Below are 57,458 nucleotides of genomic sequence, written 5' to 3'. Positions count from 1 at the left end.
GACCAGCAGCGACCTCGACTCCACCACGACCCCCGGCTCCGGGACCGCGTCGTCCCACGGCAAGACGATCCTGATCGGTGAGCACGCCGTGGTCTACGGCGCACCCGCACTCGTCCTGCCGGTGCTCGACGCCCGGGTCGTCGCGACCGTGAGCCCCGTCACCGCCGGCGTCGACGAGGCCACCGGCACGGTCGTCGGGCACACCCTCGAGTCCACGGTGCACACGGGGCCGCTCGACCTCGCACCTGCAGCCGTGATGCCGACCGTCACCGCCGTCACCGCGACCCTGCGACACTTCGGCGTCACCGACCGGCACTTCCACGTCCGGGTCGACAGCGAGGTCCCGACCGCCCGGGGCATGGGGTCGAGCGCAGCGGTCGCCGCCGCCGTGACGGCAGCCGTCGCGGACGCCCTCGGCGAGACCCTCGACGCCGAGACCCACCACGACCTCATCCAGGAGTGCGAGCGGGTCGCCCACGGCCGCCCGTCAGGACTCGACGCCCGCGGTGTCGTCGCCGCGGTGCCGGTCTGGTTCGAGGGCGGCCGCATCGAGCCCGTCGCCCTCGGGGCCCGCTTCACCTTCGTCGTCGCCGACACCGGTGTCCCCGGCCACACCCGGCAGGCGGTCGCGGCCGTGCGGGAACGGCACGACCAGGACCCGGTCGCCGTCGACGCGGTCATCGACCGGATCGGCGCGCTCGCACGGCGGGCACGGGGGACACTCGAGGCTGGCGACGCACAGGGGCTCGGTGCCACGATGGACGCCGCGCACGACCTGCTCAGCGCACTCGACGTGTCGAGTGCCGACCTGGACCGGCTCGTCGACGCCGCACGTGCTGCGGACGCCCTCGGCGCGAAGCTGACCGGCGGCGGGCGGGGCGGGTGCGTGCTCGCACTCGCCGCGGACGACGACCACGCGGACCGCATCGCGGCCGCACTCCGCGGCGCAGGGGCCGCAGCCACCTGGACCACCACGATCGGAGCCCGCGCTTGATGACCGCCACCGCCGTCGCGCACCCCAACATCGCCCTCGTCAAGTACTGGGGCAAGGCGGACGCGCAGCTCGCGCTGCCCGCCACGGGCAGCGTCTCCATGGGCCTCGACGTGTTCCCCACGACGACCACCGTCACGGTGGACGGCGGCTCCGGTGACGGCCAGGAGGCGCGTGACCGGTTCACGCTGAACGGTCACGTCGTCGAGGACGGCGCCCTGGTGCGCGTCCAGCAGTTCCTCGACCTCGTGCGGGAGCTCGCCGGCAGCGACGCCCGCGCGTCCGTCGTGTCCGAGAACACCGTGCCGACCGGTGCCGGACTCGCCTCGAGCGCGTCGGGGTTCGCGGCGCTCGCCACCGCGGCCTCGGCGGCGTACGGCATCGACCTGTCCCCGCGCGACCTCTCCCGCCTGGCCCGACGCGGTTCGGGGTCCGCGACGCGGTCGATCCCCGGCGGCGTCGCCGTGTGGCACGCCGGCGACGACCAGGGGTCCTTCGCCGAGCCGATCCCGGCACCGCCGATGGCCATGGTGGTCGTGACGATCGACGCCGGACCGAAGCCCATCGGTTCGCGCGAGGCGATGCGGCGCACCATCGCCACGTCGCCGTTCTACCCGGCGTGGGTCACGTCGACCACCGAGACCGTCGGCGACATGCTCGACGCCTGCGCAGCCGGCGACTTCACGCGCATCGGCGAGATCACCGAGAGCAACGCGCTGCGCATGCACGCCACGATCGAGGGTGCCTTCCCGCCCATCCGCTACCTCAACGCGCGCAGCGTCGCCGTGTTCGACGCCGTGGGCGAACTCCGCGCCGCCGGGCTCGAGGCCTACGCCACCGCCGACGCCGGCCCGAACGTGGTCGTGCTCTGCCGGCCCGAGGACCGCTCCGCCGTGGCCACCGCGCTGGCGTCCTTCGGCGACGTCATCGAGTCCGGCACCGGACCTGCCGCTCGGGTGCTCCGCTCCGAAGAGATCGGGGTCGCCGCAGCGAGCGACAGCCCCGACCAGAAGGAGTCCGTGCAGTGATCGAGTTCCGCGCCCACGGCAAGCTGTTCGTCGCCGGCGAGTACGCCGTCGTCGAGCCCGGCCAGCCGTCCGTCCTCATCGCCCTCGACCGCGCCATCACGGCACGCGTGTCCGAGGCGCACGGTGCGGGCAGCGTGCACTCGGAGGAGTACGGCCACCTGCCGCTGACGTGGACGCGCGACGAGGACGGCCTCGCCCTGGACCGCGAGCACCACCCCTACGACTACGTGATGGCGACGATCGACCTCGTCGAGAAGCTCCGCGCCGAGCGGGGGATCGCCCCGCGCTTCCACGACCTGCGGATCGAGAGCCAGCTCGACGACGCCAGCGGCCGGAAGTTCGGGCTCGGATCCTCGGCGGCGGTGACCGTCGCGACCGTCGGTGCCCTCGACCGCTTCTACGGGATCGGCCTGACGCAGCGGCAGCGCTTCCAGGTCGCCCTGCTCGCCACCATCCGGGTGAACCCGCGGGCATCCGGCGGGGACCTCGCCGCGAGCACCTTCGGCGGGTGGCTGCGCTACAGCGCCCCGGACCGCGACCACCTCGCCTCGTTCGTCGACGAACGCCGCGTGTCCGACATCCTCACCGACGCCGACGCGTGGGCGGGCTTCGACGTCCAGCGGCTGCCGGCCCCCGAGAACCTGCAGCTCCTGGTCGGCTGGACCGGCTCGCCGGCCTCGACCACGAAGCTCGTCGGGGTGGTGCGTCGGCACCGCAACGGCGGGTACCAGGCGTTCCTCGACGAGAGCCGCAGCTGTGTCGACGACCTGACCACGGGCCTCCAGACCGGCGACGCGGAGCAGACGCTCGACGCGCTCCGACGTGCCCGGGTGCTGATGCAGCGCCTCGGCGACTCGGTCGGGTCGAAGATCGAGACCGAACGCCTCGCGACCCTGTGCGACGTCGTCGAGGCGGCCGGCGGAGCGGCGAAGCCGTCCGGCGCCGGCGGCGGCGACTGCGGCATCGCACTCGTCCCCGCGGACATCGACCCCGCCGGCATCCACCGCGCCTGGGAGGCGCACGACATCAGACACCTCAGCGTCGCGGTGCGAGCACCAGAAGGAGCCCTCGATGAGTGACCTGCTCACGCCGATCCCGACCAAGTGGGTCGGACCGATCCGCATCAGCGGCAACGCGGCCCAGGGCGAGCACGAGGTCCCGCTCGCCACGTACGAGTCGCCGCTCTGGCCGTCCGTCGGCCGCGGCGCACGGATCTCGCGCATGGTCGACGACGGCATCGTCGCGACCGTCGTCGACGAGCGGATGACCCGCTCGGTCGTCGTCCGAGCAGCCAGTGCCGCGGCGGCGCACGTCGCCGCGGGGCAGATCCTCGCGCGACAGGACGAGCTCGAGGCGCTGGTCGCCGGGCAGAGCCGGTTCGCGAAGCTCATCGAGGTGCACCCCGAGATCGTCGGTGACCTACTGTTCCTGCGGTTCGCGTTCACGACCGGTGACGCCTCTGGCCACAACATGGTCACGCAGGCGGCGGACAAGCTCCTGCCCGCGATCCTGGCGTGGCAGCCGGGCCTGCGCTACGTGTCCGTGTCGGGCAACTTCTGCACCGACAAGAAGGCCAGCGCGGTGAACGGCATCCGTGGTCGTGGCCGCAACACCATCGCCGAGATCGTGATCCCCGGCGAGATCGTCGAGAAGCGCCTGCGGTCGAGCACCGAGCGCATCGTCGAACTGAACATCGCGAAGAACCTCATCGGCTCGACCATCGCCGGGGCGCTCCGCTCCGCGAACGCGCACTACGCGAACATGCTGCTCGGCTTCTACCTGGCCACCGGGCAGGACGCCGCGAACATCGTCGAGGGCTCGCAGGGCATCACGAGTGCCGAGAACCGCGACGGCGACCTGTACTTCGCCACCTCACTGCCGCACCTGATCGTCGGCACGGTCGGCAACGGCAAGGGCGGGGACCTGCCCGTCGTCGAGGACGCCCTCGTGCGCCTCGGCTGCCGCGAGGACCGCGAGCCCGGTGCGAACGCCCGTCGTCTCGCTGCCCTGTGCGCCGCCACGGTGCTGTGCGGGGAGCTCTCGCTCCTCGCCGCCCAGACGAACCCGGGTGAGCTGATGGCCGCCCACGTCGCCATGGAGCGACGCGGCACGAAGCAGGCCGGAGGCGCAGCATGACGCGCATCGGCATCCACGACATCGCCATCGCGACCGGGCACCACGTGCTCGAGCTCGACGACCTGGCCGAGCGCCTCGGCGTCGACCCGGCGAAGTACCACGTCGGCATCGGCCAGGACGCCTTCAGCGTGCCCGCCCCGGACGAGGACATCGTCACGATGGGGGCCGCCGCGGCCAAGGAGGTCATCGACCGCCACGGTGTCGAGGGCATCCGCACCGTGCTGTTCGCCACCGAGTCCGGCGTCGACCAGTCCAAGGCCGCCGGCGTCTTCGTGCACGGACTGCTCGGCCTGCCGAAGAACGTCCGCGTCGTCGAGCTGAAGCAGGCCTGCTACGGCGGGATGGCCGCCGTGCAGCTCGCGCTCGGCATCATCGCCCGGGCACCGCACGAGCGCGTACTCGTCATCGCCGCCGACGTCGCCCGCTACGACGTCGACACCGCCGCCGAGCCCACGCAGGGTGCCGGTGCGGCCGCGATCCTGATGTCCGCCGACCCCGACCTGATCGAGATCGAACCGGCCGCGGGCGTGTTCACCGCCGACGTCGACGACTTCTGGCGTCCGAACGACCGCTCCACCGCACTGGTCGACGGCCGTCTGTCCGTCAGCGCCTACGTCGATGCGTTCGTCGGCGCCTGGGACGACCTGGCGGACCAGGGCGGACCGGCGTACGAGGACATCGTGCGCTTCGTCCACCACCAGCCGTTCACGAAGATGGCGCTCAAGGCCCACCGGAAGCTGACGCAGCACGTGGGCGTGCCGTTCGACGAGTCGGAGCTGTTCGTCGGCTTCACGTACAACAAGCAGACCGGCAACACGTACACGGCGTCGCTCTGGATCGGGCTCGCCGCGCTCCTCGACCTCGACGAGGACCTGGCGGGTGAGCGCATCGCCCTGTTCAGCTACGGCTCGGGCAGCGTCGGCGAGCTCCTCACCGGCATCGTGCAGCCGTCCTACCGTGAGCACCGTCGGGTCGGCCGGGTCCGGCAGCTGCTCTCGGCCCGCGTGCCGCTGACCGTGGACGCGTACCGCGAGCTGCACGCGACCGGCGCCGCGACGAGCGACGACGTCGAGCGACCGCGCGTCACGGCTGGGCCGTACCGCTTCGCCGGGGTGCGCGGCGGCGCGCGCCACTACGAGGCGACCGCGCAGGCCTGACCCCTCCGCGCAGGCCTGCCCCCCCCCCCCCCCCCCGCGCACGCCTGACCCCTCCGCGCAGGCCTGACCCCTCCGCGAAAGCGTCAGATCTGTGCGGAACGTTCGCAGGGATCTGTCGCTTCCGCGCGACGGACGGGAGGCCCGTGGCGGGTCCGCCACGGGCCTCCCGTCCGTCCGCTGGTCACGTGGCGGACAGGACCTCGCGTTCCAGACGCTGGTAGCTGGTCTCCATGCCGTCGGTCATGCCGGTGGCCAGGATCATGTCGCGCTGCGTCTGGTCGGGGTAGGTGATGCGCAGCGTCAGCAGGGTGACGCCGTCGGCCTCGTCGAACTGCAGGTCGTTCGTGTTCGGCGGGAACGGCGCACCGGTCATCCGCTCGGTCGACACCATCCGCCGCTCCGGTTCCACGACGAGGTTCTCGCCCTCGAACCCGAACGGCTCGCCCTCGGTGTCTCCCGTCGGCGCCCACGCCTGCCGGAACGTGCCACCCGGGGTCAGGTCGTTCTCGTACACCGTCATCTCCCACCCGTCCGGTCCGAGCAACCACTGCCGGACGAGCTCGGGCTCGGTGTGCGCCCGCCACAGCAGGTGGCGTGGTGCTGCGAAGGCCCGCGTGATGCGGACGTGGGTGTCGTCGACGAGCTCGGTGACGGTGCCGTTGCCCAGGGCGTACTCGCGCAGGTCGGCGAGGACGGCGTCGAGCTGTCCGAAGGCCTGCTCGTAGCCCTCGACCATGCCCATGTCCACCATCGTCTCGAGGTCGGCGGTGGACCCGAACGACGACCGGACGGTCACCCGCGACCCGGTTCCGACGGTCTCGAACGACAGGACGGTCTCGCTGGCCGGCAACGCGTCGTCGACCTCGCCGTCGGCGTCGGTGAAGAGGTCGCGGAACACGATGCGGCGTGGCTCGTCGACTTCGGTGACCTGCCAGACGGCGTGGAACCGCTCGCCCTGAGGTGACGTCATCCGGTAGTCGGCGCGGCCGCCGGGCCGCAGGTCGAACGACGTGAAGGTGGCGGGGAAGCCGGGCGGACCCCAGAAGCGTTCCAGCTGACGGGGATCGGCGAAGGCGCCCCAGAGGCGCTCGACCGGGACGGGGAACTCGGCGACGAGCGTCAGCGCGAGGGCCTCGGGATCGGTGTGGACGGACGTGGTGGGCATCATTGCTCCTTGTCGGTGTCGAGCAGGGTGTCGAGGCGGTCGAGCCGACCCCGCCAGAGGTCGCCGTAGGCGTCGAGCAGGTCGCGGACCCGGGCGAGCTGCGCCGGCTCGGCGCGCACGATGCGGGTGCGGCCGCGTGCTTCCTTGCTCACGAGTCCGGCTCCTTCGAGGACGGCGACGTGCTTCTGGACGGCGGCGAACGACATCGAGTACGCGTCCGCCAGGTCACTGACGGACGCGGACCCGACGAGCGTGCGTCGGACGATGTCACGACGGGTCGCGTCGGCCAGTGCGTGGAACACCCGGTCGACCTCGGCGTCGGACAGTGCAGTTCGTGCAACCATTTGGTTGTACGTTACGACTGTCCACCCTCGTGCGCAAGGGGGACGTGCAGGTAGTCTGTCCGCGGAGATCGAAAGGGGCGATGCAGTGGGCTCGAGCGCGTCGGACACCGTCAGTGCCCTCGTCGCGACCCTTCCTCCGTCGCCGAGGCTCCCGGACGTGGTTGCCGGGGTCGGGCGGTTCGTCGGCAAGCCGACCCGCGTGGTCGACGTCGACGGTCCGAGCTGGGGACCGCTCACCGCGTTGGTGTCGCAGTTCGAGCACGAGAACCTCGTCCTGGTGCCGGCCGGCGCTCCCGAGCTGTACCGGATGCACTGCGTCCTGCACGAGCTCGGACACCTCGTGCACGGCGACGCCGGAGCCCCGACCACCACCTCGATCGCCGAGTTCGCCTCGGGCGGGCACGTGTGCCGCCGCGCCCTCGACGGCGACACCGGACTGGTGAGCATCTCGGACGACGACGAGCACTTCGCCGAGCGGTTCGCGTACGAGCTGGCGACCGTGCTGCTCGCCGGCAGCGCGAGCGCGGACGAGCGGGCCTACGGCTGATGGCCGTCCTGCACGCCGCCGCCTTCTGGTGCGCGGCGCTGATCTTCCTCGCCCGCACGCCCTACGTGCTGCGGAACCCACGTGGCCGCGCCGCCTGGGGCGCGACCGGCGTCGGTGCGCTCGGGCTGCTGACGCTCGGCAGCGTCGTGCCGCAGACCGTGCTCGACGGCGCCCTCGGGGGCACGAACCTCATCAACCTGGTGCAGAACGTGTGCGCCACGGCGGCCTTCTGGCTGATGCTCCGGGCGAGCACGTCCGATCTGCCGAAGCGGCCGGGGTTGGCGAGCCCGCTCGCGCTCCTCGTGGTGGTCGTGGCCTTCGCCGTCCCGTTCTTCGCCGTGCGCGACCGGGGCGGCACCGACTTCCACTTCATCGTGCGGGAGATCCACCAGCCGGCGATGTGGCTCTACGGGTCGGTCTACATGGTCGGTGTCGGCGTGATCGCCGCCGCGACGCTCCGGTACGGCGTGCTGCGCAACCCGGTCGCGCTCGTGGTCTTCCGGGTGGGGCTCTCGCTCGTGGTCATCGCGAGCATCGACGAGCTGCTCTCCCTCACCGCCGACCACTTCGGGTGGTTCCCCGCTGCGCTGCGGGACGGACTCCGTCTGGGCTTCGACCCGCCGTTCTACCTGGGCATCGTCCTCATCGTCGTCGCGATGGCATCCCTGACGTTCCGCCGGTGGTGGCGGGACGTGACGTGTCGTCGGCACCACCGACTGCTCCGCCGCATCGCCCGGCGCCACGAACTGCGCGCCGTCGAACGGGACGGCGACGTGCAGGCACGGACCTACGACCTCGTCATCGCGATCCGCGACGCCGAGGTGCAGGGCCGCACCCTCGACGACGCCGAACTCGCCCAGGTGCGCTCGGCGGAACTGACCCTGACCCGCAGTCTCGGAGGCTGATGCGATGACGATCGTCTGGTGGGTGCTCGGTGTGCTCGTCGTGCTGGCGGCGGCGTTCCTGCTCGTGGTGCGGAAGGTCGTCGGCAAGATCGTGCTGCCCGGCGGCGACCGCTGGACCCCGGTGCTCGAGACGACCGACGACTCGATCCGGCTCCCGATCACCGACGACACCGTCCGCCCGGGGGAGTACGGCCTGTGGCACGACGGCACCGGGCACACCACGGTCGGACCGGTGCTCGACGTCGACGAGGCCGCTGGCACCGTGCGGCGTGCGGTGGTCCGGACGACGGGCGACGTGTCGACACGGGTGCGTTGGAGCGGGCACGTGCACCCGGACCCCGCGGCGATGGACGTCGACTGGGCGGAGGTCGACCTGCCGACGCCCGTGGGTCCTGCGCCAGCGTGGGTCATCCGGCCCGGTGGCCCCGAAGCCGAGCTCGCGCAGGCCACCGCAGACGCGCCCGGCGCCGACGCGCCCGGCGCCGACGCGCCCGGCGCCGACGCGCCCGGCGCCGACGCGCCCGCCGACACCTGGGCCGTCCACGTGCACGGCATCCGCACCACCCGCGTGACGGCGCTCCGGACCGTGCCGGCGGCACTCGAGGCCGGCTGGACCTCGATCGTCCCGTCGTTCCGCGGCGACGGCGAAGCGCCCTGGCAGGGCCGTGCCTCGCACCTCGGCGCCCGGGAGTGGCCCGACGTCGAGGCCGCACTCGACCACGCCGTCGCGAACGGGGCCGAACGGCTCGTCATCGTGGGCTGGTCGATGGGCGCGACGATCACCCACGAGCTGCTGGCACGGTCGGCGCACCGCGACCGGTTCGTCGGACTGGTCCTCGTGTCGCCGGCGCTCGACTGGGCGACCACGGTGCGCTCCCAGGCCGGTCGTGCCGGGCTCCCCGGGTTCGTCGTCGGTGCCGCGCTCCGGGCGATGGCGCTGCCGCTCGTGTGCCGCCTCGTCGGGCTCCGATCACCCGTGGACGTCCGCGCACTCTCCTGGTTGCACGCGCCGCGGAGCCTGCCGCCGACCCTGCTCATCCACTCGTCGGGGGACACCACGGTGCCCTTCGCCGTCAGTCGGGAGTTCGCCGACGCGCACCCCGACACCGTGACGTTGGCGGTGAGCGAGCCCGCCGAACACGCCTGGGAGCGGAACGTCGACGCCGTCTGGTTCGACTCCACGATCACGAACTGGGCGAGATCGCTCGACCACACCGGCGCCATGGAGTAGAAGGGGCCATGGGTCAGCTCATCTACGACGGCCAGCCGCTCGACCTCCGCATCGACGACCGCGCCATGACACACCTGCAGATCGTGATCGTGAACATGCTCCGACGCGAGCACCGGTTCGCGTTCTCGTGGAAGGACGACGTCATCCACGGCAACGGCCGCAGCACGATCTGGCTGAACCCGAACGTCAGCCTGCACTTCAAGTTCTCCGGTAGCCGGGTGCCGTCGATCAACCGCAGCTGGCTCGAGGACCTGTACGCCTCGGCCACGTCCGGGTCGGGGCTCGTCCTGACGCCGGAGCCGACGGACACGAGCACGGCGGCCGACTCGGCGTGGTCGCGGGCGGTCGCACCGGGGGACGCCGACGACGCTTCGGGGACACCGAGCAGTAGCACGGCTGAGTGATTGCCGTCAACGGGTTCCGAAGATCCGGTGATCGTCGTACGGTTTCTGTACCGCGGATCAGAGTCGTCCCTTCGGGCCGGCATCCAGGGAGCCGGTGACGGCAACGAACCGCGGCAGGAGGGGGACCCGAATGACCGTGACGCAGTGCGCGCCCGGCGCCGACCAACCATCGGCGATCGAGTGGCGAGCACGACGGGAGTCCCGGATCAGGAGACTCGTCGTCCAGGAAGCCGGGTCATCGCACCCGGGTCCTTGCGTCACGCCACTGGGCTCGTCGGTCAGGCCTCACTGACCGGCACCCTTCCACAGGACGCCCCGGCAGTCGGATTCGGGTTCCGCTACCGGGGCGTTCTGCTGCCCGGGCGTTCTGCTGCTCGCATCGGGCGTGGGCTGCTGGCTCAGTAGACGTCGCGGACGTACCGCTTCGTGCGGCGCAGGTCGGCCAGGTACGACAGCGCGTCGTCCTCGTCCCGCCCACGGCCGGTGCGGATGACGTCGAGCAGCGCGGCCTCGACGTCCTTCGCCATCCGCGAGGCGTCGCCGCACACGTACACGTGGCCGCCGTCCTCGAGCCAGGCGAACAGCTCGGCGGACTGCTCGCGCATCCGCGTCTGCACGTAGACCTTCTCGGCCTGGTCGCGTGAGAACGCCAGGTCGAGGCGGTTCAGCACGCCCTGCTCCTGCAGCTCGGTGAGCTCGTCCTGGTAGACGAAGTCGGTGTCGCGGTGCTGGTCGCCGAAGAACAGCCAGTTGCGCCCCGTCGCACCCGCCGCGGCCCGCTCGTGCAGGAACCCGCGGAACGGGGCGATGCCGGTGCCCGGACCGATCATGATCATCGGTGCGGACGCGTCGGCCGGCACGCCGAACGACGCGTTCGGCTGCAGGTAGACGTCGACCGTGCGGTCGGGGCCGACTCGGTCCGCCAGGAACGTCGACGCGACGCCGGCGTACATCCGGTGCGGGTCGCCGTACCGGACGGACGCGATGGTCAGGTGGATGCGGTCCGGGTGCGCCAGCGGGCTCGACGAGATCGAGTACTGGCGTGCCTGCAACGGGCGCAGGTTCGGCAGCAGCTCGTCGAGTACGGGAGCGGCCGGTCCGGCGTCACGCAGCAGGTCGAGGACGTCACGGCCCCACAGCCAGCGGTCCAGTTCGTGCTTGTCGCCGTGCGAGACGACCGCGGCGAGTTCGCTCGCCGGGGCGCGCTGCACGAGGTCCGCGATGAGGTCCTTCGACGGCGTGCGGATCTCACGGTCGCTCCGCAGGACCTCGGTGATCGGTCGGCCGTCGAACGACTCGCCGCCGTTCGCGCCGACCTGCTCGAGCAGCTCCGCGACGAAGACCTCGTCGTTGACCGGCACGACCGCCAGGGCGTCGCCGGCGGCGTACTCGATGCCGGAGTCGCCGAGGTCGAACTCGTAGTGCCGGATCTCCTTCGCGCTGCGCGGCGAGGAGAGCAACCGGTTCTCGGCCAGCCGCGACGGGTACGGGTTGCGCTTGTTCCACTGCGACCCCGGCCGGGAGGCACGGCCCGCGCCCGCCCCGCCGGTCGCGGTGGCACCGTCGCCGGCACCACTGCCCGTGGTCGCGCCGGGTGCGCCCGTCACGCCGGCCTCGGCAGCGAGCCGGTCGAGCACGGCGGCGCTCCAGAGTGCGGCGGCGTCCTCGAAGTCGACGTCGCAGTCCACGCGGTCGTGCACCCGGGTCGCGCCGAGCTGCTCGAAGCGGGTGTCGAGGAGCTTGCCGGCCTGGCAGAACTCGTCGTAGCTGGTGTCCCCGAGGCCGAGGACGGCGTACTGCAGCCCCTCGAGCCGCGGCACGGTGGACGCCTGGACCGCGTCCCAGAACAGGCCGGCGTTGTCGGGCATCTCGCCCTCGCCGTACGTCGAGGTGACGACGAGCACGTGGGTCATCTCGGCGAGCTGCTCCGGGGTGACGGCGTCGAGTGCAGCGGCACGGCCACCGAGCCCGCGGGCCTTCGCGCCGGCGACGAGCTCGTCGGCCAGGAACTCCGCGTTGCCGGTCTGCGTGCCGAACAGCACGTCGATCGTCGTCGTGGGGGCGGCGCCGGACGCCTTCTTGCCGGCGGCGGCGATGCCCGCGATGAACCCGGCCAGCCAGGACTCCTGGGCAGCCGAGAACGGTGCGTCGACGGGGATCAGCGATCCGGTCGGGGGGAGCAGGCTCACGCGGACACCGCCTCGGTCGGCGCCTGGGGTGCACGGCGGGCGATGTCCTCGAGCGCCGCGGTGGCGAGCAGCTCGTCGAAGCGGGCCTCACGGACGCGGCCGTCGTTCTTGGCGTTCTGGTGCATGATCCACCCCGTGGTGCCCGGTGCGTCCATGCTGCGGTTGTTCCGCTGCGTGAGCGCACGCTTGTAGTCGTCGAGCCGCTTGATCGCGATGAGCGTCGCGAGCTGGTCGTCCGCGAACCGGTCGAGCGTGCCGCGCAGGTACTTCACGACGCGCTGCTTCACCGAGAAGTCCTCGGTCAGGACGAGGTTCTTCACCGCTTCGGTGACGCGGGGGTCGTTGGGACCCGCACCGGGAACGCGCTCGAGGGCGACGTCCTGGGCGACACCGAGCACCGTGTACGACGACAGCAGCGAGAACATGTCGTCGCCCTGGTCGCCGAGGGCCGGGGCACGGCCGTCGAGGACGGTGCGCTGGTCGCGGTAGTCGACCTTGAACGCACGGAGCTTGTCCGTGGCGATCGAGGACGCGAGCTCGTCGAGCAGCTCGGGGCGGGTGGCCGCCGCGAGGATCTCGCCGGCGTCCTGCGAGAGCAGCAGGGCGCGCGGCATGCCGACGAAGACGTGCTGCCGGGTGGTCTCCCAGTCGGCGAGCAGCCGCTCGGCCAGCGCCGACCCGGTCGCCTCGAGGTGCCACTCGAGCAGCAGTCGGGCGCCGGCCTCGTGGAACGCCCCGCGCTCCGTGTCGGTGACGGGGAACACGAGGAGCGAGTCGGTGCTGGCGCGCTGGGCGACCTGACCGGACGGGTCGTACTGGTACAGGAACCCGCCGGACATGCCGTTGCCGAGGCCCTTGCCGAACGCGCCGAGGTTGAACACGGCGCCGCCCGTCATGTACTCGCACCCGAAGTCGCCGACGCCCTCGACCACGGCCGTGGCGCCGGAGTTGCGGACGGCGAAGCGGTCTCCGGCCTCGCCCTCGACGAACGTGCGGCCGCCGGTGGCCCCGAAGAGCGCGAAGTTGCCGATCAGCACGTTCCCGCCCTGGTCGGCACTGCCGCCGCCCGGTGCGCGGACGATGATCCGACCGCCGCTCTGGCTCTTGCCGACGCCGTCGTTCGCGGTGCCGGTGTGCTCGAGCACGATGCCGTCGTTGTTGAACACGCCGTACGACTGACCGGCCGAGCCCTGGGTGCGGATCGTGACCGCACCGTCGACCAGCCGGCGGCGCCCGCGGTCGTCGGTCGCCACGGCGGGCAGCCCCTGGACGTCCTCGGCGCGGAGCTCGTGGTTGAGCAGGCGCTCGACGTCGATGCCGAGCTGGCCGCCGACGGACTTGTCGCTGTTGCCGAGCAGGACCCCGTGCACGAGCACGTGCTCCTGGGCGTGGTCGACCAGCGCCGTGCGGATGCGCTCGAGCAGCGCGTCGTCGGTGTGGAAGTCCTTCTCCAGGTACTCCGGGTCCGTCACGACCTTCTCCGGCACCTGCGCGAGAAGGGCGCGGGCGTCCAGACGCCCGACGCTCGCCGGGTGGTCGAGGAGCTGCAGCAGGTCGGTGCGACCCCGTGCCTCGCGCAGCGAGCGCAGGCCGAGGCGGGCGAGGATCTGCCGCACGTCGTGGGCGATGTTGAGCAGGTACTGCGCGAGGGCACGCGGGTCGCCCTCGAACGCCTCGGCGTTCGTGGTGAGGCCGGCCGGGCACTTCACGTTGCAGTTCTTCGCCATGACGCAGCCGAGCATCATGAGCGCGGTCGTGCCGAACTCGAAGCTGTCGCCGCCGAGGAGGGCGCTCGTCACGACGTCGGACCCGGTCTGGTGCGCGCCCGAGCACCGGAGCGTGACCTTGGAGCGCAGGCCGTTCGCGACGAGGGCCTGGTGGACCTCGGCGACGCCGATCTCCGCCGAACGTCCCGCGTACTTCAGGCTCGTGACGGCCGCGGCGCCGGTACCACCGGTGTTGCCCGCGACGTTGATGACGTCCGCGCCGGCCTTGGCGACGCCGACCGCGATGGTGCCGATGCCCTCGGACGACACGAGCTTCACGATCACCCGGACGCGGGCGGCCTTGCAGTCGTGGATGAGCTGCGCCAGGTCCTCGATCGAGTACGTGTCGTGGTGCGGCGGCGGCGAGATGAGCTCCACGCCGGGCGTGCCACCACGGGCCGCGGCGATGTCCACCGTGACCTTCGGCGCGGGCAGCTGACCGCCCTCGCCGGGCTTCGCGCCCTGACCGATCTTGATCTCGAGTTCCTCGAGCATGGGGTCGGCGAGGTAGCCCGCCCAGATGCCGAAGCGCCCTGAGGCGAACTGCTTGATCCGCGAGCCGCGGATGGTGCCGTAGCGGGAGTGGTGCTCGCCTCCCTCACCGCTGTTCGACATGCCGCCGACCATGTTCGTGCCGTGCGCCACCGCTTCGTGCGCGGTGGCGACGAGGGCGCCGTGGCTCATCGCGCCGGACGCCAGGGTCCGGGTGATCTCGTGCGCCGGCTGGACCTCGTCGAGCTCGACGCTGTCGGGCGCGCTCTCGAGCAGGGCGAGCAGCCCGACGGCCGCGCCGGTGGCGCGGAGCGTCACCTGGGTGTCGTCGACGGAGTCGACGTCGACCTGGCCCGGGTACAGCAGCCCGAGGCCGTCTGCCAGGGCCTGGTGGCGCAGTGCACCCGTGGTGCCCGTCGACGCGAGTTGCAGGCGGAACTGCTCCGTGCCTCCCGGAAGACCGTCGGAGGACGCCGGACGCGAGCCGGACAGCCCGCGCACCGTGACGCTGGCGTTGCCGGTCGTCGAGAACCGACCCAGCTCGCGGGCGAAGTCCTCGGCCGTGTCGATGCCGGTGACGTCCGCGGGCAGCGCGAGCACGTCGCGGAGCGCTGCGGGGCGGCGGGACCGCTCGTCGTGCGTGGTCTGCAGGAAGGTGACGTAGCCCGGCGTGATGCGGTGCGCGTCGATCTCGGCGTCGCTCAGCCGGTCGTACCCGGTGTTCCGGTACGCGGCGTCGGTGATGCCGAAGGAGTCGTCGAGCTGGCCGAGCGTCAGCAGGCGCAGTGCGTCCGAGTCGCCGGAGCGCTCGAAGGACGGACGCTCCTCGGTCATGCCGCCGAACCCGCGGACGCTCGCGACGCCGAACGAGTGGCCGGCACCGTCCGAGCGCTCCTTGAACAGGCCGAGCAGGGGGACCTGGCCCTCGGCCGCGACCGAGCGGGCACGCTCGTGCCAGTCCGTCGCCGCCTGGGCGATGCGGGCGAAGCCGACGCCGCCCACGGGGGCCTGCATGTGCGGGAACACCCGCGCCAGGACGTCGTCGCCGGTGTCCAGGTAGTTCGGCTCGAAGAACGCGCCACCGATGTAGCTCTCGGCGGTGCAGAGGCCGACGCGGCCCATGGTCTTCGCGAGCGCCTTCTCGGCGGCCTTGCGGAACTGCTTCAGCGCGAGGTCCGTCGCGGTGAGCTCACCGGCGGGGGCCGGCGCGGCGGGGTACTTCTCCTCGGCACGCAGGCGCGCGCTCAAGCTGTACACAGCCGAGGCGCCGAAGCCCAGGGCCGTCGCCACGTGGTGTGACGACGGCAGCTGACCGCTCTCGGCGACGACGGACACCCGCAGGCGCAGCCCGGTCTCGATGAGCCGCTGGTTCACGGCGGCCACGGCCAGGATCACGGGCAGGGGCGCACGGGTCGACGACACCTCGCGGTCGGTCAGCACGGCGATGCCGCCGGACGTCCCCGCGAACTGCTCCACGGCGTCGCACAGGGCGTCCACGGCGTCGCGCACGGCGTCCGCGTTCGCCTGCTCGTCGCCGAGCACCGGCACGTAGAGCATGTCGAAGCGCTCGAGCGGCACGATGTCCTGGTCGCGCAGGCGCACCATGTCCAGGTGGCCGAGGATCGGCGACTGCACGACGAGCTGTCGGCTCGTCGAACCCGTGCCGTCCGGCTTCGCCCCGAGCGCCACGCGCATGCTCATGCCGTCGGCTTCACGGATCGAGTCGAGCGGCGGGTTCGTCACCTGGGCGAAGCGCTGCGAGAAGTACTTCGCCATGCCGCCCTCGGTGTCGCTCAGCGCGTTGATGGCGTTGCCGTAGCCCATCGCCGAGATCCGCTCAGAGCCGTTCTGCAGCATCGGGTCGAGCATGAACCGGAAGCTCTCCTGGTTCAGCGAGTACGCCACGTACCGGCCGGCGAGCGACAGGTCGCCCTCGTAGCCCAGGGTGGTCGTCGTGCGCTCGTAGTCCGGAGCGGGCAGGTCGTCGAGGTCCACACGGGCAGCGTCGAGCAGCGTGCCGTAGTCGCGGCGGGCCGCGAGCATGCGCAGCACCTCGTCCGTGCGCATCCGGGTGCCGGTGCGGTGGTCGACGACGAGCATGCCGCCGGCCTCGATGCGGCCGCGGTGCACGACCTCGTCGGCGTCGAACGTGACCTGACCGGCCTCGGACGAGACCATCAGGTACTCGGTGGTCTCCACGGTGCGCAGCGGACGCAGCCCCAGGCGGTCCAGGCGCGCGCCGACGACGTCGCCGTCGCTGAAGATCACGGCGGCGGGGCCGTCGTTCTTCTCCTCGTACAGCGAGAAGTACTCGAGCATGTCCCGTACGTCGGCGGTCAGCGTGCGGTCGTTCTCCCACGCCGGCGGCATGAGCGAGACCACGGCCTCGACGATCTCGAGTCCGTCGTCGAACACGCGGCTCTGCAGCGTCTGGTCGAGGCGACTCGAGTCCGACTGCCCGGGCGGGCGGACGATGCTGCGGGTGCGGGCTCGCGCCAGCGCCTCGTCCGACAGCCGGTTCTTCCGGTCGGTGTTCAGCTCGCCGTTGTGCGCCATCAGCCGGAACGGCTGCGCCATCGTCGGGTGCGGCTCGGTGTTCGTCGAGAACCGGGTGTGGAAGTACAGCGTCCGCACCGAGTGACGCGGGTCACGCAGGTCCGTGAAGTACCCGATGACCTCGCCCGAGTTCAGACGGCCCTTCAGGATCTGGGTCCGGGCGCTGAGCGACAGCGGGTACAGCGCCGCGTGCTCGGCGCGCTGCTCGGCGGCCTCGCCGTAGGACACCGACTCGATCGTGAGCAGGGCACGGTTCGCCGCCGCGTCGACCTCGGTGCGGTCCCACTGCTCGGGCGCGCGGAAGACCCACTGCACGATCGGCAGCTGGTACTGCTCGGCCTCGGGCCGGGCGACGGAGTGGTCCACCGGGACGTCGCGGACGACGAGCAGCTCGAAGCCCTGCTGCTCGATGGCGTCCGTGACGGTCTGCTGCGCACGGGCGCGCTCAGCGTCCGCCGCCGCACCTGCGCCGCTCGGCACGAAGCAGTTCGCGACGCCGAAGTGTCCGGCGCGGAGCTCCTGGCCGGTGATGGCGCTGAAGAACTCCACCGACAGGTCGATGCTCACACCGGCGCCGTCACCGACACCCTCGGCGGACTTGCCGCCGCGGTGGGGGATGGCGCACAGCGCTTCGTCACCCTTGCGGATGACGTCGTGGTGGGGCGTGCCGTCGAGTCGGGTGATGAAACCGACGCCGCAGTCGCTCGATTCGCGGGCAGGGTCGTAGAGACCGAAAGATGTGGGGTTCACGTGTGCGGGTCCAGTGGGGCGTTGCCGGCAGCGGACGGCCAGGCTGCATCGATGGAGCGCTCGCCGCGGGCAGACCGGTGTTGGCAGTCGGGCCCTGTGGGGTTGTGGTGCGGTACGGCGATGCTACGGCGCGGTATACCGCCCACGCAACACCGCGCGGTGCGGCGCACCGTGCGCGCCTGTTCGGCTGGTGCGAGGTTGCCCGCTCGGTGCGCTGTTGTTGCCCTGCACGGAGCGTGAAACCCCGCACGGGATGGGCCACACCGCACGGTGCGACGGGCCGCGCGGGCCGAACGACGCCGCACCGAGTGGCCAGCCCGGCACGGTGTCAGGCCGCGCGCTCGCCGGTCCGTTCGTCGACGGCGATCGGCTCCGTCACCGCCGTGCTGGCGTCGGCGGCGGGGGTCGTGCCGGGGCGGATGAGCTCCGGTCGACGGCGGCCGCTGCGGAACACCCACGCCTTGAACAGCACGAACCGGACGCAGGTCGCGACCAGGTTGGCGGCCGTCAACACCACGATCTCGGCACCGTGCGACGCTCCCGGCACGCTGCTGTGCAGCACGACCAGCGACCCCGAGGTGATCGCCCACGCGATGCCGAACACCACCAGTCCCTGCACGTGATGTCGCCCGGCTCCGGCACGCCCCCGCACACCGAACGTGAACCGCCGGTTGAGCGCGGTGTTGCCGATCGCCGTCAGCAGCAGGGCCAGGAAGTCCGCGGTCTGCGCCCCGATCGCCGGACGGAACAGCGCGTACAGCACCGCGAACGCGACGGTCGACAGCACCCCGATGGCGCCGAAGCGCAGCACCTGCCCGAGGAACCCGACGTGCGGTGGCGTGAACGGACGGCGGCCGATGGTCTCGTACACGGCACCCACCGGCACCCGCCCGCTGGCGATGCCCCGCGAGACGCGCCACATGCCCTTGAGGTCCTCGGTGGCAGTCGAGGCGATCTGCACCGACGAGTTCACGTCGTCGACCCAGTCCACCGGGACCTCGTGGATGCGCAGTCCCGCGTGCTCGGCGAGGACGAGCATCTCGGTGTCGAAGAACCACGCGTCGTCCTCGCACAGCGGCAGCAACTGGTCGGCCGCCCGCTTCGTGACGGCCTTGAACCCGCACTGCGCGTCCGAGAACGACACCCCCATCGTCGTCCGGAGCAGCAGGTTGTACGAGCGGGAGATGAACTCGCGCTTGCTGCCCCGCACCACCCGCGACGAGTCCGCCAGCCGCGTGCCGATCGCCAGGTCGGAGTGCCCGGAGAGCAGCGGCGCCACGAGCGGCTCGAGTGCCGCGAGGTCCGTCGACAGGTCCTCGTCGACGTACACGAGCACCGTCGCCGGAGACGCACCCCACACGGCCTTGAGTGCCCGCCCACGACCCTTCTCGGGCAGGTGGACCGCGTGCACGCCGGGCAGCATGGCGGCCAGGTCGTCGGCGATCCGCGCGGTGTCGTCGGTCGAGGCGTTGTCGGCGATCGTGATCCGCCAGGTGTGGTGCAACGACGTCCGGCAGAACGTGTGCAGGCGTCGCACGTGGGCCGCGAGCGTGTCCTGCTCGTTGTAGCAGGGGACGACGATGTCGATGTCGAGGGTCTGGTTCGTCTCCGTCATGCCGCTCATGCTCGGCAGCGGGCACATGCGGACCGAGGCAGTGCGCTGTGCTCCCGGTAAGAACGGCGTTCGGCGACCGTTCACGTCACGGTCGAACACGACAGGTGTCGCGCGGATACGGTCGACGGACGATGACGACCGAGCGCGACGACGCACACCGATCGGCGGTGCTGCTCCCGGGGGAGCGGCTCGGCCTGGCGCTCGACGAGCGGTGTCCGGAGTTCGAGGAGCTCCTGCTCACGCCTCCGCTGCACGGCATCCGACCGGCCGGCCACGACTGGCTGCGACGCCGGTACGCCGAGATCGTCCCGCTCGTGCTCCCCGCCGCGCTGCGGGCAGTCGAGCGCGGTGAACCCGTCGACCGCGAGTGCCTCGCTCAGCTGCGCGCGGTGGCGGCCGCGAGCGCCGAGGACCCCCGCGTCGACGTGTCGGTCGTGCTCCGCGGGGCCCTGCCGGCGATCCGGGTCTTCGCCCTCGTCATGCACACGGCCACCCGCGACCACGCCGTCACGCTCGACCACGCCGGCCGGACGATGCTCGCGATGAGCCGCGCCTCGCTCGTCGCGCACGAACTCGGCTCGTGCTGGGCCGAGGCCTGGGCCGAGCAGCGACGGCGATCGGCGGGCGAGTCCGCGGCGGCGGTCACCACCGGGGAGATCGACCTCGTCGCCCGTGCGCCCGGCCTCGACGAGACCGAGGAGCAGATGCTCGCGCTCGCCGCGCAGGGGCTCTCCAACGACGAGATCGCGAAGGAGACGGCCTACAGTCGCCAGGCCGTCGCGTGGCACCTCGGACGGCTGATGAAGTCGTGGAAGGCGCCGAACCGGACGGCACTGGTGTCGGTCGCCTTCGTGAAGGGGTGGATCCGTGCACGGCGTGAGGTCCGCGGTGCAGCACGGACCTGGCCCCCGGCGATCGAGCCCGCCGCCGAGCGTCCCGCCACGCACGACGACGCCCCCTGAGACCGTGGTCCCCGGGGGCGTCGGTGCAGCGCTGGCGGATCAGCGCTGGCGGATCAGCGCCGGCGGATCAGCCGCCGTTCACGTGGATGACGTTGTCGATGCGTTCGATGTTGCCGAACGCACCCCAGTTCAGCCAGCCGCCGTCACCGTTGTTCGTGATCGAGCCGGGGCCCTTGAACCAGTAGATGACGTAGTTGCCGCCCTTGATGTCGATCGACTGCGCGTCCGCGACGTCGCCGGACACCGTGATGTCCTGGTTCTTGTTGACCACCGCGACGGTGAGGCGGTCGGGGTTGCCGGCGTTCCAGTAGCCGACGTCGAGCGCGGCCTGCACGGCGCCGCCGCGGTCGCTCTGGTCGTTCACCGCGTCCTTGATCGCGTTCACGATCGCGACCGGGTCGAAGTTCACGTTGACGTTGCCGCCGACGGAGGCCGAGGTGCTCGGTGCGGGTTCGGCGGCCTGTGCCGGTGCCGCGACGAACGCCCCGGCGATGACGGCGCCACCGAGGGCGGTGCCGGCGAGGAGCTTGACGGACTTGCGCTTGAACGAGTTCATGATCGTGTTCCCATCTCTGCGGTGGTGACCCGTGTGGGTCGTCCAGCTCGGACAGGACCCAGCCTGCGTCGCCGGGTGCCGGGTCGCACGCGTTCGACCCCGACGTTGGACGATCGTCTGACGATCCGGTCGGTTGCGCCGGGCGTGTGCCATCCTCCGGCGCGGGCTGCTGGTGGCGTGTGAAATGCGACGCTGGTAGGGTCAGATCTGCTCGTTGCGTTGAGCTTCGAGAAGTGGACCCGGGACCCATCCGGACGGTTGGGCGCTCGGGTCTTGCGCTTTCCCGGCGAGTTCTGCGGATCAGACGTCGACGACCGTGACGACTGACCCGCAACGCCGTCTCCAATCGCCGCCCTTCGCCCACGCCCAGCCGAGGGCATCAGGCAACGCCAGGAGTGGCTCGTGCGCGGCGGTCTCGTGTCGGTGTGTGAACGCGGCGGGGTCTTCGCCCGCGTGCACGGCTTCGACGATCCACTGCCGGTCCTTCCGGACGAGGGTCTCGTCGAGCTCGAAGCAGACGTCGGCGGTCGGTCCGTTCCCGATCGACTCAACGAGGCGCCGGATGCACGACGAACGACGCTGCATGTCCGTGCGGCCGTCCTTCGGCGCCCGGAAGATCGTCACCTCTGGATCGATCGGTGCGATAGTCGCGAGGATCAGGCGGCGACGTGCGTCGCTCTCCTTGCGCATGTGCAGCCGTGACTGTCCGCGCAGGATGAGCGCGGAGACGGATGTGCGCGCCGGGCGGAGCTGCGTCCTCGGCAGCGTGACCGCGACGAGCAGGTAGTCCCGGACCTTGGACTCGTCGACGAAGACTGCTCGGCGCTGATCGTGCCCATCACCCATGGCCGCCTCCCCTGGCGTACCACTCTACATATCAGTCAGCGAGCATTGTCAGTGTGGCAGCAGGATCTGCACGATCGCGACGACTGCGAGGACCGCGATCGGCACGCCCGCGATCCACATCCCTGCACGGACCTGGGTCCGGCGGATCGTCGGCGGTGCGTGGGAACTCCGGGCGAACTCGGTCGCTGCGACGAGCTCGGGTGCGGCCGCCGGCGGCGCAGGTTCGGGCTGCGGACGGTCGTCTTCGAACGCGGGCACTTCGACCACGAGTTCCGACGGGTCCGGGCGGCCCGGAAGCTTGCCGTACTCCTTCGTCATGCGACCAGTATGCGACGCCGTCGGGATCGGCATCCTTCGTGAGCAGGAACGGTCGAGTGGCGCCGGAGCACGCGACCATTTCTGCTCACGAAGCGGGCGAGGCGGACGTCACGAAGCGGGCGAGGCGGACGTCACGAAGCGGACTGCCCCGGCAGGTCCACCGTGAACGCCGTCCGACCGGGGCCGGAGGCCACCCGCACGCTCCCGCCGTGCGCCGACACCACGGCCTGCACGATCGCCAGCCCGAGGCCGCTCGTCCCCTGTCCCTGCGCACGGGTCCGCGAGGCCTCACCCCGGGTGAACCGGTCGAACAGGGTCGGAAGGGCTTCCGAGGGGATCGGCGGCCCGTCGTTGGCCACGACGAGGCGAGCGGCCGCACCAGCACCGGACGGCCCCATCCGCTGCAACGACACCACCACCGCGGTGCCGGTCGGGGTGTGCGTCCGGGCGTTCGCGAGCAGGTTCGTCACGACGCGGCGCAGCTGCTCCGCGTCGCCCGTCACGGTCAGCGGGTGGTCGTCGACGATCTGCAGGGTCCACCGGTGCCCGGGCGCGGTGGCCCGGGCGTCCATCGTCGCCTCGACCACGATCGAGGTCAGGTCGACGGGTTCGCGCACGATCGGGGACACCGGAACCCCGGACGCCAGGGCCGTCGCGTCGAGCCGCGCGAGCAGCAGGAGTTCCTCGACGAGGTCGCCCATCCGCACGGCCTCGCGGCCGATCCGGTCGACGTTCCGGTGGATCGCGTCGAGGTCCGACGAGCGCGCGGTCAGCTCGGCGTAGGCCCGGACGGTCGCGATCGGCGTCCGCAGCTCGTGCGAGGCGTCAGCGACGAAGGTCCGCATGCCGGCCTCGGCGTCGCGGCGCACCGTCAGGGCCCGGGCGACGTGCCCGAGCAGCCGGTTCAGCGCGGTACCGACCTGCCCGACCTCGCGGTTCGCGGTGAGGTCGGCATCGGCGACCCGCACCGGGATGTCGGTGTCGCCGCGTTCCAGGTCGAGGTCGGTCACCCCGGAGGCGACCGCGGCGACGCGTTCGAGCGGTCGGAGGGACCGCCGCACGAGCAGCGCGAGGGCCCACGCGGCGACGACGAGGCCCAGCACCGTGACGATCCCGATGACGAGCAACAGGCGGGCGATGGCGGCGTTCAGGTCACCGAGGGGGAGTGCGGTGACGAACACGTCGCCGTCGTCCCCGACCGCCTGCACACGGTAGGTGCCGAGCGAGCCGAGGTCGATCGTCGCCGGGTCGGCGCCGCTGTCGACCGCGGTGAGCGTCTGCCGTTGCGCCGACGACAGCCCGTGCTGGTCGCCGTCGCTGTCGGTGTACCCGCCGAGCACGACGTCGCCGTCGCGGACGATCGCGACGACGGTGCCGGCGGACTGGCCCGGTGCCCCGATGAAGGCGTTGTCCGGATCCGGACGGTCCGACGACGATCCCGACGACGATCCCGATGACGACCCAGGCGGCGGGCCGGTGGGAGCGTCCGCACCGTCCCGGCCGCCGACGGTCCGGTTCGCCGCCGTCGACAGCTCCGCGTCGAGGCGGTCGACCAGGTACCCCCGGAACGCGACGACGGTCACCGCTCCGACGACGACGTTCGTCGCGACGAGCAGGAGCGCGACGGCAGCCACGACCCGCCACCGCAAGGACGGCACCCGTCCGGCGCGGGTCGGACGGGCCCGGATCGCCTTCGTCGATCGGCTCACGTCGTCGGCCGCAAGACGTACCCAGCCCCGCGCACGGTCTGCAACATCGGCTCGCGTCCGGCGTCGAGCTTCTTCCGCAGGTACGACACGTACATGTCGACCAGGTTCGACGACGACCCGAAGTCCATGCCCCAGACGCCCGCGAGCAGCTGTTCCCGCGAGAGCACCCGGTTGGCGTTCCGCGCCAGGTGCCGCAGCAGCTCGTACTCGGTCGGTGTGAGCTCGATCGGTTCGCCGGCACGGCTGACGGCGCGGGCGTCCTCGTCGAGGCGGAGGTCACCGACCACCACCTCGGCGCTCCCGCCCACCGCTGCGACCCGAGCAGAGGTCCGTGCCAGGATCCGCGCCCGGACGAGCAGCTCGTCGATGCCGAAGGGCTTCGTCAGGTAGTCGTCGCCGCCGCCGGTGAGTCCGGCGAGCCGGTCCTCGGGGGCGTCGCGCGCGGTGAGGAAGAGCACACGGACGGCGTCGCGGGAGTCGCGGAGGCGCTCGAGCACCTCGAACCCGTCGATGTCCGGCAGCATCACGTCGAGGACGATGACGTCGGGTTGGAACTCCCGCGCGGCGAACAGGACGTCGCGTCCTCGGTGCACCGCCCGCACGGCCCAGCCGTCCCCCTCGAACGCGAGGGCGACGGCGTCGGCCAGGGCGTGCTCGTCGTCGACGACGAGGGCGCGGACGGGGGTGCCGTCGGTGCGCTGCAGCGGTTGGCCGGTCACGTCCGCGAGCCTATCCACCGCGCCCCCGTCGTCGATCACTTGGCGGTGCTCAGGTCGTAGACGGTCTGCCCACCGACCGTGGTCGACTCGTAGTTCGCCGCGACCCACTCCTGGATCGCCGAGGCGGTGGACGACCCGCCGCCCATCCCGCCGCCACCGGAGCCGGAGGAGACGTAGTACCCGATGTCCCCGTCGGCGACGTACGCCTTGAACTGGGCGAGCGTGGGTGCCGGGTCGCTCGACCAGCCACCGATCGCCATGACGGCGGTGTCGGTGTCGAGCTCGAGCTGCGCCGCCGACTGCGATCCGTTGACGGCGGCCGCCCACTTCGCGTCGGACGCCTCGAGCAGCTCCTGCAGGGCGGACGAGGTCGACGCACCTTCGCCACCGCCCCCGGTCTGGAGGCCCGTCCCCGACCCACCCTCGGAGGTCGCGTCGTCCGTGCCGTCCTGGCCACTGCCCGGTGCCGTGCCGGACGTGCCGTCCGGCATCTCCGGCGCCTCGCCGGACGCGCCCTCCGGCGGGGTCCCGCCGGGACCCTGCTGGGAGTCGGACGTGCTGTCGGAGCCGCCGTCGTCGGAGCCGGAGGCCGACCCACCCGGTCCGCCCGTGCCTCCCGGGAAGCCACCGGTGCCGCCGCCCATCCCACCGGAGCTGCTGCCCGCCGGACCGACGCTCGGGATCGAACCGGAGTGCGCGACGGTCGTCGTGGCGAGGGCGTAGGCGGTGGTGCCGGACAGCCCGAACAGGGTGCCGGCGAGCACGCCGACCGTGACGAGCTTCCGCAGCGTCGGGATGCTGCCGATCACGATCAGCGCTGCCGACAGCAGGCCGCCGGCCAGCATCACCCAGCGGAGCCAGGGCAGCCACGTCGGGTTCTCGTTGAGCAGGCACCAGCCCCAGAAGGCGGTGATGCCGATCATCGCGGCGAGGCCGATGCGGCCGAGGAAGCGTTCCCGTGCGTGCCAGAGCAGTGCGCCGCCGGTGCCGACGAGTCCGGCGATCGCCGGTGCCAACGCGACCGTGTAGTACGGGTGGATCGTGCCGGACATGTACGAGAACACGAGTCCGGTGACCAGGAGCCAGCCGCCCCACAGGACGAGTCCGGCGCGGGCCGGGTCGGCCAGGTGACGGCGTCCGACGACGACCAGCCCGACGACCAGGGCGATGAGCGCTGCGGGCAGGAGCCACGAGATCTCGAGCCCCATCTCGGACGAGAACAGTCGGTTCAGGCCCGTCGAGCCACCGAAGGAGCCACCCGCGGTGCCGCCGGTCATGCCGCCGCCTCCGCCGCCGTTGCCCGAGCCGCCGAAGATCCGACCGAGGCCGTTGTAGCCGAACACCAGGTCGAGGACGGTGTTGTTCGTCGAACCGCCGATGTACGGGCGGGACTCGGCAGGCCACAACCACACGGCGACGACCCACCAGCCGGCCGACACCACGAGGGACCCCGCGGCGATGAGCAGCCCGATGACGCGCTTGCCCCAGGTGGTGCGGGCGGCCAACAGGTAGACGAGGCCGAAGGCCGGTAGGACGAGCAGCCCCTGCAGCATCTTCGTCAGGAACGCGAAGCCGAGGGCGACCCCGGCCAGGGCGATCCACTTCCAGCTGCCCCGCGGCAGCGCCCGCACGGTGCAGTACGCGCCGGCGGTCATCAGGAACACGAGCATGGCGTCCGGGTTGTCGAAGCGGAACATCAGGGCCGCCGCCGGCGTGGCCGCGACGACGAAGCCGGCGAGCAGCGCGCCGACGTTCGCGGTGGTGGTGCCGACGCGGGCGAGGGTGCGACGGACCGTGCCCCACACCAGCGCGACCGAGCCCACGGCCATGAGCGCCTGGGGGAGCAGCAGACTGAAGCTCGAGAAGCCGAACAGCCGCGCGGACAACACCATCACCCAGAGCGACGCCGGGGGCTTGTCGACCGTGATGAAGTTCGACGAGTCGAGGGAGCCGAAGAAGAACGCCTCCCACGACTTCGTGCCGGCCTGCACGGCGGCGGCGTAGAAGCTGTTGGCGTACCCCGAGACGCTGAGGTCCCAGAGGTACACCACGGCGGTCACGGCGAGGAGCGCCCAGAACGCCGGCCGGAGCCAGCGGGCGTCCTCGCGCTCGCCGAGGAACAGGCGGGCGAGCGGCTTGCGACGCCGATCCTGCGCGTCGGTGTGCGCGGCATCGCGTCGATCGGTCACGGGTACCGGGTACGTGGTCATGTCGATGAGCATCCGGGGCGTTCCCCGAACGCGGCACTGTGCCGGCTGTGCGCGGCCTAAGGAACGTCGGGCGCGGCTGGCGCGGCCGGCGCGGCCGGCGCGGCCGGCGCGGCGGGCGCGGCGCACCGTGCGCGGTCGTCCGGCCCGTGCGGGGTTGACCGCTCGGTGCGCGGTTGTAGCGCCGCACGGAGCGCGCAACCTCGCACCGAGCGAGAGAACCCGCACCGTGCTCGGTCAGGCGTACCGGTGCGCCGCGTGCAGCGCGGCCCCCGTGTAGGTCCCGCCGAACAGGAACACGTGCAGCAGCAGCGGCGCGAGCTGGTGGAGTTCGACGCGCTCCTGCCAGCCGTCGGCGAGCCGCGACTCCCGGTCGTAGGCGGCGAGCACCGTCTCGAGGCGCGGCAGCCCGAACAGTCCGAGCAGCGCGAGATCGGTCTCGGCGTGCCCGCCGTGCGCGATCGGGTCGATGAGCACCGCGCCGGTCGGTTCGGGCGCGTCCGTCGGCCAGAGCACGTTGCCGGCCCACAGGTCGCCGTGCAACCGCGCGGGACGGTCCCCCACGAGTGCGGGCTGCGGCGACCCGAGCGTGCCGTCCTGCACCCGGTCGGCGACCCGGTCGAACACGGCCGCCTGGGCGTGGTCGAACCCGCCGGCGTCGACGATGCGGCGGACGAAGTCGCGGATCCGGTACTCGGCGAAGAACTCACCCCAGGTGGCCGGTGCGTGCGCTGCGTCGACGAACGGGGTGCGAGAACGGCCCATCCGGAGCGCGGAACCCGTCGCCCAGCCGGCGGGCGGTGCGCCCCAGTGGTCGGCGCCGGCGGCGTGGGTGTGCGCGAGGGAGCGTCCGAAGCGCTCGGCCTGTGCGGCGGTGGGGGAGCCGTCGGAGATCAGCTCGAGGTCGAGCACGGTCGGGGTCGGCCGGCCCAGCACCCGCGCGATCCTGGTGCCGCCCGCGTCCTCGGCCTCGGCGAGCCAGCCGAGGCCGGCGGCTTCGGCTGCCGCTTCGTCCGGGGTGGTGAAGGTCTTCACATGCGTCTCGGCCATCGGTCCATCCTGCCGGGGGTCCCCGTCGTCCGTTCAGCAGGTCGTCAGACCGCGTCGACCAGCGCCCTCGCCAGCGGGTGCCACTCGCGCGACGACGGGCCGCTCAGCACCAGGGTCCGCTCGAGGCGCCGCGCCATCGGCACCATCACGAGGTCCGGCGGCAGCATCACCCGGCCGAGCGTCGGCACGATCGAGACGCCCTCGCCCCGTTCGATCATCCCGAACATGGTGCTCATCTCCCGCACGCGGTGGGCGTACCGGAAGGGGCGTCCGTCGAGCTCGTGCAGCTTCTGGATCTGGTACTCGCACCCGCCGCCGCCCGCGACCAGGCCGTCCTCGTGCAGGTCGTCGAGCGTGAGCGCGGGCAGCTCGGCGAGCGGGTGGTCGCGCCGCACGACGGCGGCCATCTCGTCCCGGGCGACGACGACGCCCCCGGCCGGCACCGGCGCGGGGTCGACGAGCACGGCGGCGTCCACGGTGCCGCTCTCGAGCCACTCGGGCATCTCGTCGTCGTCGCCCTCGTAGACCTGCACGTCGACGTCGGGCAACGTCACCGCCCACAGCTCGCGGAGCCGCGGCAGCAGGCCCTGGCAGACGGTGGGGACGGCCGCGAGTCGCACGGTGCCGCGCGCCGTGGCGGGCCGGACCACTGCCTCCAGGGCGTCGACCGAGGCGAGCACGCTGCGGGCGTGGGCGAGCAGGCGGTCGCCCAGGGGTGTCGGGACGGCGACCGCACCGCGCCGGACGACCGGGCCGCCGACCTCGCGCTCGAACCCGGCGACCGCGTGCGAGACGGCCGACTGGCCGACGCCGAGCGCGGAGGCCGCGGACGTGAACGACCCGGCGTCGAGCGTGGCGACGAACGCACGGAGCTGGGGGACCGAGACGGTCATGCGTGCTCCTCATGACGGCATGAACCCCATGCGTTTGCCGCATGGGCGTTGGTGGTTCGACACTAGGCCACATGAACGCCCTCCTCTACGGTCTCGTCGCCCTCACCTGGGGGTCGAGCTTCCTCTTCGCGAAGATCGGCCTCGACGGACTCGCACCGCAGCAGGTCGCCACCGTGCGGACCGTCCTGGGCGGCGTGACGCTCGTCGTGCTGCTGCTCGCGACCCGTCGGCGCTGGCCGCGGGAACCCCGCGTGTGGGCGCACCTGGCGGTCGTCGCGTTCTTCCTGAACGCCCTGCCGTCGTCGCTGATGGCGTGGGCCGAGCAGACCGTGCCGTCCGGGCTCGCGAGCATCTACAACGCGACGACCCCGATCATGACGCTGGCGGCGCTCGCGGTGCTCGTGCCCTCCGAACGGCTGCGGGGCCGGCAGGTGGCCGGGATCGTGGTCGGCATCGTCGGGGTGCTGGTGCTCGTCGGTCCGTGGGACCTGCTCGGCGACCCGGCCGTCCTGGCGAGCGTCCCGGGGCAGGTGGCGTTGCTCGGCATGACCGCCTCCTACGGCATCGGGCTCGCCTACCTGCGGCGGGTGGCGGTGGGCAGCGCGTACGACCCGGTCACGATCGCGACGGTGCAGCTCACGCTGGCGTCCGGCATGCTCCTGCTGGTCGCGCCCGCCATCGCCACCGGCCCGGTACAGCTGGACGGGAGGATCGTGGCCGCGATGGTCGCGCTCGGTTGCGTCGGCACGGGGCTGGCCTACGCGTGGAACACGCGCCTTGTCCAGGCGTGGGGCGCCGGTCGGGCGTCGACGGTCACCTACCTGACGCCGGTGGTCGGCGTGGCGCTCGGCGTGCTCGTGCTCGGTGAGCGCGTGCGGTGGAACGAGCCGGTGGGCGGACTGGTCGTGCTGCTCGGCATCGCGCTGGCCTCGGGAGTGCTCGGCCGTCGGAGTCTGCGTCGCCCGGCACGCCCCGCCCGTACGCTGGCCGGGTGACCTCCGGCCGGGACCCCCATGTGGTGCGACTGCTGTTCGCCTCGTCCCACCCTGGCCCGACGGTCACGGTCACGGTGCTCGCCGCCGTCATCGCCGCGGCGGTCGGACACCCCGTGTGGCTCGTGCTCCTGGTCGCGCTGACGGTGGTCGCCGGGCAGCTGTCGATCGGCCTGGCGAACGACTGGATCGACGCCGACCGCGACCGTGCCGTCGGCCGGAGCGACAAGCCCGTCGCCCGCGGGCTCATCGCGGTCGAGACGGTCCGCACGGCGGCGTTCGTGACCGCCGGGGTCGCCGTGGTCCTCTCGCTGTTCCTCGGGCCCGTCGCCGCCGTCGCGCACCTGGTGCTCGTGGCCGCCGGGTGGGCCTACGACGCCGGGCTGAAGCGCACCGTGTGGTCGGTCGTGCCGTTCGTCGTCGCCTTCGGTCTGCTGCCGGTGGTCGCGGTGGCCGCCGGTCCCGAAGCGCTGTGGCCGGCGTGGTGGGCGATCGCCACCGGCGCGGTGTTCGGTGTCGCGATCCACTGCACGAACGTCCTGCCCGACCTGGTCGACGACGCGGCCACCGGGGTCCGTGGGTTCCCGCACCGCCTCGGGCTCCGGGGAGCCGGGATCGTCGCGTTCGGGTCGCTCGTCGTCGCGGCCGGCCTGGTGCTCGGCGGACAGGTGCTCGGTGACGACCCGGTCCGCGGCGTCGGGGTCGTACTGGCCGTGGTCGGAGCGGTCGTCGTGCTGGCGCTCGCCGTGGTGGGCGTCCGGCTGGTGCTGGCGGGACGGGCGTCGCGGACCCTGTTCCGACTCGTCATCGCGTCGTCCCTGGTGCTCGTCGTCGAGCTCGGGTTCGCCGGGGCGCGACTCGTCGCCTGACGCACTTCCGTGCGGGCACCGCGCGGCTCGCCTGACGCGCTTCCGCGGCGCCGACGCGAGCCGTCAGGCCCAGCGCATGGCGTAGAGCCGGGCCAGGCCGTGCGCGGTCGGCAGCGACAGGACCGTCCGGAGCAGCGCCTCCCGTCCGATGGTGGAGACGGCGCCAAGCGGGCGACCGAGCCCCATGTTCGCCTCGGCCTGCCGGGCTGCACGGCGGGCGGCTGCCTGGCGGCGGGCGGCGTAGCCGGGCCACGGTCCGGCCACGCCGGTCCGGACCGCGCCGGCGAGCAACGGCGCGAGCTCGGCCGCGTCGAGCCAGCCGAGGTTCATGCCCTGCCCGCCGATCGGGCTGATCTCGTGGGCGGCATCGCCGACGAGCACCACCCGGCCGACCCCGACGCGGTCGGCCGCGCGGCGCCGCACCCGGAAACCGCTGAGCATCGTGCACGAGGCCGGTTCCGGGACGATGCCCGTGCGTGCGGTGACGATCGCGGCCAGTCGTGCCGCCGTCTCCGGGTCGGGGGTCGCGCCACTCGGGGCGAACGCCAGCGAGTCGGGCACGAGGGCGACGTACCGGCGCCGACCGTGCGGCAGAGGGAAGGACTCGACGACGCCTCCGGGTCCGACGTCCACCAGGGCGGCGGTCCGGGCGTCGGCGCCCTCGGGGTCGGCGAAGTCGCCCATCACGTAGCGGTCCGGGTAGTCGCGTCCGGTGGTGCCGATGCCGAGCAGGTCACGGACGACGCTCCGTGCGCCGTCGGCCCCGACCACGAAGGCGGCGCGCACGGCAACCACATCGCCGTCCGGGCCGGTGCCGACCGCGTCGACGTGGTCACGGTGCCGGGACAGCGCGGTCACCGTCGTCCCGGTGCGCAGCGCTGCCCGGTCGACAGCGGCCAGCCGGTCCCGCAGCAGGGACTCGGTGCGGTGCTGGTCGAGCGTCGCGACGTACGGGTGGGTGTCCGAGGCACGGTCGAAGGTCAGCGTGCCGAGCGTCCGCCCCCGGCTCCGCGCGACGCCGGTGCGCACGAGGGTCGCCTCGGCGAGCACCGGGACGTCCAGGCCGATCTCGGCGAAGGCGTCGAGCGACGGCGGGTGGATGCCGATGGCACGGGAGCCCTCTGGTGGACCCGGGCGACGCTCCCACACCCGCACGGCGACGCCCCGGGCAGCCAACAGCGCGGCGAGGAACAGGCCGACGGGACCACCGCCGACGACGAGGACGTCGGTGCGCTCCGTGGTCACGGGCCCGAGCCTACGGTCGGGCGGTCGAGGTGCGTCCAGCTGTGCCGCTCGTGCGCAGACGGTGCCGGAGACGTTCGACCGGGACCTCGACCGCGTAGGCGGCGCCGATCGACACGAGCAGCACCGCGCCGACCAGCCCGACCGTGCCCCACGCGCCGATCGCGAACGTGCCGAGCAGCGCGATGACGAGCGGGTGCCACAGGTAGGCCGAGTACGACACCCGTCGTCCGAACCACGCCACCGGGGTCCAGCTCAGCGCGGTGGCGACGGGCGAGCGCACCGACGCCAGGCCACCGATGAGCACCGCCGCGATCACCCCGGTGACCGGCAGGACGACGCCGAAGGTCCAGGCGTGCTGCGTCCAATCGTCGTCGATCCAGAGCAGCACACCCGTCAGGAGTGCGAGGCCGGTCCAGGTCGCGACGTGTCCGGCGATCCCGGCTGCCCGGACGCGCACCCGTTCGTCGTCGAGCAGCAGCGCGAGCGCGCACCCGATCGCGAGCGGCACGACGCCGAGCACCGGCGAGAAGTACACGTCGGGGGTGGCACCGCCGCTCGGGGTCCGGTAGCTCGCCCACGACGCCGCCGACGCTCCGACGACCAGGACGCCGAGGCCCGTCAGCAGCCAACGCCGTCGGGCCCGCAGCGCCGCGAGCAGCACGAGGACCGGTGGCCAGACCAGGTAGAACTGCTCCTCCATGGACAGGCTCCACGTGTGCGCGAACACACCCTGCGTGGTGTCCCAGAACGCGCGGAAGAGGTTGCCGGTGTAGGTCAGGGCGATGACCCCTGCCTCGCCGGCCGAGAACGACGCGCCCTTGTAGTCACCGACCCAGTTCCACAGCAGCAGACCCACCGCGACGAACACGAGCAGCGCGGGGTACAGCCGGAGCAGGCGCTTGAGCCAGAACGACCCCAGCCGGACACGACCGGTGCGTCGGCGCTCGCCGAGCAGCAGCGTGGTGATCAGGAAACCGGACAGCACGAAGAACACCGTCACGCCGATGAAGCCGCCCTCGAACTGCGGGACGTGCAGGTGGTACAGGACGACGGCGAGGATCGCGAGGGTCCGGAGTCCGTCGAGGGCGGGTGCGCGATGGGTGAGCGGGGGCGGTGGCGTCCGGCCCGTCGGGTCGCCGTCGGTCCGGCCCTGCGCGGTCGTCGCGTGGCCGGGCGTGGTCGTCGCGTGGCCGGGCGCGGTCGTCGCGTGGACCCGCTCGGGCGAGAGCACGTCGGTCGTCACGGGCACCTCCTGCACGATCGGTCGGCCGCGACGGCGGGACGCGTCGTGACCGGATCGTTACATGATGCGCGCGGGAGGTAAGAGCCGTCTCAACGCGCGGAGCGCACCAGTGTCGTCAGGGCGTCGAGTCGTTCGTGCACGATCGCAGCGAACGGACGCTCCTCACCCGGAGCGATCCACTGGGCGAAGGACAGGTGGAACACCGTCACGGCGGTCTCGGCGGCCATCGTCGCCGCCGGTTCGGGGACGCCGCGCTCGCGCATGACCTCGCCCAGGCGTGCCTTCAGGGTGGCGAGCTTGCCGAGCTCCCGTTCGCCGAGCGCTGCGTTCGCGTCGATGATCGTCTGCCGGGCCCGCGACCACGACCGGCGGTCCTCGGGGAAGAAACCGGCGGCGGCGTCGAGGGCGCGACCGACCAGGTCGAACGGCGCCGCGTCGGCCGGGGCGGCCGTGATCGGGTCGACGAACATCGCGAGGAAGTCGTCCTGGCCGGCGAACAGGACCTCGCGCTTGTCCGCGAAGTGCCGGAAGAAGGTGCGCTCGGTGACCTCGGCCTCGGCGGCGATCCGCGCGACAGTGGTGCCGTCGTAGCCCTCGGACGCGAAGAGCTGCAGCGCGACCGCCTGCAGTCGTTCACGCGTTCCGGGTTGCCATCGAGCCATGCGCAGAGTCTACCGATCAGAACGACTTGATGACAGCGGCTGACATCGAGTGCTACGGTGATGTCAGTTCATGACATCATCGCCGTGGACACCTGCGAAAGGACCACTCATGCACGTGTTCGTCACCGGGGCCTCCGGCTGGATCGGCTCCCACACCGTCGACGACCTGCTCGCCGCCGGCCACGCCGTCACCGGGCTCGCCCGCTCCGACGCCTCGGCCGCGGGGCTCGAGGCGAAGGGCGTCACCGTCGTCCGGGGCGACCTCGACGACCTGGACGCCATCCGCCGCGGAGCCGCCGAGGCCGAGGGCGTCCTGCACCTCGCCAACAAGCACGACTGGGCGAACGCCGCCGCCACGAACGCCAGCGAGCGGGCCGCCGTCGAGACCATCGGTGCAGCGCTCGTCGGCACCGACCGCCCGTTCGTCCTCGCGTCGGGCGTCGCCGGGCTCGCCCAGGGCCGCCCCTCGACCGAAGCGGACGCCAACCCGTTCGTCGGCCCGGAGAGCATGCGCGGCGGCAGCGAGAACCGCGGCTTCGACTTCGTCGACCAGGGGGTGCGCACGATCGCGGCCCGGTTCAGCCCCACCACGCACGGCACCGGTGACCACGGCTTCATCGCCGCGATCGTCGGGGCAGCCCAGCAGCGCGGCGTCTCGGGCTACGTCGGCGACGGCACCAACAGCTGGTCCGCCGTGCACGTCACCGACGCCGCCCGGCTCGTCCGCCTCGGGCTCGAGCAGGCCCCGGCCGGCACGCGGCTGCACGCCGTCGCCGAGACCGCGATCCCGACCCGCGCGATCGCCGAGGCCATCGGCGAGGTCCTCGGGCTGCCGGTGACCTCGATCGACCCGGCGGACGCGGACGCGCACTTCGGGTTCATCGGCCGGTTCTTCGGCATGGAGATGTCCGCCACGTCCGAGGCCACCCAGGAGCTCCTCGGGTGGGAGCCCACCGGGCCGGGGCTGCTCGAGGACATCGCCGCCGGCGCCTACTCCGGCGTGCGGGTCGCGTAGGCGGCGCGGAGCACTCGCGGATGGTGAGCAGAAATGGTCGGGTCCCGTCTCCGGACCCGACCATTCCTGCTCACGAAGCGAACGCCGCGAACCCCCGCGTTACTCGGACTTCTGCATCTGCCACGGCTCCGGCTCGCGGTCGCCGTTCGGGCGCACGGGCCGGACGTCGCCGACGATCGGGATCGCGCGCTTCCGCATGAACCACAGGTAGCGGACGAAGAAGTGCGACAGCGTCGACAGCCGGTTGCCGTTGCCGAGCAGCGACGCGATGTGCACCGCCACCCACGCCAGCCACGCGACCGGCCCGACGAGCGTGATGCCACCCCGCAGCTGCGCGACGGCGGCGTTCGTGCCGATGGTCGCCATCGTGCCCTTGTCGAAGTACTTGAAGTGCTCGGTGGGCTTGCCCTCGAGCAGACGCTTGATCTGCTTCGCGACGTGCCGTCCACCCTGCAGCGCCGGCTGGGCCAGCTGCGCGAGGGCCTCGGACTGCGCCGCGATGTCGCCGGCCGAGAAGATCCGCTCGGCGCCGTTGACGCGCAGGTCGTCGCCGACCTGGATGCGTCCGCCGCTGGTCTGCGGCAGGCCCCAGCCCGAGACCTCCTTGTGGGCGGCGACGCCGGTGGCCCAGATGACCTGCGAGGCGGGGATGAACTCGCCGTCGGCCGTCATCACGCCGTCGGTCTTGACCTCGGAGACGCCGGTGTTCAGCCGGAGGACGACGCCGCGCTTCCGCAGGACCTTGGCCGCGTACCGGCGCAGGCGCGGGGCGAACGGCTTGAGCAGTTCGCCGCTGCGGTGCACGAGGGTGATGGTGATGGCGCCCTTGTCCAGCTCGGGGTACGCCCCCTCGAGTGCCTGGTCGCGGAGCTCCGCGAGTGCGCCGGCCATCTCGACGCCGGTCGCGCCGCCGCCGACGATGACGATCTTGATCTCGTCGGGACCCTGGTTCGCGGCAGCCTCTTCCAAGCGGGTGAACAGCTCGTCGCGGATCCGCAGGGCCTGCGAGCGGGAGTACATCGAGTACGCGTACTCGTAGGCGCCCGGGGTGCCGAAGTAACTCGTGTTCACGCCGTTCGCCAGCACCAGGTAGTCGTAGTGCAGGTGCTCGCCGTCGGACATCTCGGCGATGCGTTCGTCGTTCCGGATGCCGGTGAGCAGGCCGTGCCGGAACTCGGCGTTGTCCTGCTTGGCGCGCAGGCTGCGCAGGAAGTACGTCACGTCGCCGGCGTTCAGTCCGCCCGTCGCCACCTGGTACATGAGGGGCTGGAACATGTTGTAGACGTGCCGGTCGACGAGCGTCACCCGGACGGGAGCGTCCGCCAGCTCGCGCATGGCAGCGACACCGGCGAATCCACCGCCGACGATGACGACGTGCGGGCGGGTGTCCTGGGGCATGCTGATCCGGCTTTCTTCGGTTCGTGAGGTGGTCACCCACGAGGGTACGCGCGCTGTGGACCGCTCCCGTCCACTGCCGACCGGGAGGCCCGGGTCGGCTCCGTCAGGCGTCGAGCCGTGCGTAGGTGCTCACGACGTTCCCCTTGCTCGTCACGGTGCTGTCGACCAGCCGCAGGCGCGTGGCCGGGTCGGTCGGCTCGAAGAGCTTCCGGCCGGAGCCGGCGATCGCCGGGTGCACCATCAGCTGGAGCTCGTCCAGGAGCCCAGCGAACAGCAGGTGCCGGACGACGCTCACGCTGCCGCACACCGCGATGCCGGCGCCGTCGCGTTCCTTGAGCTCGCGGACGAAGGTGTCGAGGTCGCCCGGGATCCTGGTGGAGTTCTGCCACGTCAGGTCGTCGCCGAGCGTCGTGGAGGCCACGTACTTCTCGATCGGGTTGATCCACTGCCCGAAGCCGTCGTCGGGGTGTGCCGGCCACCACTCGGACCACTCGAGGTAGCTGTTCCTGCCGAGCAGGACGGTGTCGGTGCGCGCCATGAACGCGCCCATCCCGGCCCCGAGCTCGTCGTCGAAGCTGTCGTACTGGAACTCGTACGGGTCCTGCACGACGCCGTCGACCGACGTGAACAGCCCTGCGGTGACCTTGCGCATGGCCGGAGCGTACTGCGGATCAGCTGCCGGTGCCGCTGTCGCTGCTGCTGCTGCCGTCCGTGCCGCTGCCGGATCCGTACCCGGGGAGCTGCCCGGTGCCGTTGCCCGGGAACTGGTTCGTGCCGCCGTTGGTCCCGCCGTTCGTGCCGGGCACCTGCGTCGTCGACTGGGACTGGTCGCCACCGATCGCATGCCCGATGGCGAAGCCGATGCCACCGCCGACGAGCAGTGCTGCGAGTCCGACGATCGCAGCCAGGACGGGCCAGAACCACGGCGGCTTCGGTGCGCTCTTCCGGTTCGTCGGGGCCGAGGCGCCGTACCACGGGGTGGCGCCGTTCGGGTCACCGGCGTTCCAGGATCCGGCGTCCGACCGGTAGGGCTGCTGGGCGTACTGGTTCGGTGCGGGTGCGGGTGCGGGTGCCGGCGCGTCGAGGGTGGCGGTCGAGGTCGGCGTCGGGGCCGAACCCCAGCCGGCCGGTGCCGCTGCCGAGGGAGTGCGGGCGGCGTTGCCCGGCTCGTGGCCGTTCGTGGGAGTGGTGTCGCTCATGGAAGGCAGTGCACACCGCGCCCCTATGTGTGGCCGATGACGAGCCTGACGCAGTGCTGCGAACCGCCGCGTACCCTCGGGGCGTGCGCGATGAGCTGGAGACGGACCCGACCACGTCGCGGACCGAGGCGGCGCGCACGGGCCGACCCGTGCCTCCCGGCATCCCGCTGGTGCGACGCGCGAGGTGGGCCGCACTCGACTGGTGGTACGCGATCTCGTGGCAGGTGCGGAGCCTCGGGCCCACCACCGCTGACGACTACCGGACCGGCGACGGCCAGCCCGTCGTCGTGATCCCCGGCGTCTACGAGACCTGGCACTTCATGCGGCCGCTCATGGACGCCCTGCACGACCGCGGGCACCCGGTGCACGTGCTGCCGGTGCTGCGGCACAACCTGCGGCCGGTGCCGGACTCGGCGCGCGATGTGTTCGCGTACCTCGAGGAGCACGACCTGCGGAACGTGCTCGTGCTCGCGCACAGCAAGGGCGGGCTCATCGGGAAGTACGCGATGACCCAGCTCGACGACCACGGCCGCATCGACCGCATGGTCGCCGTGTCGACGCCGTTCGCCGGGTCGGGCTACGCGCGACTGGCTCCGGTACGGCACCTGCGGGTGTTCCGGGCGGCCGACCCCGTGCTGGCCGGACTGGCGCGGGAGCTCGACGCGAACGCCCGCATCACCTCGGTCTACGGGGTGTTCGACACGCTCATCCCCGAGGGCAGTGAGCTGTCCGGGGCGACGAACGTGCGGCTGCCGGTGGGCGGGCACTTCCGGATCCTCGGTGACGCCCGCACGCGCGCCGCGGTCCTGGCGGCCGCCGCCCCGGCCTGAGGCGCGCCCGTCCCGCCCCCGTCCTCGTCCCGCCCCGTCCCCGTCCTCGAGGTTCCGAAATCTCGGCATGTCGGCGCTCGGATCGCCGCAGTGCGGAACCTCGACGGAGATCACCCGGCGTGTTGTGGAACCTCGGGGCGCGGCCAACCTGTCTCAGGCCCCGGGCAGGAACAGGCAGAACGGGTGCCCGTCGGGGTCGAGCAGCACCCGGACGTCGTCCTGCGGTTGGAACGCGGCCTGTGTGGCACCGAGCTCCTCGGCTCGGGCGACGGCTGCCGGCAGGTCCTCCACCTGGAAGTCGAGGTGCAGCTGCATGCCGGGGGCGTCGGCGGTACCGGGCCAGGTCGGTGCGACGTACTCGGGCTCGTGCTGCACGGACAGGCCGGGGCCCTCGGCGGGCCGGATGCGGGCCCAGGTCGGGTCGTCCTCGTACACGGTCCACCCGGTCAGGGCGCCGTAGAACCGTGCGAGGGCGATCGGCTCCGGGGACTGCAGGACGGTCGCGGCGAGCGTCGGCATCGAGGCGTCTTCGCTGGTCATGCCGCGCAGCGTACGCCGATCAGCGATCAGCGATCAGCGATCAGCGATCGGCGGACAGCGATCAGCGGTCGGCGACGCTCGCGCGCTCGACGATGCGGTGCGGCACCACCACGGTCTCGGGCGGCAGGCTCCGGTCCTCGATCCGTCGGGTCAGCAGGTCGAGTGCTGCCGTCGCGAACGCCCGCCGGTCGAACGACACCGTGCTGAGCGCGGGGATCGCGTACGCCGCACCGTCGATGTCGTCGAACCCGATGACGCTGACGTCCTCGGGGACGCGGACACCTCGGGCGGCCAGGACGTGCAGTACGCCGAAGGCGATCGAGTCCGTGAAGGCGAACACGGCGTCGGGCAGGGGGTGCGCGTCGAGCCAGGTCGCGAACGCCGTCGCCGCCGAGCTCGTCGTCCAGGACGGCAGCGGCACCCGCAGCGCCGGGTCCGGTTCGATCTCAGCAGTGGCGAGCGCGGCGAGGTACCCGCGCTCCCGCAGCTCGCTGGTGGCGGTGGGCTCGGACGCCCGGGCGGCACCGACGACCGCGATCCGGCGGTGGCCCCGGGACACCAGGTAGGCGGTGACCTGCTCGGCGGCGGCCCGGCTGTCGACGTGCACCTGGTCGACGTGCTCGGGTTCGACCTCGCCGATCACGACGGTCGGCGGGAGCCCCTCGGTCGATGCCAGGACGCTCGCGCTCAGTGACACCGGGTTGAGCACGAGGCCGTCGACGAGGTGGGCGCGGGCTCGTGAGACGAGTTCGCGCTCGCGGGCCGGGTCGTTGCCGGTCTGGTCGAGCTGGACGACCCATCCGCGTTCGCGGGCGAGTTCGACGAACCACTGCGCGAGTTCGGCTGAGTAGGCGCTGCCCATCTCGGGCAGGGTCAGGGCGATCGCGCCGGAGCGGCCGTTCCGCAGCCCGCGGGCGGACAGGTTCGGCACGTAGTCGAGTTCGGCGACGGCCCGCTCGACGCGCTCGCGGGTCTCCGGGCGCACCACCACGCCGCCGTTGATGACGTTGGAGACGGTCTTCGGCGACACCCCGGCGAGGGTGGCCACGTCCCGCACGGTTGCGCGCATCGGGACGAGCGTAGCGCGGGCCGGGCCCCGGGCGTCAGCCGGTACGGGCCCGAACGTCAGCTGGCGCGGACCCGGACGTCAGCTGGCGCGGGCCCGTGCGACGGCCGCCACGACCTCGGGCTGCAGGAACGGCGCCATGGACCGCGCGTAGGTCTGCGTGACGTGCTGCACCTGGCGGTAGACGACGACGCCGCCGATCACCGCCGGGCAGGTGCCGTCCGCGCAGAACATCGCGCTCGAGTCGATGAGGGTCACACCGGGCGTCGACCTCGCGGCCTGGGCGATCGGGTCGTCGAGCAGCCCGTCGGCCTCGGCGAAGTCGCACGCGGCACCGTCGCCGTGCTGCTCGACGCAGCTCGGCACGTCGGACACCCCGCCGATGCCGGGGTCGGGGTTGTCCCGCAGCGCGACGACGCTCGAGCCGGCCTGCTGCAGCCGCTTCCACGTCGTGGCGTAGGCCGCGGCGGCGTCGTCGCGGACCTCGGGCGTCAGGGCGGCGGCATCGCTGACGATGCCGTGCGGCCACGGCGTGCGGGACATCGCGGCGACGAACACGACGTCGTACCGCTCCCGCTGCAGCCGCTCGAGCGTGTCGGCCTTCCACGTGTTGCACGACGGGGTCACGAGCGCGCGGGTCATGGGGCAGCCGGAGTGCAGGTAGGTGGTCAGGCTCCAGTGCTCGGCCTGGGCGATGAGCGCCAGGGACGGCACGTAGTTGGCGGCGTGCGAGTCGCCGACGATCGCGAGCCGGACCGTGCCGTCGGGGTCGCCGACCTCGCAGCCCTTGACGGTGGTGTCCTCGCCGGCGATCTGGCACCCGACGCCCGTCGTGTCGGCGAAGGCGTCGTTCGCGGCCTGCACGGGGCTCGGGCTGATGTCGGCCGCTGCCACCTGCGGGCAGTCGGCACCGGGCTGCATCGCGGCGGCTCCGTGGCAGGCCGGGCTCGAGAGGGTGCCGTCCGACGCCGTGGTGACCCCGGTGGAGGTGCCGGCCGACTGCTCCCGTGCGACCGATCCGTACATGCCGGCAGCCGGCACCGCGACCACGAGCATCCCGGCGATCGCGAGCACCAGGACGCCGCGGTGTCGAGGGCGCGGGGCGCGCATCCGCTGAGCGGAGAACGCGATGACGGGCAGTTCGATGAGCCGGCGTGAGAGGTGGGCGAACGCCAGAGCGAGGACGAGGACGAGGACCTTCGCCCAGAGCGGTGTCGCCGTCCCTGCTCCGAGTCCGATGACGAACGGCATCACGATCAGCAGGGGCCAGTGCCAGAGGTAGAGCGAGTACGACACGTCGCCGAGCCACTGCACGGGGCGCAGTCGGTACAGGAACCCCGGTCCCCACGGCGCCTCGGGCATCCCGCCGGAGATGACGAGTGCGACCCCGGTGATCGGCAGCAGGGCGGTCCAGCCCGGGAACGGCGTCGATTCGTCGAACGTGAGCGTGGTGACGGCGATGAGCGCGATCCCCGACCAGCTCATCGTCGCCGCGAGTGCGTCGGGGATCCGGACGCGCTGCAACCCGAGCCAGAGCAGACCACCGGCCGCGAACTCCCACGCCCGCGTCGTCGTCAGGAAGTAGGCGGCGGCGGACCGGTCGGTCTCCCAGATCGAGTAGGCCAGTGACAGCACGAACACGGCACCGAGCGCGATGGCGATCGCGGGTGCCAGGGACACACCGTTCCGGCGGCGGCGTCGGTACCGCAGTGCGGCGCAGGACCACAGGACGAGCGGCCAGACCGCGTAGAACTGCTCCTCGGTGGACAGCGACCAGAAGTGCTGGACGATGCTCGAGTCGGATGCCAGCGCCGAGTAGTCGACCGAGTTGCCGGCCAGGGCCCAGTTCTCGACGTACAGCGCGCTGGCGATGATCTGCTCGGCGAAGTCCATCCAGAGCGTGCGCGGGACGAAGACCGCCGTCAGGATCACCGACACCAGGAGCGTCGCCATCGAGGCGGGCAGCAGCCGCCACGCTCGACGTGCGTAGAACGCGCGGAAGCTGAACCGGCCGGCGGCGAGCGGTTTCACGATGTGCGCCGTGATGAGGAACCCGGAGATGACGAAGAAGACGTCGACACCGATGTAGCCGCCGGGCAGGACGCCGGGGAACAGGTGGTAGAGCACCACCGCGGCGATGGCGATGGCGCGGACGGCCTGCACCTCGAGCCGCAGGTTCTTCGTCGACGCCGCGGTGCCCGGGTGACGTCTGGTCCGACCGGAGCGATGGCGGGCGACCGGCGAGTGACGCGCGGTGCGCGGCGGCGCGAGGGTCACGAGCCCATCCCCTGTTCTGCATGCTGCGCGGTCCGGGCCGCGCGCAGCGAACCTACCGTGTCGAGCCCCGCTCACACGAATCTCGGAATCGTCGGGGGCCGCCGGTGGAAAGTTCTGGCAACGGATTGCCACGTTGTAACTCCGCACGCCAGGGTCGCTGCAGGAATCCAACGGAGGAGGCCACCGAGTGACGAAGCTCGACGTCCGCGCGACGACCACCGCGCACACCGCACCACCACCCGACCCCGGGCTCCGCCGACGGAGCACGTGGCAACGGATCCGCCGCGACCGGGTGCTGCTGCTGATGGGCCTGCCGGGAGTCGCCCTGCTGCTCGGGTTCCACTACCTGCCGCTGCTCGGCAACCTCATCGCGTTCCAGGAGTACCTGCCGTTCGTCCCGCTCGGCCGCAGCCCCTGGGTCGGGTTCGAGAACTTCTCGGTGGTGTTCGACGGCAACGGCGAGTTCCTCGGCGCGCTCCGGAACACCCTCGTGATCACCCTCGTGCAGGTCGTGTTCGTGTTCCCCGCACCGATCATCCTGGCGCTCATGCTCAACTCGCTGCTGTCCGAGCGGATCAAGGGCGTCGTGCAGTCGATCCTGTACCTGCCGCACTTCCTGTCGTGGGTGATCGTCGTCGCGGTGTTCCAGCAGATCCTCGGCGGCTCCGGGCTCGTGAACAACGCGATCCGTGCCGCCGGCGGTGACGCGATCGACTTCCTCGGCAACCCCGACGGGTTCATCGCGCTGCTCACCAGCCAGGTGATCTGGAAGGACACCGGCTGGGCGACGATCCTGTTCCTCGCCGTCCTCAGCTCGATCGACGCCAGCCTGTACGAGGCGGCGAAGATGGACGGTGCCTCGCGCTGGCGCCAGCTGTGGCACGTCACCCTGCCCGGCATGCGCGGCATCATCATCCTGCTGCTCATCCTGCGGCTCGGCGACTCGCTCACCGTCGGCTTCGAGCAGATCATCCTGCAGCAGCAGGCCGTCGGTCGTGCCGCCAGCGAGGTCCTCGACACCTACGTCTACAACAACGGCGTGCTCGGTGGGCAGTGGGGTGTCGCCGCGGCCGTCGGACTCGTCAAGGGCGTCGTGGGCGTGCTGCTCGTGCTCGGCGCCAACAAGCTCGCGCACGTCTTCGGCGAAGCGGGCGTCTACCAGAAGGAGTCGCGATGACCGCCACGCACACCGTGACCGTCCCACGGGCGAAGAAGCGCAGACGCGGTGGCCCGGACGCGGCGCCGCTGCCCGGACGGCTGCTCACCGGAGCGGTCCTGCTCGTGATCTGCCTCGTGGTGATCCTGCCGTTCGTCGGCATCGTGTCGACGAGCCTCGCACCCACCAGCCAGGTGAACGACGCCGGCGGGTTCGTGATGTGGCCGAAGGGCTTCGACCTCAGCGCCTACGAGAGCATCTTCGCCGGCGGTGTCGTCACCCGAGCCCTGGTCGTGAGCATCGGCATCACAACCGTCGGGACGCTCATCAGCCTGTTCGTGAGCGCGATGCTCGCCTACGCCCTCAGCCGTCCGGGCTCCTACGGGTCGGGCGCCGTGCTCGGCCTCGTGCTCGTCAGCCTGCTGTTCGCGCCCGGCCTCATCCCGAACTACCTCGTCGTGAAGCAGTTCGGGCTGCTCGACTCGTACTGGGCGCTCATCCTGCCCACCGCCCTGAGCGCCTTCAACGTCATCGTGATGCGGTCGTTCTTCATGGCGATCCCGCAGGAGCTCCTCGAGTCGGCACGCATCGACGGCGCCGGGGACTTCGCGGTGTTCTGGCGGATCGTGCTGCCGCTGTCGAAGGCCGTCCTCGCCGTCATCGGCCTGTTCTACGCCGTCGGGTACTGGAACGCGTTCTTCAACGCGCTGCTCTACATCAACGACACCGCGAAGTGGCCCCTGCAGCTGGTGCTCCGCACCTACGTGATCAACAACGCGCAGCTCGGCGGCGCCGACCTCGGGGCATCGGCCGATGCCCTCCCACCGCAGGCCTCGATCCAGATGGCGATCCTCGTCGTCTCGATCGTGCCGATCCTCATCGTCTACCCGTTCCTGCAGCGGCACTTCGCCAAGGGTGTCCTGACCGGTGCGGTGAAGGGCTGACCAGCGTGACGAACAACGGAATCACCCGCCGCGCGCTCATCGCGGGCGGTCTCGGGGTCGCAGCCACGGGCCTCCTGGCCAGCTGCTCCACCGTGACCCGCTCGACCGACGTCACGGCGATCAACCAGGCGGTCACGCTGCCGGACTACGTGCCGTGGGCCGGCGGGCCGGAGCCGGCGTTCCCGAAGACGAGCGCCCTCATGCCGAGTGCCTTCCGGAAGATCCCGGCGACGCTCGTCCCCACCGACGGCAAGCCCGGCGACGGCTCGACCGTGCACGGCAGCGTGCCGACGAACTCGCCCGTGCCGCCCTCGAAGGGCAGCAACCCGTACTGGCAGGGGCTCGACCAGCGGATGGGGATCGACCTCGACCTCACCATCACGCCGAACGCCGACTTCGGCAACAAGTTCGCCACGCAGGTCGCGGGCGACACCCTCGGCGACGTGTTCACGGTGTTCGGGTCGTTCCCGTACCTGCCGCAGTTCCTCGAAGCGAAGGCCGCAGACCTCAGTCCGCACCTCTCCGGCAGTGGGGTCCGCGACTACCCGTACCTCGCCAACCTGCCGACCGCGTCGTGGCGCGGCACCGTCTTCTCCGGCGGCATCTACGGCGTCCCCGTCCCGCGCGGACCGTTGACGTCGCAGGCCCTGTACCGCCGGCAGGACCGGTTCGAAGCCCTCGGCGTCGACCCCGCGTTCTCGAGCGTGGACGAGTTCGTGCAGGTCTGTCGCGACGTCTCGGACCCGCACAGCAACCGGTGGGCCCTGGCCTCGGTGCCGACGAACATCCTCGGTCCGATGCTCGGGCTGCCGAACCAGTGGCAGGTCGAGGGTGGCCGGTTCACCCACATGTACGAGCTGGACGAGTACCAGGACCTGCTCGAGGTGTCGCGGAGGCTCCTCGCCGAGGACCTCGTCCACCCGGACAGCATCACCGCTTACAACGGCAAGGTCTGGTTCGTGCAGGGCTCCGCCCTCATGCTCTCCGACACGTACAGCGCCATCCCCGGACTGCTGCAGCAGGCCACTCCGGGCAGCGGTTTCGAACTGACCATCGCCCCCTTCGTCGGACCGTCCGGAGCGGAGCCGAAGCCGTGGCTCGGCGACCCGAACAACGCGATCGCGGCCGTCGCCGCCGGTGGTGAGGACCGCGTGAAGATGCTCCTCGAGGTCCTGAACTGGTGCGCGTCGCCCTTCGGCACCGAGGCGTGGATGTACCGCAAGTTCGGCATCGAGGGCCGCGACTTCGAGTACCGCGACGGATCCCCTGTCCTCACGAAGACGGGCAACAGCGAGACCGCGCTCGGCGAGTTCCCGTTGCAGTACTTCACCGAGTGCCCGTTGCCGCTGTACTACTCGGGCAACCCGACGATGACGGACACCGTGTACGAGTCGCTGTCGTCGTGGGTCGACCGCGGGCTGCCGAACCCCGCCTACGGCCTGTACTCGCCGACGAACTCGACGACCGGGCCTGCCCTCGGCACCTTCGCGACGAACGCGATCAACGACGTGCTGCTCGGGCGGGCGAAGGTGTCGTCGTGGAAGGGGACCGTGCGGGAGTGGCGTCGCCGGGGCGGTGACGCGATCCGCCGCGAGAACCAGCAGGCGTTGGCGGCGCGGTCGTCCTGACGCGCTGCGTCGTCGTCTGCCGCGCGAGACGCCGTCGTCGTGCCGAGACGCCTCCACATCACCGAGGCGCCGCGCCGTTTCGCGGCGTCTCGCGTACACGACGGCGTCGTGCGCGGCCCTGGACTCGCGGCGAGCGGACGGGAGGGCCGTGGCGGGGTCCGCCACGGGCCTCCCGTCCGTCGTCCGAAACGTTCAGTTCGTCTTCACGAACACGCTGCCGTCACCGAACGACACGATGCCGCCGTGGAAGGTGTTCGGGACTTCGAACGCGATCTTGCCAGTCGCACTCTGCCCTTCGCCGAGTGTGACGCTTGGCATGCTCTCCACATCGCTGAGGTACTCCGACTCGTACACGGAACCGTCCGTGCCGGCCAGTGCGACGTCGTAGGCAGCTGAGCTCGCGTCGACGCCCGAGGTCGTCGCCGTGACGTGGACAGTCAGCAGCACGTACTTCATGTTGGCAGCTGGCTGTTCGTATTCGTTCGACGAAGTGAAGTTGTCGTTGTACCCGTCGATCCACTGGGTGTAGTCGGATTCCGTTCCGTCGAGTCGGTTCGTGTTGGTCATGTCGAATTTGGACCCGGCGGGAGCAGGTTCGGTCGCGCTCGAGCCGTCGGCGACCGCTGCAGTCAGTTCGACTGTCGAACCCTTGTCGACCGCGGAACCGGCGGCCGGCGACTGGCTGGCGACGGTGTCTGCGGCATCAGCGCCGCTGTCATCCGTGGCGAAGCCAGCGTCCTTGAGCGCCCCGCTCGCTTCTTCGATCGACATCCCGACCACATCGGGGACCTCGACTGACACCTGGTCCGTCCCGTCATCGACGGCATCCGCGGCCTGCACGGGCACCGTATCGGTGGCTGAGGTAGCAATGCCGTAAAGCGTGCCGAACGTCAGGGCGACGACGATGCCGACTCCGCCGAGCACGGTTCCCGCTAGCCCCTTCCCGATGCGTCGACGAAGGGCGATGATGCCGAACACCAGTGCGAGGACAGCCAGGATGAAACCCAGGTACAAGATCACCGGGACGAACGAGAACACGACTGCGATGATCCCGAGGATCAGCGCAGCAGTACCGAATCCACCACCTCGAGGCGTCGGGGGCTGCTGCATCGGGTAGTAAGGCGGTGGCGTACCCGGGGCGTACGGACCTGTCATGGCGGACTCCTGAGCTGAGAAACGATCAGGAGAACGATACTCGTCAGTATGGTCGCGGTACAGCGGCCAACCTGCCCCAGATCGGGTGGGTCTTGCCGAGACTTCTCGGCCCAGCCGTCACAGCTCCGTCAGCGCGGCCCGGCCACCCCGACCAGGTTGCCCGCAGGATCGCGAAAGTGCGCGACGGTGACCCCGCCGCCCTCGTTCCGGGTCGGTGGCAGTGCCACCGACCCGCCCAGGCGCTCCGCGTGCTGCAGCGCGGCGGCGACGTCGTCGACCCCGACGTAGAAGACCGCGTGGGCGGCGAAGCCCGGACCGCCGCCGATGCCGCCCGCAACCGGACCCGCGCCGTCGACGGGTTCGAGGAACGAGTACGACGTCTGATCGGAGACGGCCGCAGCGACCGGCGCTCCGGGTGGTGCATCCCACCCGAACAGTGCGGCGTAGAAGGCGCGCAACCGATCCGGGTCGGGGCCGATGAGTTCGACGTGCACCACGGCGTTCGTCATGGGGCCGTTGTACTCCCGGCGCGGACCATGTGGACCTCGCGGACGCCGTCGTCGACCTGCTCGCTGCCGTCCGGCGCGAAGCCGTGCTTGCGGTAGAACGCCTGCGCACGCGGATTCGGGTCGGCAACCCAGAGCGTGGCCCGCTCGTCCAGGCCGACCACCGCGTCGAGGAGCCCGCTGCCGGCGCCGGATCCGTGGTGACAGTCGAGCAGGTAGAGGACGAAGAGGTGCACCTCTCCGGCACCCGCCCCGGCGGTCGCCGGACCCGCCATGGCGATGCCGACGACCGTTCCCTCGTGTTCGGCCACGGCGACCCGGTTCGCTGCGAACCGGGCGTCGGTGAGTGCCGCCGTCCAGAACGCTTCGCGACGGACGACGAAGGACGGGTCGTCGAGGACCTCGTCCCGCATCAGGCCGCGGTACGTCGTCCGCCACGATGCGACGTGGACGCGGGCCATCGCGGCCGCATCGGTCGGCAGCGCGGGTCGGACCGTCACGCCAGCCACGACGGATCGGCGAACAGGTCCTCGAGTTCCTGGACCAACCGCGAGGTGTGGAAACCGTCGGCCGCCGCGTGGTTGATCTGCAGCGCCATCGGCATCACCGTGCGGTCGCCCTCCGTCCGGTACCTGCCGAGCGTGACGATCGGCAACAGGTGGTCGTACCCGTCGCGGACGTGCAGCGCGAACCCCGTGAACGACGTGCGGGGGAAGGTGGAGACGTCGAACACGTTCCGGGGCCTGTCGTCCTGCGGGAACATCCGGACGTCGTCCCGGTACCGATCCATCGTCTCGACCGCGGCCGCGTGGAACCGCCCGGGGTCCTCGTCGTAGGGCACCACCAACGCCGAGAAGGTCTCCGTGTCCGGGTGGAACACCGTGAACATCGGGTGCACGACGTCCCAGACGCCGGGGGAGCCGTCGTCGAGCAGCTGCATCCGGAACTCGGCGTGGCGGTTGACCACCGTCGCGATCGCCCAGATCTGGGACGCGTAGGTCTTCGCCGCGCTCGTGCGGACCGCCGCGACGAAGGCCGTGACGTCGACGTCGACGGTCACCTCGTAGGAGCACTGCACACGCTGCCGGTAGTGCTCGAAGTGCTCGCGGCGGGGCCAGGTGTCCAGGTCGATCGGTCGGAGCTCCGTCATGCCGTCAGTCTCGCGCGACCGGGCGGTGCCTAGGGTGGAGCCATGCCGACGCTCGAACGGGTTCCTGCCCTGACCGCCCCGGAACTGCTGGCCGCACCGGTCGCCGCAGCGCTCGCCGCGTTGCCCGCCGATGTCGCCGTACGGATCGAGGCAGCTCCGATCGACCCTGACCTGGCCGACACCGCCGCGTTCTCGGAGGCTTACGGCTTCCCACTCGACGGCGGGGCGAACTGCATCGTCGTCGCGGGCAAGCGCGGCGAGGACGTCCGGTTCGCCGCGTGCGTCGTGCTCGCCCACACCCGCCTCGACGTGAACCGTGTCGTCCGGAAGCTGCTCGACGTGCGGAAGGCGAGCTTCGCGACGATGGACCAGGCCGTGGAGCTGACGGGCATGGAGTACGGCGGGATCACCCCGATCGGGCTCCCCTCCGACTGGCCGGTGTACGTCGATTCCCGCGTGCTCGATGCACCGGACGCGGTGATCGGGGCAGGCCGCCGCGGCGCGAAGGTGTTCCTGCCCGGCTCCGTCCTCGGAGCGCTGCCGGGTGTGCAGGTCGTCGAGGGCCTGGCGACCGAGGGGCTCGCGACCGAAGCCTGATCAGTCGTTCGGGCGGATGAGGCAGAACGGGTGCCCCGCCGGGTCGAGGTACACGCGGAACGTCGGGGTCGCCGAGCCCGTCGCGGTCGCACCGATCGCCAGGACCGCTGCCTCGCCGTCGTCGAGGTCCTCGACCTTCACGTCGAGGTGGCTCTGCTGCGGGACGAGCTGGCCGGGCCACTCCGGTGCGCGGTAGTCCTCGACCTGCTGGAACGCCAGGAGCGGACGCTGGTCGGTGAAGGGGAGCGCGACCTCGGCCCAGTCCTCGTCGAAGCCGACGATCTCGCCGCCGAGCAGCTCCGCGTAGAAGCGCGCCAGACCGCGAGGGTCTGCGCAGTCCAGGACGACCATGTCGAGTGTGCCGATCATGGCCGTCAGGCTAGACCGATCACGTCGATTTGTCCCCACCCTGCTCCGTTCTGACAGACATGTGATCATTGGCTGCGCCGATGAGCGCGATGAGACCATCCACCTCCGACTGAAGATGTTGTGGGAGTGGATCCAGCCACATCTTCGAAGCCGCGCGCGCAATCGCCACCTTGCTCGGTTCAACGCCAATACGAGAAGCCTTCAGCGGGTTCTCGTATCGTCCTGCCGATGTGGCCGGCGGATTACCCTTCTTTGGATGCGCTTTGCGGATGGCGGCGCTCAGTACGTGATGTGGCACGTAGTTCTCGATTGTGTATCCCCAAGTGACCCACCCGAAGCTTCGGCTCGGGTCTTCGCGAAGAGCGTCCAGTACTTGCTGTTTGCTTTCGTTCAGGTGGTCGCCGGGCGCATGTCGATCCGAATCGATAAGGACCGCTACGTACCTGTTCAGGCGACGAAGCGAAATGAAGTCTTCCACCTCGGGTTTGTCCAGAGGTGAGAGTGCGTTCAATAATCCCCCTCCGTAGAACATGATCGAGTAGTGAATGCCCTCGGCGAAATATTCCGGAGCAGTACGATCAATCCATGACTTCAAGTAAATGCGGTCGGACGGCCCCTCCACCCAGATGACTACATTCGCCTGGACGAGGTCGGATGGCCGGTAGCCGAGGTCCTCGCAGATGTTGGCGCGCCCGCTCGCTGAACCGACCGTGTCGACGGTCGAATTACCGGCCTCAACCGTCACATGAGAAATGGTACCGATGCCGACGTCGAGCATGTGGGCGGAGTGTGTTGCGATGAAGTAGGTATTCGTCGTCTCATTCGCGAGGTACTGCAAAAGCTTTCTCTGCAAGAGTGGATGAAGATGGACCTCGGGTTCTTCTATGCAAACGATCGATTCCTCGATCGTCGTCGCGGCTGCCGCTAAAATCACAACCTCGTGGATTCCCGTACCGAGGTGTTCGATGGGTAATGTGTGACCGTTCTGTGTGATGTGTATAGATTCCGCATTGTGCGGGATCTCAATTGTGAGGTCGTCGTCCTCGAGAACGGTTTGGACGAACCGCTCGATCGCGTGGAACCGGGCCTTGAGTCGGCGATCGGCAAATGCTGGGTGTTGCAGTTGGAGGAGACGACGAACGATGCCTGCTCCATTGAGCTCTTTTTCTGTATTGCTCTCGTTTGTGATAGCTCGTCCGCCGTCGATCATGAAGGACTCTGCCTTGCCGGTCATCCGATCGACCAGATCTGCGACGACGTTGCTCGCCGTTGCTCCGGCTTTGTCGCCGGTGAAGACGTCCAATTGGGCCGCGAGGATCGAGGTCAGATTGCCATCGCCAATTAGCCTGCCCAGTTCCTTCACGAGTGGGGTGGTTGCTGCGAGCCCCTGAGGCCCTCGGTTGTTCGGCAGCCATATAGAGTCTGCGGCATGGTCCGGTAGGAGAAGGGCGGACCGGATGTTCTCCGCGAAGCTTCTCAGGTGGGGTGCGAGAGAGCGGCGCTCGTCTCCGAGCTTCAGATTGTCGAAGCTCACGAGTAAGAGGTAGTCGTCTCGGTCGTCCTCCTCATCGCCGACCGCCCGGTTGGATGCACTGGATTTCGGTCCGTTGCCGAAGATGTTCATCACGACGCGGAGGGCATTCGACTTGCCGCTGTTGTTCTGACCAGCGATCAAGTTGACCTTGTCCATTGGTAGAATGGAAAAGCTCGGCCCGCGATAACTTCGGAAGTTTCGGAACGCGATTGCCTCGATGCCGTTCATCCGTTGATCATGGCACGCGGAAGTCGGCGCCGGAAGCGATCAGCGCGCCGCGGTCAGGGCCTTCGTGATCCGCTGCAACGACACCGTCTCGGCGGTACCGAGTTCCTGCGCGAACAGGCTGAGGCGGAACTCCTCGAGCATCCACCGCGCGTGCACGAGCTCGGGGTGTGAACCGACTGCCGGAGGGAAGGCTCCGCCGGCGTCGACGTAGCGGTCGGTGGCGACGGTGACCTCGCGCATCCACGTGGCATCGCGCCCGGGGTTCTGCAGCAGCTTCTGCACGCGTGCCTCGATGCCCTGCAGGTAGACGCGGATGCGCCGGAGCCGGTCGGTCCCGGCGACGGAGACGAACCCCGGGGAGACGAGACGCTCCATCTGCTGGCGCACGTCCGTCAGCGCACCGAGCAGGGACATCGAGTTCGCCTGCTTGAGTGCTCGTTCGGCGGACCGTTGGGCGAGGAGCACGGCAGCGAGCTCGGACACGGCCGTGAACATCGTGTCGACGACCGTCGCCGACACAGCGTCACGGACCGCTTCGAACGCGGCCTTCGTGAACACGAGCCCGTCCGGGTGAGCGCGACGGATCACCGCGTCGACGACGGCCGCGAGCACGTCGTCGAAGAGTGCGTTCGTGGAGGCGTACGGGCTCGCCGCGAGTGCGAGTTTCTCCTGCGCCGTCAGGTGCGACTGGATGTACGACACCGGCGACGGCACCGCGAGCATCACCAGGCGACGGACCCCGGCGGGCATGCGCACCTGCCGGTCGGACGGCGTCGCGAGCAACTGCACGCCGACGGTCGCCTTCGGACCGGAGCCCTCTTCCACCAGGGACGGGTACGCGCGGATGACGCCACCGGCCTGCTTGGTGTCGAGGGTCTGCGGCAGGTCCTGGGCCGGCCAGGTCGTCAGGCCGGACTGCTCCACCCCGGCACCGCCACCAGCGGCGGCGACGCGAGCCGCGCCTCCTGGCTGTCCGGCAGCCCGCACCGTGGCGGAGGCGACGCTCTGCTGCGTGCGGTCCTTGAGCTTCGTCTGCAGGAGCGACAGGTCCTTACCGGCCTCGACGCGCCGACCACGTTCGTCGACGACTGCCCAGGTCGGCAGCAGGTGCGATGGCACGCGGGCCAGGTCGAAGTCGGACTCCGACACCGGCACGTAGGTCATGCGCTGGATCGCCTTGGCCAGGGTCGCGCGGAACGACTCGGTCGGCTCGGTCGGGGCGTCGTCCGGCAGTTCGGCGACGATCTTCTCGGCCCAGTCGGCTGCGGGTACGACGTTCTTGCGGATCTGCTTCGGCAACGACTTGATGAGGGCGGTCACGAGTTCCTTGCGCAGGCCGCGGACCTGCCAGTCGAAGCCCTCTTCGCGCATGCGGGGGAGCAGCGCGAGCGGCACCTGCACGCTGACGCCGTCGTCCTGCGCGCCCGGCTCGAAGCGGTACTGGATCGCGAGTCGCTGGTCGCCGCTCCGCCACTGGGTCGGGTACTCGACGTCGTCCTCCGCCGCCTCGGCAGCGGATTCGTCCAGGAGGTCCGCCCGGCGCATCGTGAGCAGGTCCGGTTGGTCGCGGCGCGTCGTCCGCCACCACCCCTCGAAGTCACGGGTCGTCGCGATGTCGGCGGGGATGCGGGCGTCGTAGAACTCGTAGACGTTCTCGTCGTCGAGCAGGATGTCGCGCCGACGCGTGCGCTCCTCGAGCTGTTCGAGTTCCTTGCGGAGCTTCCGGTTGGCACGGTCGAACGCCTGCTGCGACTCCCACTCGCCCTCGACCAGGGCGTGGCGGATGAAGAGCTCGCGCGAGTGCTCCGGGTCGATCCGGGCGTACTGCACCCGGCGCCGCTGCACGATCGGGACGCCGAACAGGGTCACCCGCTCGTAGGCGACGACCGCGCCCTGCTTCTTCTCCCAGTGCGGTTCGCCGTAGGTGCGCTTCAGCAGGTCACCGGCGAGGGGCTCGACCCACGCGGGGTCGATCCGGCCGACGGTCCGTGCGAAGAGCCGACTGGTCTCGACGAGTTCGGCCGCCATCACCGCATCGGGCTGCTTCTTCGCGAGCACACTGCCCGGGAACACCACGAACCGGGTGTTCCGCGAGCCGAGGTAGTCACGCTTCTCGCGGTCGCGCAGCCCGATCTGGCTGAGCAGACCGGCGAGCAGGGACCGGTGCACCGCGTCGCCGTCGTCGGAGCGGGACTGCCCGACCCGGACGTCGACCTGCTTCGCGGCGCGGGAGAGCTGGCGGTAGAGGTCCTGCCACTCGCGGATGCGCAGGTAGTTGAGGAACTCGGCCTTGCAGAGCCGGCGGAACGCGCTCGACGACAGCTCGTCCTGCTTGTCCTCGATGTAGTTCCACAGCGCGAGCAGGGTGAGGAAGTCGCTCGTCGGGTCGGCGAAGCGGGCGTGCATCTGGTCGGCGTGGGCGCGCTTCTCGAGCGGGCGTTCGCGGGGGTCCTGGATGCTCAGGGCGCTGACGACGGCGACGACCTCGCGACCGACGCCCTGCCGCCCGGCCTCGAGCACCATCCGGCCGAGCCGCGGGTCGATCGGCAGCCGGGTGAGCTGTCGTCCGGACTTGGTGATCCGGCCGTCCTTGTCGACGGCGCGGAGTTCGCGCAGCAGGTCGAGGCCGTCCTTCACCCCACGGGAGTCCGGCGGCTGCAGGAACGGGAACGACTCGATGTCACCGAACCCGAGCGAGATCATCTGCAGGATCACCGCGGCGAGGTTCGTCCGCAGGATCTCGGGGTCGGTGAACTCGTCGCGGCGCTCGAAGTCGTCTTCGGAGTAGAGCCGGATCGCGATGCCGGCACTCGTGCGGCCCGCTCGACCCGAACGCTGGTTCGCGCTGGCCTGCGAGATCGCCTCGATCGGCAGCCGCTGCACCTTGGCGCGCGGGGAGTACCGCGAGATGCGGGCGGTCCCGGTGTCGATGACGTACTTGATGCCGGGCACCGTCAGCGAGGTCTCGGCGACGTTCGTGGCGAGCACGACGCGTCGGCGGATCCCCGGCGTGGTGCGTCGGTCGAACACGCGGTGCTGGTCAGCGGCGGAGAGCCGGCCGTACAGGGGCAGGACCTCGGTGCCCTGGTAGCGCTTGCCCTCGATCGCGTCCTGCGCGTCGCGGATCTCGTTCTCGCCGGACAGGAACACGAGCACGTCGCCGGGTTCTTCGCGCGCGAGTTCGTCGAGTGCGTCGGTGATCCCCTGCAGGGTGTCGCGGTCGTCGGCGCCGTTCGCCCCGCCACGGTCGGCCGTGCGCGAGTCGGTCTCGTCGTCCTCGTCGGTGTCGTCGGCGTCCTCGGACACGAGCGGGCGGTACCGGATCTCGACGGGGTAGGTCCGTCCGGAGACCTCGATGATCGGGGCGTCGCCGAAGTGCTTCGAGAATGACTCGGGGTCGATCGTCGCGCTCGTGATGATGAGCTTGAGGTCGGGTCGCCGGACCAGGAGCCGCTTGAGGTAGCCGAGCAGGAAGTCGATCGTGAGCGACCGCTCGTGCGCCTCGTCGATGATGATCGTGTCGTACCGCTTCAGGTCGCGGTCGAAGTGGATCTCGTTCAGCAGGATGCCGTCGGTCATCAGCTTGATTCGGGTGTTCGACGACACCTTGTCGGTGAACCGGACCTGGTAGCCGACGAGGTCGCCGAGGTCGCTGCCGAGTTCTTCGGACACGCGCTCGGCGATGGTGCGAGCGGCGATCCGACGGGGCTGGGTGTGTCCGATGTGCTCACGCCCCAGCTCGAGGCAGATCTTCGGCAGCTGGGTGGTCTTGCCCGAGCCGGTGGCCCCCGCGACGATGACGACCTGGTTGTCCCGGATGGCAGCCGCGATGTCGTCCCGCCGCTGCGAGACCGGCAGTTCGGGCGGGTACGTGATGACTGGCGGCGTGGGAGACATGAGCATTCCAGGATACCGTCACGCCGCCGGTGCTGCGAGCCCGGCGGCCAGGTCTCCTGCGGACCGAGCGGGCAGGGCGCACACGCGGTCGTGGCAGACGTACGCAGCCGGGTCGAGTGCGTCCCGTGCCTCGAACAGATCGAACCCCGCAGTCGCCCACTCCGCAGCCTGCGTCGGGGTCACGCGAGCGATGACCGTGCCGGGTCGGCGCGCGGCGCGGACGGCATCGCGGAGTGGGTCGTGCGGGTCCGACGTCACGACCACGACCTCGCGCGAGGGCCGTTGCAGGCCGAGTGCGACACCGAGGGCGTCGGCGTGCCCGAGCGGTCGCTCGGTACCCGTCGTCGCGCGGTCGGCCACCAACCGCGCGGCCGCCGTCCGGTACGCGGAGTCGCAGGTCAACGCCGCGAGGCCGGCGGCCGCTGCGGCCAAGGCCACCGTGCCGGAGCGCATCGCGGTCTGCGGCTGTTCCCCGGTCGCCGTGCCCGCTCCGGCGAGCACGGCGTCGACGTCGAACCGGTTCGCCAGGCCGTCGTCGACCAGGGAACGCGCCGTGACGGCGTAGGTGACCTCGCCGGTCACCAGGGCGAGCTCGAGCAGACCCTCGGCCAGCAGCCCGACGTCCTCGACGGTCGCCGGTGCCGCCGACGGCCCGCGGGGTGTGCTCGAGCGGACCTCGACGTGCCCGTCACGCACGTGCGATCGCAACAGTGCATCGGCCGCAGACCGGGCGAGGCCGATCATCTCGGGGTCGTCGTGGCGGTCACCGGCGATCGCGAGCCCGCGGATCGCCAGGCCGTTCCACCCGGTCAGGACCTGGTCGTCGAGTGGTGGCGGCTCGAGGAGCGCGCGCTCCGACAGCGGCCGCCGGTACCACTCGCCCTCCACCCGCTGGCCGTCGATCGTGGACTCGCTGTCCTGCGCGGCGACGAACGCTCCGTCGTCCTGCCGCAGGGTGTCGCGCAGGAAGTCCGCGATGCCGCGCGCCTGTTCGGCGCCGGCGACCGCGAGGAGTCCGGCGTTGTCGTAGAGCATCCGCTCGTAGTGCGGCACGCTCCAGTCGCGCTTGGTCGCGTACCGGAAGACACCGCCGTCGGCATCGGTCAGCTCGGAGGCCCGGATCGCGTGGAGCGACCGGTCCAGCAGGCCGTCGGCCTCGGCGTCGCCGTCGCGCGCTGCGTCGGCGAGGAACTCCAGCAGCGGCGTGCTCGGGAACTTCGGAGCGCCGCCGAAACCTCCGTAGGTGGTGTCCTCTGCCCGCGACAGCTGACCGGTGACGGCCCGGATGTTATCGACGGACGGGAGGTGGGCCCCCTCTGGCCGGTTCCGGTGCGTCGCGGAGCCTGCGGAGCGACGTGCCGGCCGAGCCAGTGGGGACGGGTCGGCTCCGTCAGCACCCTCGGCCGCGCGGGCGGTCGCGTCCGCCTCGGCCCCCTGCCGGATCGCCGTCGCGATGGCCGCGGTGTTCGCGTCGACCTCGTGCCGCCGCTCGGTCCACGCGTCGAGCACCGCCGCCAGGATCTGCCGGAACGCGGGCACCTGACCGACGGGGGTCGGCGGGAAGTAGGTGCCGGCGAAGAACACGTGGCCCTCGGGCGTCAGGAACGTCGTCAGGGGCCACCCGAGCTGCTGCGTGAACGCGCTCGCGGCGGCCATCAGGCTGGCGTCGACGTCGGGACGTTCTTCGCGGTCGACCTTGACCGCGACGAAGTCCTGGCGGAGCAGCGAACCGATCTCCGGGTCGGCGAAGCTCTCACGCGCCATGACGTGGCACCAGTGGCACGTGGCGTAGCCGACCGACACCAGGACCGGGACGCCGCGCTCGCGTGCCTCGGCGAAAGCTTCGGGACCCCACTCGCGCCAGTCCACCGGGTTGTCGGCGTGCAGCCGGAGGTACGGGCTGACCGCGGTGCCGAGTCGGTTGTCGTTCATGGCTCCAGCGTGCCCCGTGGCGACTGAGCGGGCCAGCGACGGACGCGATCTGTGGACGGATCGCGGAGTCCACAGGCCGCAGCGGGACGGTCAGCCGAGGAGCCACCCCGTCAGCGCGGCGAGACGCTGTGCGACCTGGGTGGGGGTGAGACCGTCCGTGTCCACCCGGGTGACCGTGTCCCCGGAAGCCGAGTCGAGCCTCCCGGCCGTCCGCGTGCTGTGCGCGAGCTGCGCCTGCGGGACCTCGCCACCTGCCCGTCGCGCGAGGCGCTCGGCGGTGGGACCGTCTGCCGCTCGCAGCAGGACCGTCGTGACCACGGGGTCGTCGCCCATGGCGGCCGCCAGACGCTCGTGTTCGAGCACGGAGACGGTGTTCGTGTAGACCAACCGATGGTGGCCGAGCTCGCGGTAGGACGTCCACAGGGCGGCGAGGTTCCGTTCCGCGAGCCGCGCCTCGGGGTGCTCGACGTGCGGTGCCGGGTGCGCCAGG

At 71.3% G+C, this 57,458-nt stretch carries 49 protein-coding genes (2 of these 49 only partly in view); 18 read left to right on the top strand and 31 right to left on the bottom strand.

The features are described 5' to 3' along the window. The 5 genes in view from mvk to EDF40_RS07635 are tightly spaced (each overlapping or abutting the next) and all read left to right on the top strand, a layout consistent with a single transcriptional unit that may run on beyond the window. On the top strand, positions 1-994 hold the 3' portion of the coding sequence (mvk, locus tag EDF40_RS07655; protein ID WP_123338490.1) for a mevalonate kinase. It extends 2 nt beyond the left edge of the window; only the last 994 of its 996 coding nucleotides appear in the window; the start codon is cut by the window's left edge — 1 of its three bases falls inside, at position 1; the stop codon is at positions 992-994. Further along, positions 994-2,019: a diphosphomevalonate decarboxylase gene (gene mvaD / locus EDF40_RS07650; RefSeq protein ID WP_260212490.1), complete on the top strand. Its 1,026-nt coding sequence runs from the start codon at positions 994-996 to the stop codon at positions 2,017-2,019. The genes mvk and mvaD overlap by 1 nt, the downstream gene beginning before the upstream one ends. Continuing rightward, positions 2,016-3,098 carry a phosphomevalonate kinase gene (locus EDF40_RS07645; protein WP_111084745.1) on the top strand — a complete coding sequence of 361 codons (1,083 nt, stop codon included), beginning with the start codon at positions 2,016-2,018 and terminating at the stop codon, positions 3,096-3,098. The genes mvaD and EDF40_RS07645 overlap by 4 nt, the downstream gene beginning before the upstream one ends. Then, positions 3,091-4,155, top strand: coding sequence for a hydroxymethylglutaryl-CoA reductase (locus tag EDF40_RS07640; protein ID WP_123338492.1), 1,065 nt, complete (start codon positions 3,091-3,093; stop codon positions 4,153-4,155). Before EDF40_RS07645 ends, EDF40_RS07640 begins: the two co-directional genes overlap by 8 nt. Beyond that, positions 4,152-5,312, top strand: coding sequence for a hydroxymethylglutaryl-CoA synthase (locus tag EDF40_RS07635; RefSeq protein ID WP_123338493.1), 1,161 nt, complete (start codon positions 4,152-4,154; stop codon positions 5,310-5,312). The genes EDF40_RS07640 and EDF40_RS07635 overlap by 4 nt, the downstream gene beginning before the upstream one ends. Positions 5,313-5,493: 181 nt before the next feature. Here the strand turns inward: EDF40_RS07635 and EDF40_RS07630 are convergent, their stop codons facing one another. Beyond that, the gene (locus tag EDF40_RS07630) at positions 5,494-6,477 is read right to left on the bottom strand and encodes an SRPBCC family protein (RefSeq protein WP_123338521.1); all 984 of its coding nucleotides are present in this window, start codon (positions 6,475-6,477) and stop codon (positions 5,494-5,496) included. Further along, positions 6,477-6,821: a helix-turn-helix transcriptional regulator gene (locus tag EDF40_RS07625; protein ID WP_123338522.1), complete on the bottom strand. Its 345-nt coding sequence runs from the start codon at positions 6,819-6,821 to the stop codon at positions 6,477-6,479. Before EDF40_RS07625 ends, EDF40_RS07630 begins: the two co-directional genes overlap by 1 nt. 157 nt (positions 6,822-6,978) lie before the next feature. On the opposite strand from EDF40_RS07625, the gene EDF40_RS07620 reads away from it, so the two are divergent. From EDF40_RS07620 to EDF40_RS07605, 4 genes are read left to right on the top strand one after another with little or no spacing between them, the layout of a single operon-like run. Further along, entirely contained in the window at positions 6,979-7,368 is a 390-nt protein-coding gene (locus EDF40_RS07620) for a hypothetical protein (protein WP_123938427.1), read from the top strand. Then, positions 7,368-8,273, top strand: coding sequence for a hypothetical protein (locus EDF40_RS07615; protein ID WP_123338523.1), 906 nt, complete (start codon positions 7,368-7,370; stop codon positions 8,271-8,273). The genes EDF40_RS07620 and EDF40_RS07615 overlap by 1 nt, the downstream gene beginning before the upstream one ends. A 4-nt stretch (positions 8,274-8,277) precedes the next feature. Beyond that, positions 8,278-9,504: a S9 family peptidase gene (locus tag EDF40_RS07610; protein WP_123338524.1), complete on the top strand. Its 1,227-nt coding sequence runs from the start codon at positions 8,278-8,280 to the stop codon at positions 9,502-9,504. A gap of 8 nt (positions 9,505-9,512) precedes the next feature. Further along, positions 9,513-9,908 (top strand): ATP-dependent DNA ligase, encoded by a 396-nt coding sequence (locus EDF40_RS07605; RefSeq protein WP_123338525.1) that lies wholly within the window; start codon positions 9,513-9,515, stop codon positions 9,906-9,908. Positions 9,909-10,306: 398 nt separating this feature from the next. Here EDF40_RS07605 and EDF40_RS07600 read toward each other — a convergent pair whose 3' ends face one another. The 3 genes from EDF40_RS07600 to EDF40_RS07590 all read right to left on the bottom strand — a co-directional run bounded on the left by EDF40_RS07600 (position 10,307) and on the right by EDF40_RS07590 (position 19,285). Next, positions 10,307-12,097, bottom strand: coding sequence for a sulfite reductase subunit alpha (locus tag EDF40_RS07600; RefSeq protein ID WP_123338526.1), 1,791 nt, complete (start codon positions 12,095-12,097; stop codon positions 10,307-10,309). Then, positions 12,094-17,661 (bottom strand): glutamate synthase-related protein, encoded by a 5,568-nt coding sequence (locus tag EDF40_RS07595; protein ID WP_123338527.1) that lies wholly within the window; start codon positions 17,659-17,661, stop codon positions 12,094-12,096. Before EDF40_RS07595 ends, EDF40_RS07600 begins: the two co-directional genes overlap by 4 nt. A gap of 328 nt (positions 17,662-17,989) precedes the next feature. Further along, positions 17,990-19,285: a bifunctional glycosyltransferase family 2/GtrA family protein gene (locus EDF40_RS07590; protein ID WP_123338528.1), complete on the bottom strand. Its 1,296-nt coding sequence runs from the start codon at positions 19,283-19,285 to the stop codon at positions 17,990-17,992. A 122-nt stretch (positions 19,286-19,407) separates the two neighbouring features. Here EDF40_RS07590 and EDF40_RS07585 point away from each other — a divergent pair, with 122 nt between their 5' ends. Next, on the top strand, positions 19,408-20,238 hold the full coding sequence (locus tag EDF40_RS07585) for a helix-turn-helix transcriptional regulator (RefSeq protein WP_123338529.1): 831 nt from the start codon (positions 19,408-19,410) through the stop codon (positions 20,236-20,238). A gap of 67 nt (positions 20,239-20,305) precedes the next feature. On the opposite strand, the gene EDF40_RS07580 is transcribed toward EDF40_RS07585, so the two are convergent. The 8 genes from EDF40_RS07580 to EDF40_RS07545 form a co-directional block, all read right to left on the bottom strand. Beyond that, positions 20,306-20,794: a hypothetical protein gene (locus EDF40_RS07580; protein WP_123338530.1), complete on the bottom strand. Its 489-nt coding sequence runs from the start codon at positions 20,792-20,794 to the stop codon at positions 20,306-20,308. 300 nt (positions 20,795-21,094) lie between these two features. Beyond that, a complete protein-coding gene (locus EDF40_RS07575) occupies positions 21,095-21,640 on the bottom strand; it encodes a hypothetical protein (RefSeq protein ID WP_123338531.1) in 546 nt (181 codons plus the stop codon). A gap of 48 nt (positions 21,641-21,688) precedes the next feature. Further along, the gene (locus tag EDF40_RS07570; RefSeq protein WP_123338532.1) at positions 21,689-21,958 is read right to left on the bottom strand and encodes a hypothetical protein; all 270 of its coding nucleotides are present in this window, start codon (positions 21,956-21,958) and stop codon (positions 21,689-21,691) included. Positions 21,959-22,089: 131 nt separating this feature from the next. Next, positions 22,090-23,667, bottom strand: coding sequence for a cell wall metabolism sensor histidine kinase WalK (locus EDF40_RS07565; RefSeq protein ID WP_123338533.1), 1,578 nt, complete (start codon positions 23,665-23,667; stop codon positions 22,090-22,092). Further along, the gene (locus EDF40_RS07560; protein ID WP_123339010.1) at positions 23,664-24,386 is read right to left on the bottom strand and encodes a response regulator transcription factor; all 723 of its coding nucleotides are present in this window, start codon (positions 24,384-24,386) and stop codon (positions 23,664-23,666) included. Before EDF40_RS07560 ends, EDF40_RS07565 begins: the two co-directional genes overlap by 4 nt. Positions 24,387-24,421: 35 nt before the next feature. Further along, complete coding sequence (locus EDF40_RS07555) at positions 24,422-26,596, bottom strand: glycosyltransferase family 39 protein (RefSeq protein WP_260212495.1); 2,175 nt, start codon at positions 26,594-26,596, stop codon at positions 24,422-24,424. A gap of 234 nt (positions 26,597-26,830) precedes the next feature. Beyond that, positions 26,831-27,643 carry a fructosamine kinase family protein gene (locus tag EDF40_RS07550; protein WP_123338534.1) on the bottom strand — a complete coding sequence of 271 codons (813 nt, stop codon included), beginning with the start codon at positions 27,641-27,643 and terminating at the stop codon, positions 26,831-26,833. A gap of 44 nt (positions 27,644-27,687) precedes the next feature. Then, positions 27,688-28,536, bottom strand: coding sequence for a LysR family transcriptional regulator (locus EDF40_RS07545; RefSeq protein WP_123338535.1), 849 nt, complete (start codon positions 28,534-28,536; stop codon positions 27,688-27,690). Positions 28,537-28,607: 71 nt separating this feature from the next. Between EDF40_RS07545 and EDF40_RS07540 the strand changes: the two genes are divergently transcribed. Both EDF40_RS07540 and EDF40_RS07535 read left to right on the top strand, forming a co-directional pair. Further along, on the top strand, positions 28,608-29,531 hold the full coding sequence (locus EDF40_RS07540) for a DMT family transporter (protein WP_111084731.1): 924 nt from the start codon (positions 28,608-28,610) through the stop codon (positions 29,529-29,531). After that, positions 29,528-30,397: a UbiA family prenyltransferase gene (locus EDF40_RS07535; RefSeq protein WP_185002877.1), complete on the top strand. Its 870-nt coding sequence runs from the start codon at positions 29,528-29,530 to the stop codon at positions 30,395-30,397. The genes EDF40_RS07540 and EDF40_RS07535 overlap by 4 nt, the downstream gene beginning before the upstream one ends. A gap of 63 nt (positions 30,398-30,460) precedes the next feature. Here EDF40_RS07535 and EDF40_RS07530 read toward each other — a convergent pair whose 3' ends face one another. The 3 genes from EDF40_RS07530 to EDF40_RS07520 all read right to left on the bottom strand — a co-directional run bounded on the left by EDF40_RS07530 (position 30,461) and on the right by EDF40_RS07520 (position 33,547). Next, complete coding sequence (locus tag EDF40_RS07530) at positions 30,461-31,642, bottom strand: NAD(P)/FAD-dependent oxidoreductase (RefSeq protein ID WP_123338537.1); 1,182 nt, start codon at positions 31,640-31,642, stop codon at positions 30,461-30,463. A gap of 10 nt (positions 31,643-31,652) precedes the next feature. Then, complete coding sequence (locus EDF40_RS07525) at positions 31,653-32,885, bottom strand: acyltransferase (RefSeq protein ID WP_148053762.1); 1,233 nt, start codon at positions 32,883-32,885, stop codon at positions 31,653-31,655. Between the two features lie 89 nt (positions 32,886-32,974). After that, on the bottom strand, positions 32,975-33,547 hold the full coding sequence (locus EDF40_RS07520) for a TetR/AcrR family transcriptional regulator (protein WP_123338539.1): 573 nt from the start codon (positions 33,545-33,547) through the stop codon (positions 32,975-32,977). Positions 33,548-33,656: 109 nt separating this feature from the next. Between EDF40_RS07520 and EDF40_RS07515 the strand changes: the two genes are divergently transcribed. Beyond that, on the top strand, positions 33,657-34,562 hold the full coding sequence (locus EDF40_RS07515) for an SDR family oxidoreductase (protein ID WP_123338540.1): 906 nt from the start codon (positions 33,657-33,659) through the stop codon (positions 34,560-34,562). 99 nt (positions 34,563-34,661) lie between these two features. Here the strand turns inward: EDF40_RS07515 and EDF40_RS07510 are convergent, their stop codons facing one another. The 3 genes from EDF40_RS07510 to EDF40_RS07500 form a co-directional block, all read right to left on the bottom strand. Next, a complete protein-coding gene (locus EDF40_RS07510) occupies positions 34,662-35,996 on the bottom strand; it encodes an NAD(P)/FAD-dependent oxidoreductase (protein ID WP_260212497.1) in 1,335 nt (444 codons plus the stop codon). A 67-nt stretch (positions 35,997-36,063) separates the two neighbouring features. Next, on the bottom strand, positions 36,064-36,612 hold the full coding sequence (locus EDF40_RS07505) for a dihydrofolate reductase family protein (protein WP_123338542.1): 549 nt from the start codon (positions 36,610-36,612) through the stop codon (positions 36,064-36,066). A 19-nt stretch (positions 36,613-36,631) separates the two neighbouring features. After that, the gene (locus EDF40_RS07500; RefSeq protein ID WP_123338543.1) at positions 36,632-37,159 is read right to left on the bottom strand and encodes a hypothetical protein; all 528 of its coding nucleotides are present in this window, start codon (positions 37,157-37,159) and stop codon (positions 36,632-36,634) included. A gap of 83 nt (positions 37,160-37,242) precedes the next feature. Here EDF40_RS07500 and EDF40_RS07495 point away from each other — a divergent pair, with 83 nt between their 5' ends. After that, positions 37,243-37,989, top strand: a complete 747-nt coding sequence (locus EDF40_RS07495) for an alpha/beta hydrolase (RefSeq protein ID WP_311316752.1) — start codon at positions 37,243-37,245, stop codon at positions 37,987-37,989. Between the two features lie 153 nt (positions 37,990-38,142). On the opposite strand, the gene EDF40_RS07490 is transcribed toward EDF40_RS07495, so the two are convergent. The 3 genes from EDF40_RS07490 to EDF40_RS07480 all read right to left on the bottom strand — a co-directional run bounded on the left by EDF40_RS07490 (position 38,143) and on the right by EDF40_RS07480 (position 41,872). Then, on the bottom strand, positions 38,143-38,529 hold the full coding sequence (locus EDF40_RS07490) for a VOC family protein (protein ID WP_260212498.1): 387 nt from the start codon (positions 38,527-38,529) through the stop codon (positions 38,143-38,145). A 61-nt stretch (positions 38,530-38,590) separates the two neighbouring features. Continuing rightward, positions 38,591-39,598: a LacI family DNA-binding transcriptional regulator gene (locus tag EDF40_RS07485; RefSeq protein ID WP_123338544.1), complete on the bottom strand. Its 1,008-nt coding sequence runs from the start codon at positions 39,596-39,598 to the stop codon at positions 38,591-38,593. A 78-nt stretch (positions 39,599-39,676) separates the two neighbouring features. Next, positions 39,677-41,872: an acyltransferase family protein gene (locus EDF40_RS07480; RefSeq protein ID WP_148053763.1), complete on the bottom strand. Its 2,196-nt coding sequence runs from the start codon at positions 41,870-41,872 to the stop codon at positions 39,677-39,679. Positions 41,873-42,059: 187 nt separating this feature from the next. Between EDF40_RS07480 and EDF40_RS07475 the strand changes: the two genes are divergently transcribed. Genes EDF40_RS07475 through EDF40_RS07465 form a run of 3 tightly spaced genes read left to right on the top strand, consistent with a single transcriptional unit; the run spans position 42,060 to position 45,600 of the window. After that, complete coding sequence (locus EDF40_RS07475; protein WP_235036018.1) at positions 42,060-43,049, top strand: sugar ABC transporter permease; 990 nt, start codon at positions 42,060-42,062, stop codon at positions 43,047-43,049. Further along, positions 43,046-43,972 (top strand): carbohydrate ABC transporter permease, encoded by a 927-nt coding sequence (locus EDF40_RS07470; protein WP_123338546.1) that lies wholly within the window; start codon positions 43,046-43,048, stop codon positions 43,970-43,972. The genes EDF40_RS07475 and EDF40_RS07470 overlap by 4 nt, the downstream gene beginning before the upstream one ends. A gap of 5 nt (positions 43,973-43,977) precedes the next feature. After that, positions 43,978-45,600, top strand: a complete 1,623-nt coding sequence (locus EDF40_RS07465) for a hypothetical protein (RefSeq protein WP_123338547.1) — start codon at positions 43,978-43,980, stop codon at positions 45,598-45,600. A gap of 192 nt (positions 45,601-45,792) precedes the next feature. On the opposite strand, the gene EDF40_RS07460 is transcribed toward EDF40_RS07465, so the two are convergent. The 4 genes from EDF40_RS07460 to EDF40_RS07445 form a co-directional block, all read right to left on the bottom strand. Next, entirely contained in the window at positions 45,793-46,755 is a 963-nt protein-coding gene (locus EDF40_RS07460) for a PASTA domain-containing protein (RefSeq protein ID WP_148053764.1), read from the bottom strand. A gap of 128 nt (positions 46,756-46,883) precedes the next feature. Further along, a complete protein-coding gene (locus EDF40_RS07455; protein ID WP_123338549.1) occupies positions 46,884-47,264 on the bottom strand; it encodes a VOC family protein in 381 nt (126 codons plus the stop codon). Continuing rightward, positions 47,261-47,761 carry a GNAT family N-acetyltransferase gene (locus EDF40_RS07450; RefSeq protein WP_260212499.1) on the bottom strand — a complete coding sequence of 167 codons (501 nt, stop codon included), beginning with the start codon at positions 47,759-47,761 and terminating at the stop codon, positions 47,261-47,263. Before EDF40_RS07450 ends, EDF40_RS07455 begins: the two co-directional genes overlap by 4 nt. Beyond that, positions 47,758-48,411: a CatA-like O-acetyltransferase gene (locus tag EDF40_RS07445; RefSeq protein ID WP_123338550.1), complete on the bottom strand. Its 654-nt coding sequence runs from the start codon at positions 48,409-48,411 to the stop codon at positions 47,758-47,760. The genes EDF40_RS07450 and EDF40_RS07445 overlap by 4 nt, the downstream gene beginning before the upstream one ends. A 42-nt stretch (positions 48,412-48,453) precedes the next feature. Here EDF40_RS07445 and EDF40_RS07440 point away from each other — a divergent pair, with 42 nt between their 5' ends. Further along, on the top strand, positions 48,454-49,008 hold the full coding sequence (locus EDF40_RS07440) for a YbaK/EbsC family protein (RefSeq protein ID WP_123338551.1): 555 nt from the start codon (positions 48,454-48,456) through the stop codon (positions 49,006-49,008). Here the strand turns inward: EDF40_RS07440 and EDF40_RS07435 are convergent, their stop codons facing one another. From EDF40_RS07435 to EDF40_RS07415, 5 genes are all read right to left on the bottom strand, one after another. Further along, entirely contained in the window at positions 49,009-49,377 is a 369-nt protein-coding gene (locus EDF40_RS07435; protein ID WP_123292292.1) for a VOC family protein, read from the bottom strand. Positions 49,378-49,396: 19 nt separating this feature from the next. Next, positions 49,397-51,139, bottom strand: a complete 1,743-nt coding sequence (locus EDF40_RS07430) for an ATP-dependent endonuclease (protein ID WP_123338552.1) — start codon at positions 51,137-51,139, stop codon at positions 49,397-49,399. Between the two features lie 39 nt (positions 51,140-51,178). Continuing rightward, positions 51,179-55,036 (bottom strand): ATP-dependent RNA helicase HrpA, encoded by a 3,858-nt coding sequence (gene hrpA, locus EDF40_RS07425; RefSeq protein WP_123339016.1) that lies wholly within the window; start codon positions 55,034-55,036, stop codon positions 51,179-51,181. Between the two features lie 18 nt (positions 55,037-55,054). Then, positions 55,055-56,968: a thioredoxin domain-containing protein gene (locus tag EDF40_RS07420; protein WP_123338553.1), complete on the bottom strand. Its 1,914-nt coding sequence runs from the start codon at positions 56,966-56,968 to the stop codon at positions 55,055-55,057. Positions 56,969-57,058: 90 nt separating this feature from the next. Next, a protein-coding gene (locus tag EDF40_RS07415; RefSeq protein WP_123338554.1) for an AAA family ATPase crosses the window boundary here: on the bottom strand, positions 57,059-57,458 show its 3' portion. Its footprint extends 146 nt past the window's final position; the window shows 400 of its 546 coding nt (coding positions 147-546); its start codon lies beyond the right edge, outside the window; it ends in the stop codon at positions 57,059-57,061.

It is taken from the genome of Curtobacterium sp. PhB170 (assembly GCF_003752345.1).
Classification (GTDB): Bacteria; Actinomycetota; Actinomycetes; order Actinomycetales; family Microbacteriaceae; genus Curtobacterium.
Note: the sequence above shows the minus strand (reverse complement) of the source record. Positions and strands in the feature narration are given on the sequence as shown.

Excerpts from the sequence above, each read along its gene's own strand:
- mvaD (WP_260212490.1), top strand. The coding sequence starts at position 994 with ATGACCGCCACCGCCGTCGCGCACCCCAACATCGCCCTCGTCAAGTAC.
- EDF40_RS07640 (WP_123338492.1), top strand. The coding sequence starts at position 3,091 with ATGAGTGACCTGCTCACGCCGATCCCGACCAAGTGGGTCGGACCGATC.
- EDF40_RS07635 (WP_123338493.1), top strand. The coding sequence starts at position 4,152 with ATGACGCGCATCGGCATCCACGACATCGCCATCGCGACCGGGCACCAC.
- EDF40_RS07630 (WP_123338521.1), bottom strand. The coding sequence starts at position 6,477 with ATGCCCACCACGTCCGTCCACACCGATCCCGAGGCCCTCGCGCTGACG.
- EDF40_RS07625 (WP_123338522.1), bottom strand. The coding sequence starts at position 6,821 with ATGGTTGCACGAACTGCACTGTCCGACGCCGAGGTCGACCGGGTGTTC.
- EDF40_RS07615 (WP_123338523.1), top strand. The coding sequence starts at position 7,368 with ATGGCCGTCCTGCACGCCGCCGCCTTCTGGTGCGCGGCGCTGATCTTC.
- EDF40_RS07610 (WP_123338524.1), top strand. The coding sequence starts at position 8,278 with ATGACGATCGTCTGGTGGGTGCTCGGTGTGCTCGTCGTGCTGGCGGCG.
- EDF40_RS07605 (WP_123338525.1), top strand. The coding sequence starts at position 9,513 with ATGGGTCAGCTCATCTACGACGGCCAGCCGCTCGACCTCCGCATCGAC.
- EDF40_RS07590 (WP_123338528.1), bottom strand. The coding sequence starts at position 19,285 with ATGAGCGGCATGACGGAGACGAACCAGACCCTCGACATCGACATCGTC.
- EDF40_RS07585 (WP_123338529.1), top strand. The coding sequence starts at position 19,408 with ATGACGACCGAGCGCGACGACGCACACCGATCGGCGGTGCTGCTCCCG.
- EDF40_RS07580 (WP_123338530.1), bottom strand. The coding sequence starts at position 20,794 with ATGAACTCGTTCAAGCGCAAGTCCGTCAAGCTCCTCGCCGGCACCGCC.
- EDF40_RS07575 (WP_123338531.1), bottom strand. The coding sequence starts at position 21,640 with ATGGGTGATGGGCACGATCAGCGCCGAGCAGTCTTCGTCGACGAGTCC.
- EDF40_RS07570 (WP_123338532.1), bottom strand. The coding sequence starts at position 21,958 with ATGACGAAGGAGTACGGCAAGCTTCCGGGCCGCCCGGACCCGTCGGAA.
- EDF40_RS07555 (WP_260212495.1), bottom strand. The coding sequence starts at position 26,596 with ATGACCACGTACCCGGTACCCGTGACCGATCGACGCGATGCCGCGCAC.
- EDF40_RS07550 (WP_123338534.1), bottom strand. The coding sequence starts at position 27,643 with ATGGCCGAGACGCATGTGAAGACCTTCACCACCCCGGACGAAGCGGCA.
- EDF40_RS07545 (WP_123338535.1), bottom strand. The coding sequence starts at position 28,536 with ATGACCGTCTCGGTCCCCCAGCTCCGTGCGTTCGTCGCCACGCTCGAC.
- EDF40_RS07540 (WP_111084731.1), top strand. The coding sequence starts at position 28,608 with ATGAACGCCCTCCTCTACGGTCTCGTCGCCCTCACCTGGGGGTCGAGC.
- EDF40_RS07520 (WP_123338539.1), bottom strand. The coding sequence starts at position 33,547 with ATGGCTCGATGGCAACCCGGAACGCGTGAACGACTGCAGGCGGTCGCG.
- EDF40_RS07515 (WP_123338540.1), top strand. The coding sequence starts at position 33,657 with ATGCACGTGTTCGTCACCGGGGCCTCCGGCTGGATCGGCTCCCACACC.
- EDF40_RS07505 (WP_123338542.1), bottom strand. The coding sequence starts at position 36,612 with ATGCGCAAGGTCACCGCAGGGCTGTTCACGTCGGTCGACGGCGTCGTG.
- EDF40_RS07500 (WP_123338543.1), bottom strand. The coding sequence starts at position 37,159 with ATGAGCGACACCACTCCCACGAACGGCCACGAGCCGGGCAACGCCGCC.
- EDF40_RS07490 (WP_260212498.1), bottom strand. The coding sequence starts at position 38,529 with ATGACCAGCGAAGACGCCTCGATGCCGACGCTCGCCGCGACCGTCCTG.
- EDF40_RS07485 (WP_123338544.1), bottom strand. The coding sequence starts at position 39,598 with ATGCGCGCAACCGTGCGGGACGTGGCCACCCTCGCCGGGGTGTCGCCG.
- EDF40_RS07470 (WP_123338546.1), top strand. The coding sequence starts at position 43,046 with ATGACCGCCACGCACACCGTGACCGTCCCACGGGCGAAGAAGCGCAGA.
- EDF40_RS07460 (WP_148053764.1), bottom strand. The coding sequence starts at position 46,755 with ATGACAGGTCCGTACGCCCCGGGTACGCCACCGCCTTACTACCCGATG.
- EDF40_RS07455 (WP_123338549.1), bottom strand. The coding sequence starts at position 47,264 with ATGACGAACGCCGTGGTGCACGTCGAACTCATCGGCCCCGACCCGGAT.
- EDF40_RS07445 (WP_123338550.1), bottom strand. The coding sequence starts at position 48,411 with ATGACGGAGCTCCGACCGATCGACCTGGACACCTGGCCCCGCCGCGAG.
- EDF40_RS07440 (WP_123338551.1), top strand. The coding sequence starts at position 48,454 with ATGCCGACGCTCGAACGGGTTCCTGCCCTGACCGCCCCGGAACTGCTG.
- EDF40_RS07435 (WP_123292292.1), bottom strand. The coding sequence starts at position 49,377 with ATGATCGGCACACTCGACATGGTCGTCCTGGACTGCGCAGACCCTCGC.
- EDF40_RS07430 (WP_123338552.1), bottom strand. The coding sequence starts at position 51,139 with ATGAACGGCATCGAGGCAATCGCGTTCCGAAACTTCCGAAGTTATCGC.
- hrpA (WP_123339016.1), bottom strand. The coding sequence starts at position 55,036 with ATGTCTCCCACGCCGCCAGTCATCACGTACCCGCCCGAACTGCCGGTC.
- EDF40_RS07420 (WP_123338553.1), bottom strand. The coding sequence starts at position 56,968 with ATGAACGACAACCGACTCGGCACCGCGGTCAGCCCGTACCTCCGGCTG.